Source organism: Pseudoalteromonas sp. S3260, from assembly GCF_005886925.1.
GTDB lineage: Bacteria > Pseudomonadota > Gammaproteobacteria > Enterobacterales > Alteromonadaceae > Pseudoalteromonas > Pseudoalteromonas tetraodonis.
Window position 1 is genome coordinate 1 of sequence record NZ_PNCV01000082.1, and the last position, 43,980, is coordinate 43,980.

The window sequence follows — 43,980 nt, forward strand, 5'->3', positions numbered from 1 at the left end:
TTATTTGTGTATAAGAGTCAGATGTGGCATAGGGGTCTTAGTCCGATCTTGATACTGCAATCGGTTGTCTCGTTGCTCTTTCCAGCGTGTTAGCACTACCAAGGCGAGTTCATGGTCTTCATTGAGGCCCATGCGTAGCCATTCTTCTTTGGCTTTCGCTTTTTTTTCTTTGCGTATTTGTACATCCCAGAAGTCTTCAAACTGTATCTGGTTAACAGTTTTAACTGTTGGCTTATTGCTTCTCTCAGAGTCATCCGACCGTTGAGAGTCCCTTACCGGGTTGCCATCAGGCATAAACAATGATGAAAATTCTTCTGGAAGCCGAGCTTGAAAAGCGGCAAGAGATTTCAAAAGCGATGCCATACCAATGAAGTTGGCAGGTACATCTTTAAGCAACCGAAAGGCTGCCTTACCTTGGTTTGGGTTTTCGATTGGGTTGTGCTTCAGAAGGCTTCGAATCAAAGTCCAACCAGATTCCTCGCAACGAATCAGGAACAGATCTTGTTCTAACTCATTTAGAGCCTTGGCAACCTGTTGCTCATCCCAGTTCAAGTCAGAAGCAACGTAACCAATCGGCAATCGAAAGCAGCCAAGCAAATTACAATGTGGGCATGTAAGCAAATACAGTCCTAGCAACTTCGCTGAGTCACTCCAGGACAAAACGTTTTGCTTTAGCCAAAAGCGGGTATAGACCTTGCCATAATCACGCATGGAGGTACTCGCTTTTTTGTTTACGTAAAATGCTGACCATTACTTGCCCTTAATCCTACTGGTTACTGGCTTTCAGCTCGCTTGGGCATTCGGGGTAGATGTCCGGTCTTAACTGAGATCGGGTTACCAGTCCTTGCGTAGCTTGTTCGATGGGTAAAACGAATTCAGCGGGAACACGCCCTGATTTATTCAACCAAAACCAGACGTTTTGCTGTTTTGAGTTGATGGCTCGTGCTAATGCTGATTGCCCGCCGACCAAGTCAATGGCACGGCGGAGATGTTTTTGTGTCGTGTTGAACACTTCCATACCGTCTCCTGTTACAATAATAACTGTTACAAGATTGAGTGTTACAGTTTAAACTGTAGATAAGTCAACAGTTAAAATTGTTGAAAGACTACAGTTTTATTTGTAGAATGTGAGCTTATGAAAACTTTATCCGAACGACTAAACCATGCCTTGCAGCTTACTGGGGTGACTCAGTCTGAGTTGGCTCGTCGCATTGGTATCAAACAGCAGTCGATCAGCCAGATTTGCTCTGGTAAATCGGCTAGGTCTCGTTACACCATGCAGATCGCGGAGGCGCTTCGCGTGAATGCTCATTGGCTCGCCACAGGTGATGGCGAGATTGGCTTGGGGGTCGGTAATGTAGAAGTTGGGCCTGACATTAAGGGAAGAATTCCTCTCATTAACTGGGTTCAGGCCGGTGATTGGACTGAAATAGCGGAGGGATTTGCCCATGAAGATGCTGAAGAGTGGCGTGAAGTCACTGGGAAAGCACATGAGGGTTGTTTCGCACTTCGCGTAAAAGGCGACAGTATGGAAAATCCAAGCGGGAAAAAATCCATACCTGAGGGGGGAGTGATCGTTGTTGATCCTCAGTTACCTTACTCTTCAGGTTCATTGGTTGTTGCGCGTTTGGATGATTCGAAAGAAGCAATCTTTAAGCAGTTGGTTATTGATGGTGAACAGAAGTATCTAAAACCTTTGAACCCGCAATACCCTGCAATACCGATCAACGGCAACTGCACCATCATCGGTGTAGTACGACAAGCTATCATCGATTTTTGGTAGCGATGGAATTTGTGGTTTAGCCACAGTTGTTCATGAGCTGAAGAAGCAACGATTGCAAACAGCTACAACTGAGCATTGGCGCGCGCTGAGAGTAAATGGTAACCGATTAGATAACCATTGATTGTTTATAAAGTCAAGATCAGCGAAAATAGCGGCCAATTACGATTAACACGACGGATTTGACAAGCGAAGAACTGAAAAGAGAGTACTTCCAAAAGTGTGTACAAATCCGTGTACAAACTAAAAGAATTTATACATGGCAAACCAAGATTTTCTTAATGAAATCAATAAGCGAAGGACCTTTGCTATCATTTCGCATCCGGATGCGGGTAAAACCACTATCACAGAAAAAGTATTGTTATTCGGACAAGCAATTCAAAAAGCCGGAACAGTAAAAGGGCGTGGCTCTAATCAGCATGCTAAGTCTGATTGGATGGAAATGGAAAAAGAGCGTGGTATTTCTGTGACTACCTCAGTAATGCAATTTCCATATAACAATGCGTTAGTTAATTTACTTGATACCCCAGGACACGAAGACTTCTCTGAAGATACTTACCGTACATTAACCGCGGTAGATTCGTGTTTAATGGTGATAGATGCCGCCAAAGGTGTAGAAGAACGTACCCGTAAGTTAATGGAAGTAACACGCCTGCGCACCACGCCGATTGTTACCTTTATGAATAAATGTGACCGTGATATTCGCGACCCAATGGAACTACTCGACGAAGTAGAAACAGAGCTAAATATTGCTTGTGCACCTATTACGTGGCCAATTGGCTGTGGTAAAGAATTTAAAGGTGTTTACCATATCCATAACGAAGAAACTATTTTATACAAAACAGGCCAAGGTCATACTATTCAAGAAGTGCGTAGCATTAAAGGACTTGATAACCCAGAGCTTGACCAAGCGATTGGTGATGAACTTGCAGCCCAGTTACGTGACGAGTTAGAGCTGGTTATTGGTGCATCACACGAGTTTGATTTAGATCTGTTCTTAGCGGGTGAGTTATCGCCTGTATACTTTGGTACTGCACTTGGTAACTTTGGTGTAGATCATGTTCTAGATGGACTGACTGAGTGGGCACCAACGCCTTTACCTCGTGAAACAGAAGACCGCCAAGTTGTAGCCACAGAAGAAAACTTCACTGGGTTTGTATTTAAAATTCAGGCCAACATGGATCCAAAACACCGTGACCGTATTGCCTTTATGCGTATTGTATCGGGTAAATACAGCCAAGGCATGAAAATGAATCATGTGCGTATAGGAAAACAAGTGAGTATTTCTGATGCGGTAACCTTTATGGCGGGCGATCGTGAGCGTGCAGCTGATGCTTACGCTGGTGATATTATTGGTTTACATAACCACGGTACGATTCAAATTGGTGATACCTTTACCCAAGGCGAAAAAATTAAGTTTAGCGGTATTCCAAACTTTGCCCCTGAATTGTTCCGCCGTATTCGTCTGCGCGATCCATTAAAACAAAAACAGTTATTAAAAGGATTGGTACAGCTTTCAGAAGAGGGCGCAGTACAAGTATTCAGACCATTAATTAATAATGACTTAATTGTAGGTGCGGTAGGTGTGTTGCAGTTTGACGTGGTTGTAGCGCGTTTAAAAGCTGAATATAACGTTGATGCAATTTACGAAAGCGTTAATGTAAATACAGCCCGCTGGGTTAGCTGTGATGATGTTAAAAAGTTTGAAGAGTTTAAACGTAAGTGCGAAAGCAACTTAGCACTTGATGGTGGCGATAATTTAACTTACATCGCGCCGAGTCGTGTAAATCTTAACTTGTCGACAGAGCGTTACCCTGAAGTGACATTTAATCACACACGTGAAAACTAGCACTTAGCCTCTAGAATTAACACAAAGCCTGCTTTGGCGGGCTTATAAAGGTAAATAATATTATGAATATTCGTACTATTTTAGTAGAAAAAGCCATTGCCGCTATGACCGCCGCAGGCCTACCAGAAGATACTAACCCAGCGGTTACCCAAAGCACTCGCCCACAGTTTGGTGATTACCAAATTAATGGCGCGATGGGCGCAGCTAAAAAAATGAAAAGTAACCCGCGTGAATTGGCGCAAAAAATTATTGATCAGTTAGATGTAAGCGACATTGCCGAAAAAACGGAAATTGCTGGCCCTGGTTTTATTAATATTCACTTAAAGCCGGAGTTTTTAGCTCAAAGCGTACAAGCTGCTAATAACCACGCAAAACTTGCCGTAAATGAGCACGCCAAACCACAAAAAGTAGTGGTTGATTACTCATCGCCTAACCTTGCAAAAGAAATGCACGTAGGTCACTTACGCTCAACTATTATTGGTGATGCCGTAGTACGTGCGCTTGAATTTAGAGGCGATACCGTTGTACGTCAAAATCACATGGGTGATTGGGGCACACAATTTGGCATGTTGATTGCTCATTTAGAAGATCAAATTAACCAAGGTGTTGATTTAGACACTGTTGCGCTTGCTGATTTAGAAACTTTTTACCGCGATGCGAAAAAGCGTTTTGATGACGAAGAAGGCTTTGCTGATAAAGCGCGTAACTACGTAGTTAAACTGCAAGGTGGCGACGCTCACTGTGAAAAACTGTGGAAACTATTTATTGCCACTTCAGTGAAGCACTCTGAAGAAGTATACAAGCGTTTAAACGTAACCCTTACGCCTGCCGACATTATGGCTGAAAGTGCATATAACAGTGAACTTAACGATATTATTAGCTTATTAAAAGATAAAAATATTGCAGTAGAGTCGCAAGGCGCACAAGTGGTATTTTTAGATGAGCTGGCAAATAAAGACGGTGAGCCTTCAGCGTTTATCGTACAAAAATCAGGTGGCGGCTTCTTATATGCAACTACTGATTTAGCGGCGTGTGATTACCGTTCAAACAAACTAGGCGCTGAGCGTATTTTAATCTTTGTTGATGCGCGCCAAAGTCTGCACTTTAATCAAGTGGAGCTAACTGCACGTAAAGCCGGTTTATTACGTGATGAAACTAGTTACGAGTTTTGCCCATTTGGCACCATGATGAGCGCTGATGGTAAACCATTTAAAACCCGTACAGGCGGCACGGTTAAATTAGCTGATTTACTTGAAGAGTCAATTACTCGCGCAGCAGCTAAATTGGCTGAGCGTGAATCAGATTTATCTGACGAAGACCGTAGTGAAATTGCACGTAAAGTGGGTATTGGCGCAGTTAAATATGCTGACCTTTCTAAACATCGTACCAGCGATTACATCTTCAACTGGGACAGCATGCTAAGCTTTGAAGGCGCAACAGCCCCTTACTTACAATATGCTTATACGCGTGTTCGCAGTATTTTCCGTAAGTCTGGCGTTGATGCTGCAAGCTTAAAAGCCGATGTAAGTATTATTGAGCCGCAAGAGAAAACACTCGCGCTTAAATTATTGCAGTTGGAAGAAGTCCTTGATCTGATGATCAATGAAGCCACACCGCACGTATTATGTGGTTACTTATACGAACTAGCTAGCCTATACATGACATTCTACGAAGCTTGCCCAGTACTTAAAGAGGGCGTAGAGCCAAGTGTTCGTGATAGCCGTTTAGTGTTGTGTAATTTAGTGGCAGATACGCTGCGCACAGGCTTAGATCTACTAGGTATCGAAGTCATGGAGCAAATGTAATCACCGTCGTATTTTAATCTAATACTGCGTTGTCCACTCGACTGACCCTAATCACATACAACTACGTATGCTCATAGGGATAAGTCGAGTGTTCGCCTTATCTTAGACTAAACTACTTAGGTGAGCGTCTGCTGCGTGTAGTTCGCTTTGACTGCGTTGGTAAAACTATTTAGCCTAAGTCACATACAAAAGTAACAAGGTACTAGGAAGAAATAGGCTTTAGGCACTAGGAAAGTGTGACACGTATTACAGAGCGCTTATAAACTTTTGACGAACCTAGAACCTAGAACCTAGAACCTAGAACCTAGAACCTAGAACCTAGAACCTAGAACCTAGAACCTAGAGGGAACTTTATGAAACTCGAAGATATTCGTCGTGAATACCTGCAAGATGCGCTCAGTGAAGACAACTTGCTTGATGATCCGTTTAAGCAGTTTGAAACTTGGCTAGAGCATGCTGTTGCTAGTAACTTGCCCGACCCTACAGCAATGGTGGTCGCTACGGTCGATGAAACTGGTCAGCCTTCACAGCGTATTGTGCTGCTAAAGCATTTAGATGATAACGGTTTTGTGTTTTTTACTAATACCGGTTCACGTAAAGCACAAGAGCTTAAAGGTAATAATAAAATTTCCTTGCACTTTCCATGGCACCACATGGAGCGCCAAGTGATTGTGTATGGTGAGGCGCAGTCGCTTCCAACGTCAGCCGTGGCTAAGTACTTTTTATCACGTCCAAAAGAAAGTCAATTAGCCGCTTGGGCGTCGCAACAAAGCCGCCCGGTGTCGTCGCGCAAAGTGTTAATGGAAACCTTTGCCAATATGAAAAACAAGTTTGCCAAAGGTGAAATACCACTCCCTGATTTTTGGGGCGGATATTGTGTTGTGCCGCAAAAAATCGAGTTTTGGCAAGGCGGAGCTCATCGTCTACATGATCGCTTTATGTATCAGCGTCAGGCCGATAATAGCTGGCAAATAACGCGCTTAAACCCGTAGTGGGCTAGTTTTTTGAAGTTTATAGACTCGCATTGCCATCTTGATTTTAGTGAGTTTGATGCAAACCGCGAATCACTTATTAATGCCTGTGTAGCAAAGGGCGTTAGCCAATTTATTGTGCCAGGTATTAGCTTGGCGCAATCTCAAAAACTACTCGAGTTTAAAGCAACCTACCCACAAATTAGAATAGCTGCAGGGCTGCATCCTTATTTTTTAGAGCAACACCAACAATCACATTTAGAGTCATTATTTAATTTTGCTAAGGTAAATAAAACACAGCTGGTGGCTATTGGTGAGTGCGGGCTAGATCGCAGTATCGAAAATCTTGAAAAACAAACCTTTCTGTTTGAGCAGCAAATAGCGCTTGCTAATGAGCTTGATTTACCGCTAATTGTTCATCACAGGCAAAGCCATGATTTAATTGCGCAGTCGTTTAAGCGTTGTAGGCCAAAAAACGGCGGTGTGATCCATGCTTTTTCAGGCTCAATTCAACAAGCGTACTATTATATAAAGCAGGGTTTTAAACTTGGAGTCGGTGGGGTTATAACTTACGAGCGTGCAGCTAAAACACGTGCGGTTATAGCAAAGCTTGAGCCGCAGCATTTAGTGCTTGAAACTGACTCACCTTCAATGCCGCTAAGAGGCTATCAAGGGGAGGTAAATACCCCACTGCATATTCCTAACGTATTTGATGCGCTTTATGGTTTAAAACCAAATAGCGATAAATTTCAATTAGCTGAGCAGCTTTATGATTCATGCTCAGACGTTTTTTGTATATAACGATTTACTTGCCAGCGCTTTAATCCTCGGCCTAATTGCCAAGTAAAAATACAGGCAATTACTAACATAAGTAGCACTTGGCGACCTAAATCATGAAAATGATTATGGCTAGCCGATACCGCAGCACGGGTTAAATAGGTAATAGATACAAAGCCAATAGGGCGGTTGTCGTCTGAAATAACTTGCTCAACAAAAGGCGTTTTTAACTTACTAATACCCGGCGATGAGTCAGGTAATAAGCCATACACATGATGCGATTGCCAATTATCGCTGCTAGCAAGTACCACACCTTGTTTGTCATAAATAGTGGCCGAGAGTACAAATTCATCTTTACTGATATTGTTGCATAAGGTGGTCAGTTGCTGCTTGTTTTTTTCTATCAGCGGATTTTTAGCATTCAGTGCCATAAACTGAGTGAGAGATTTAGCTGCGCTATTGGCATTATCGTAAAGCAGTTGATGACTTTGAAAGCTACTATTTATACCCACCCAGCTTAATAATACAAAGCAGCCAGCGGCCAATAGCAAACGGACTAAACGCTTTTTTTGCGAGGCTGTAAGTGGATTTTTAAGATGGTTATTTTTCATAGTCACCGTATATGCTGCTGACAGCATTTTGATTTGATGTTACAACTACACTATAACCTTAAATCCACCCTGATGGCGAATTTTGTATCTTATATCCCTATCATCAATGCGCTAAATGTCAGGAAATATAAACGGAGATCCCATGTCGAACGCGAACATGGCACAGCACAGCGCTGAGCAACCATTATCACAACTTACCCTAAATAAATGGTTCAGCTATCAAAAGGGCGTATTTGCACCTTTAAATACAATTCCAAGCAGAGAACGAGGGCTTTTTAGTATCGCATTTGCAGGCGATTTTAGTATGGCGCATATTAATAGCATGATTGAATTTTTTGCCATTCACCAGCAAAACGTGACAGCAATGTGCCAATACCAGCCAGATTTAGGGTTATCTCCGGCATTATGTTTTTATATAGAAAATACAGAGCAGGCAATAAACCCACTTGAACTTCAAACTTTTGCAAATACCTTGATGTGTCAGTTAGTGCAAGTAACCAATCCCCCTAATTTAAAAAAACCAGGATTATTGGTAATGGATATGGATTCAACAGCCATTACTATTGAGTGCATTGATGAAATTGCGCGTTTAGCCAATGTATATGACGAGGTTGCCAGTGTGACCGCGCAGGCAATGGCAGGTAAGCTTGATTTTAGTGAGAGTTTAAACCAACGCGTTGCCAAGCTAAAAGGGATTGAAAAAAGCTTAATTGATGATCTAAAAAGTGCACTGCCTTTAATGCCGGGTATTAAAGCGTTGTGCCAAATTTTAAAGCACCACCAATGGTATTTAGCCATTGCATCAGGCGGGTTTGTGCCGTTTGCAGAGCGTGTACAAGAGTTAATTAATTTAGATGAAGTGCATGCCAATGTGCTGGAATTTAAAGACGATAAACTAACAGGTAAGGTGTTAGGAGGCATTGTTGATGCTGAGCAAAAAGCGGTTATTTTAGAATCGCTCCAACAAAAACTAGGCCTTGAAAAAACGCAAACAGTTGCCATTGGTGATGGCGCAAATGATTTAAAAATGATGGCACAAGCAGGATTAGGCGTTGCTGTGCATGGCAAACCTAAAGTAGTTGAACAAGCCCAAGCGGCTATTTGCCAAGGCTCGTTATTACAATTGCTGTATATGTTGGCAGTTCCGCTAAATCCATCACAGGGTTAACGTAAACGGTTTAACCAAATTAGTTTTCGCCTAGACATTTGCTCAACCTGTTGTTGGTTGAGCGATAAATGCACAAGGGCTTCGTCACTTACATCAATAATATCGCCAACTCCCGATACTGACCACAAGGCATCCTCTAAGTCTTTAGCCTTGTGAATTGCGTATTGGCTAACGTATTTTAGCTCATTTGCTAAGTAGTCAGTATCGAGTCGACCAGTACGTGAAATATATAAACGCATTATAAAAACCAGCTCAGACTTCAGCCCTTTACTTACTTGCTGTTTAAACTCGCTGCAGTCGGTGCCTAAAATACACTGACTGGTAATTGCATCAGCTATATTTTCTTTTTTAGGATCGAAGTTAATCACCAAACTAAATTCTAATGGCGAGTCTTGGCGAGAGCGCTCTTTAATATTCGGGGTGATCACATCAGCAATGTGCGCTTTAGTAATAATATTTGATAAGTCTGTTTTAGTATTTAGCAGTGAAAAATTTTGTAAAATAACATGCAGAGGGCTTGGATATAAACCAAATCCCATGGCGCCAATTTCAAAATGCGCCATTGATTTATGTAAATAAATCGGAAACTGGCAAAGCGTTTTTGTTACCATATTTCTAAGTGCTGTAGAAAGGCCTGGTACTTTAGGTGACTCTTCAGCAACTTTTAATTTCTGTTTATTACTATTGATTAAAAGGGTAAAAAAATCGACCCCAGTATGAGGCAATTTTTTCTCTACATGTGCTTTTAAATTAATCGTAGTTAACGATTTACTCACCGCCATTACTTCATATTGAATAAGACTTAATGAATAACTTTTGGTAATTTTTTGCAAATCAGGAAATGATAACGAAACGATATCGCCTTTTTTAAAGTCCACTTCTTGATTGCACTCTAGCTGTAAACCAAAGACTGAAAAGTCCCGAGTATGGCCATGCAGTACTGAGTCACGGGTATTAATAACGACGCTGGTTTTATAAAGGTAACGCTTATTAGAACGAAGGTTCACGTACTCTAACGGCACGGTATTTAGCTCCGGCGGTGATGCATGCTTACTGTGGCCAAACAATTTCAATTTATTGGCCAAGGCTTTATCAAATTCATACTGTTGATAATGCTGTTGCTCATGCTCATTACCAACTTGGGTAAGTAGTATTAAATATTTTACGTCTTTTATCGCCCCTTCAACACGTGGTGAAGGCGGTTTATTAAGTTTCTCAATATCTTTACCTAAAGAGTTAGGTAAAGATAAAGGAATATAAGCATCTTCAGTATGACTCGGCATTAGTTGTAATTTAAAGCAACGCCAACTGTCTCTTCGGCTACCAAAACCAAAAAATAACGCTTTTAATTGTGCATGTTGCTCAAGCTCTGAACGAGTGGCTGAATAGTAGTAAATTTTTCCTGCAGAGACATGGGTAAAGGTATATAAATATTCCTCTTTTACTGCCACAGGTTTTAGCGCCAAGGTACGAATACGCTTATGATTTAACACATTGTAAAGACATGATTTTTTGCGTTCATCAGTAAAGTAACGCTGAATAAATAAACTGTTCTCAGTGGTTAAGCTCAGGCTAGGATAATAAACGCCGTTTTGCTGGCTAATAAAAACATATAAAGAATTAACCCTAGGAATATAATATTGTTCATATCCTTTAGAAATAACCGCATCCAGGGTGTTATCTAAATTCACTTTATAACGGCGTTTATTGCCGTGAATAAAGCTTTCTAAAAAATGGTCAAACGCGGTGTTGTTTTCTTTAAATGTGCGTTTTAAGCGAATATGATTAAATTCATCCGAGGTGTTTTCTATCGCAACCACTTCGTATTCAATCCCATTTTTTAACCCAAGCTCAAAATCTTGTTCAAGGCCAACTAAGTGCATAACAATAAGCTGACCTTTTTTTAAGTTATAGCGGGATGCCAACTTAATTTTACAGCCACTGAGTGAAATATCAGAAGTACTTGCTTCAATTTTTGTTTGCTCATCGTACTCAATAGTAATTTTAATTGAGTAATTCATTCGCTCTTCGCTACGACTTTCATAAGCCGCAAACTTAATTACATCGGTGGGTAGTTCGGGTAATGGTTCAATTATTTTAGCTGGGGTGGTCGTTGATTTTTGCTGTAATACGCGATAATTATTTTCGGTATTCATTACCGCTTCGTATACTGCAAGGGTGTAATCTTTATGTTGTTTTATGGCCGCTTCGAATACTTCAATAGCGGTGTCATCCATAAAGTGTTGCTTGCCCTTGTATTCATATGGTTTTACTTGGCCAGTAACTAAACCACGAAGATCAATAAAGCGGTCTATCGGCTGAGATAAACGCGACATTTCCATTTTTATTAAAAACTGCTCGGGTTTAGTTAACTCGGCAGTTTTTGACTTGAAAATGAGATCAAACTTAGCATTTCCCAAATACTGTTTTAATTCATTTACAAGCGCTTCATGCTTAAGCAATACGTCATCAGCCATTTATAAATCATCACCGTCTAATTTAAAAAGTAGGTATACTGTTGCAATTATTTATTAGAGAATTAAATAAATCTAATATCGAAAAGTAGTTAAATGCGACCACGATATTATGCGTAACTATACTTTGTGTTTATTGTTATTCGTTATGAGCCAATTAATTGGCATGTTTTTATTAGCTTTTTAAAGCAAGAAGCATGCCCTAAAGCAGGTTAAATGAAACTACATCAGTATAGTGTAAGTGTGATACTAAATGCGCTATTCCACAAGGCGTTGTTGCTAAGGTAAAGCCAGCAATGGCAAAATAAGCGCTTAACAGTCAATATTTCAAAATAAAGAATAGTAGGTAAGGTTTTAAATGGCTAAAGCGGCAAAAGTAGAGTTTGTTTGTACAGAATGTGGCATGAACTATCAACGCTGGCAAGGTCAGTGTCGCTGCGGTGCGTGGAACACATTAGCAGAGTTTAAACCTTCTGCAGGGCAAAGCAAAAAAGTAGCAGCTCGTGCAAGTGTCGGTGGCTACGCCGGTGGTATTGGCGGTGGCTCTAAAAAAATTAATGAAGTAGCAACCTCAGAGGCAGAAAAACAGCTTACTGAAATTGGCGAACTTGACCGTGTACTAAGCGGCGGTGTAACCACCGGCTCGGTTAATATTATTTCTGGCGATCCGGGGGCGGGTAAAACCACGCTACTATCGGATTTAGTGGCAAGAATGTCTCAGCGCATGCCATCGCTTTATTGTACTGCTGAGGAGTCTTTGTCGCAGTTTAAAAACCGAGTAAACCGTTTAAAACTTAACTATAACGAAGATGAGCTCTATTTACTTTCTGAAACCAGTGTTGAAACCATTATTGAAGAGCTGGATAAAAACAAAATTAAGTTTGCCGTTATCGACTCTATTCAAGCCGTGGTCACCGACACCGCTAATGGTAGCCCTGGCTCACCCTCGCAAGTAAAAAGTGCCGCTCAAGCGCTAACCCAATATTGTAAGCAAAACGATGTCACTATGTTCATTATTGCTCACGTAAATAAAAATAATGAAATAGCTGGCCCGCAAACATTAGTGCATATTGTTGATGCACTGTTACATATTGATACCAACGATGGTCAAGTGCGCACCCTGCGCGCTAATAAAAATCGCTTTGGTGATATAGATACTGTCGGCATTTTTAAAATGTGTGAACGCGGTATGCTCAGTGTGGATAACCCCAGTGAAATTTTCTTATCGGGCTCAACCACTGAATCACCGGGGTCGACGATTACCTGTATTCGTAAAGGTAATCGTAATTTACTACTCGAAATTCAATGTTTAACCACTGAAACAGAAGCAGAATTTCCACAGCGAGTATGTGTTGGTTTAAATATGAACCGGATTAAAATGCTCACTGGTATTTTACGTAAACACACTAAAACTAAAATATTTCACGATACGTTTTTTAATATTGTGGGTGGTCTAAAAATTGATGAATCAGAAACCTGTATTGATTTAGCGCTTGTTACTGCACTTTTAAGTAGTTTGAACGAGTTTGTTGTACCTCGAACCACCTGTATTATGGGGGAGCTAAGTTTAAACGGTGATGTGCGTCCAATCGACAGTGGTGTACCCCGTGTTAAAGAAGCGGCGCAACATGGGTTTACTGAAATATTTATCCCATTTCGTAACTACCATAAATCGATGGAAGGGCTGGGTGCTAAAATAACGCCAGTTAAAACAGTGCACGAGCTACTGAGTTTAATTAACTAGCAAACAAAAAGTGCTTAACGATGCATGTTCTCAATGTTAGTCTTGCTTAAAGCCACTTATATAAAGAGTTTAATAAGGAAATGACATGAAAAAATTAGTGATTGCAGCCGCGATTATTGCTGCAGGTGTGGGTGGCGTGAGCTATGCAAACTATGTTGCAACACAAGAGGTACGTGCTGAGGTTGATAAACAGTTGGCCTTGGTCAGCGAACAAACCGGTGCTAGTTTTAACTACGCAGAGCTATCGGCGAGTGTTATTTCAAACAGTGTTGCCATTAGTAATATTGAAGTGACTAGTCCTGAGGGCGATAAAGTTGCCACGGTTGAGCATGTTGAAGTGACAGGCTACGAAACCGATAAAATATCGCCACATACTGCTTTTACGTTAAAAAACTTTCAATTTGATAAAAGCTTTGTCGATACACTGCCTGCAGATACAAATACACAACTTGCCTCAGCCAGTTATGATTTACACTCTTCATTAGATTACGACGAGCAATCAGGTAACAGTGATATTGTTGTTAAGCTGCAAGCTAATGATATTGCTAGTATTGATATGGACATGGGGCTTGCTAACTCTAAAGCGCTTATGGATGCTTCACTTGAAATCAGTAAGGCTCAACAAGCTGCAGGTAATACACCGCTTGCTTATGAGCAAGAGCTACAACAGCAAACAATGATTATGCAAGCAATGAGTAAGCTAGAGCCACGTAATGTTAGCTTAGTTGTTAATAACCAAGGTGATCTTAAAGGCTTATTAGAAAGCGAGTTGGCAAAGCAAGGTATGACGTTAGAGCAAATGCAAACAATGCTTGAACAACAGCTTCAACAAGCACCTGTGACCGAAGAAATAGCCAAGGCATTAACTGATTTTGCTAAAGGACTAAATTCGTTTAGTGTGTCAGCAAAATTGCCTGAAGGTAAAACTATGATGGAAGTGAATCAGCAACTAATGATGTTAGCAGGACAACCCGAAGAGCTGGTTAAGTTTATAAATTTAGAAGTTAAAGGCAAATAACAGCGGTAAGTTATAAGCCGTCAGGATTCAATTTAAAACAAAAAAGCCGTACTTGATTATTCAAGTACGGCTTTTATTATTTTAGCTGACAGTTAGTGAAGAATACGCGCTCTAATTGTACCTTCAACCGCACTGAGCTCTTTAAGTGCGACTTCTGAGTGATCTGTGTCTACATCAATAACCACGTAACCAATTGCTTCATCGGTTTGTAAGTACTGTGCGGCAATGTTAATACCGTGCTGAGCAAACGCTTGGTTAATTTGCGTTAGCACGCCAGGGCGGTTGTGATGCACGTGTAACAGGCGGCTGCGATTAGCAAGCTCTGGCAATGATACTTCAGGGAAGTTAACTGCAGTAATAGTTGAGCCGTTATCTGAGTACTTAGCGAGTTTACCCGCTACTTCAATACCAATGTTCTCTTGTGCTTCTTGAGTAGAACCACCTATATGCGGCGTTAAAATAACGTTGTCGAATTCACGCAGTGGCGAGATAAATTCTTCATCGTTAGATTTAGGTTCAACTGGGAATACGTCAATTGCTGCGCCGCTGAGTTTTTTCTCTGTTAGCGCTTCTGCTAGGGCGTCAATATCAACGACAGTACCACGTGAAGCGTTAATTAAAATAGCGCCTTGCTTCATCACGGCAAGCTCTGCTGTTCCAATCAAGTTTTTAGTTTGCGGTGTCTCTGGAACATGTAAGCTAATAATATCAGCGCGTTGCAACAGCTGCGTTAAGTTATGTACTTGTGTAGCATTACCTAAAGATAGTTTGTCTTCAATGTCGTAATACTCCACGTTCATACCAATATTTTCAGCCATAATACCCAGCTGAGTACCAATGTGGCCGTAACCAATAATACCTAAGGTTTTGCCGCGTGCTTCAAACGAGCCATTAGCTGTTTTTAACCAGCCGCCACGATGGGCAGCGGCATTACGCTGTGGAATACCACGTAATAACAGCAATATTTCACCAAGTACAAGCTCAGCTACAGAGCGAGTATTTGAAAACGGGGCATTAAATACTGCAATACCGCGCTCACGTGCTGCGTTTAAATCTACTTGGTTGGTACCAATACAAAAACAACCGATAGCAACCAGTTTTTCAGCTGCATTTAATACCGATTCATTAATATGAGTACGAGAACGCAGCCCGACAAAGTGCACATCTTTAATGCGCTCTATAAGCTCGTCCTCAGGTAGCGATGTTTTAACGTAGTCGATATTGCTATAACCGTTACGTTTTAGCGTTTCAACAGCGCTTTGATGAACACCTTCAAGCAAGAGAATTTTAATTTTGTCTTTTGCTAACGATACCTTACTCATAACCATATCCTATTTAATTTGTGGCCCATTTTTTGTGCCAATAATCACTTTATCAGCACCGCGCTCTGCAAATAGGCCGTTGGTGACTACGCCAACAATTTGATTTATTTGTGTTTCAAGCTGTTTAGCATGGGTAATTTTTAAATTATGTACATCTAAAATAACGTTGCCGTTATCGGTTACAACACCTTGGCGATACACAGGATCACCGCCAAGTTTTAATAATTCGCGGGCAACATAGCTGCGCGCCATCGGAATAACTTCAACCGGCAGCGGGAAATCCCCTAAGGTATCGACTAGTTTGGTGTCATCAACAATACACACAAACTGTTTAGCCACTGCCGCTACTATTTTTTCACGGGTGAGCGCTGCACCACCGCCTTTAATCATTTCGTTTAGAGCGTTAATTTCATCTGCGCCATCAACGTATACATCCAGAGCATCAACATCATTTAGCTCAAATACTTCTATACCAAGTTCTTTTAAACGTGCTGTAGACGCTTCTGAACTAGATACTGCACCAACAATGGTGTCTTTTACAGTGCCTAAAGCATCAATAAAATGATTAACGGTTGAGCCTGTACCAACACCCACTATGGTGTTTTCTTTTACAAACTCCAGTGCAGCCCATGCAGCTGCTTTTTTTAATTCATCTTGTGTCATTGCTATGTGCTCATTTATGTCAAAAATAGACTGTTAGTTTACAAGATTAATTGTTACCAACAGTAGGTTTTATTGGGTGTAATAATAGTTTTAAGAGGCACATCCCACGATTCAATTAGGAGCTTATCCACTTGTTGGCATTCGTGTGCTAGGCCAATAAGTTGTGGTTGCTGCCAGTTTTCTTCGTGTAAACGTGCCAAGGTTCTATCGTAAAACCCACCCCCCATTCCAAGGCGATTACCAAATTTATCAAATGCAACAAGTGGCATAAGTAGATAATCAAGCGCTGGCAATGGGCATATTTGAGAGCAGTTCAGCTTAGGCTCCAAGATACCATAGCGGTTTGCCCTCATGGGTGAGTTTTTTTCATATCGTTGAAATAGTAAATTAGCCCCGTTGAAAGGGTGAATTACAGGTAAGTAAACATGCTGTTCAATGCTCCATAATTCATTAATTAACAATGAGGTATCTAATTCGCCATCATTGCTTAAATAAAGCGCGACATGATTTTTTTTGGCCGAGTTCATGCTTTTTAAATATTGAATAAAATTCACTTTAAGCGAGTGGGCCGCTATTTCTTGCTGGTTTTTTGATAGATTATTCCGTGCTTTACGAATATCGAGTCTTATTTGTGCGCGATTATTACTCATTAAATAACTAAACCATGATCAAAAAGAGAATAAATTAGGAAATAATAAGTACACAGCAAGCACAATAAGTAATATTACGGCTGTAGAAATCAGCGAATATAAAACAAGGTTACTGCGTTTTTTGGGCGTAGTAGAGAGTGGCTCACCTAGCATTAAATCGTCATCTTGCCATGGTTCGTCATTTTCATCAGGTAATGATAATTCAACCTCAGGGAGACGTTGTTCAATATCTTCTAGTTTTTCTTCAAGACGAATTAAGCTACTAGTAATGTAATCTAGGGCATCAAATAAGCGCTGATCTCGCTGGCTGTCGTGCGCTTTTTGAGAAGTAGCTTGTGTAGGGGCTGTTTGCTGAAGTTTGCTTTTGATCCCCAGCGTTGAAAGTAACTTAGCTTGCTTAAGGGCTTTCTCTTTGTTGCTAGGAGCAAACAGCGGCTTGCCATTAAAAAATGCCGCCACCTTTTCCGGTGAGGTTTTTAGTTTTTCTGTCAGTGCATTGGTCACTGCTTGGCTGTCTGCGCCTTCTGCAAGTCCTACAAATATAACACGAAAATTGTCGGCCATTTTTATCCCTAACACGCTTTATTGTATAAGCAGAGTATATACCTAAAATGTTAAACAGTTCGAGACTGTTTTATGACTAACTTAATACACATAGCAAAACGGCCCTAAAAAGGGCCGTTTTAATATTAGCTAGGTGGCTTACAGGCCAGCTGCTGCGCGAAGTGCGTCTGCTTTATCTGTGCGTTCCCATGGGAATTCATCACGGCCAAAGTGGCCGTAAGCCGCTGTTGGTAGATAAATAGGGCGCTCAAGATCAAGCATTTGAATTAGGCCGTAAGGGCGTAAGTCAAAGTGTTCACGAATAAGTTCGATTAAACGCGCTTCTTCTAATTTACCTGTGCCAAATGTTTCAACACTGATAGAAGTAGGCTCTGCAACGCCGATAGCGTAAGAAACCTGAAGTTCACACTTATCAGCAAGGCCTGCAGCAACAATGTTTTTAGCAACGTAACGTGCAGCATAAGCCGCTGAGCGGTCAACTTTTGATGGGTCTTTACCAGAGAAAGCACCACCACCGTGACGAGCCATGCCACCGTAGGTATCTACAATGATTTTACGACCAGTTAAACCACAGTCACCCATTGGGCCACCAATAACAAAACGACCTGTTGGGTTAATGAAAAATTTAGTTGCGCTAGTAATAAGCTCAGCAGGAAGTACTGGTTTAATAATTGTTTCCATTACCGCTTCTACTAAGTCATTTTGCGATACATCTTCGCTGTGCTGAGTAGAAAGTACAACGGCATCAATACCTACTGGCTTACCATTTTCGTATGCAAATGTAACTTGTGATTTTGCATCTGGACGCAACCAGTTAAGCTCGCCGCTTTTACGAACCTCAGCTTGACGCTGCACTAAACGGTGAGAATAAGTAATTGGAGCAGGCATTAATACTTCAGTTTCGTTACATGCGTAACCAAACATTAGGCCTTGGTCGCCAGCGCCTTGCTCTTCAGGGCTTGTACGGTCAACACCTTGGTTAATGTCTGGAGACTGTTTACCAATCGTGTTTAAAATTGCACACGAATCGGCATCAAAGCCCATGTCTGAATGTGTATAACCAATTTCACGTACTGTTTTACGTGTAATTTCTTCGATATCAACCCATGCGCTAGTCGTGATTTCACCACCAACCATAACCATACCGGTTTTAACGTAAGTTTCACACGCTACACGGGCATGAGAGTCTTGCTCTAGGATAGCATCAAGTACCGCATCAGAAATTTGATCGGCGATTTTATCCGGATGACCTTCAGAAACAGATTCAGAAGTAAATAAATGTTTTGCCATTGTAATTATGCTCACAAATATTGCGCTTCACAAACGTCGGTATTAGCGCTAAAAAATTAAGGCGCGTATTTTATCTAAAACAAATGAACTTGCATAGTTTTTTTACGCCTAGACGTCTAAATAAAATATCTAATAGTAAATGGTTCTTAAAAAATATTCATAATGCCCTATTTTTATGGGTTTTTAATTGCACACAGCCCCCACAATAAGTAAGAATGGGGATAAATAAATACCCGCGCAAATACATATAAAGGTAGGAGAATTCATGCCATCTCGCAAAGAACTTGCAAATGCTATTCGCGTCTTGTCAATGGACGCAGTACAAAAGGCCAAATCTGGTCACCCTGGAGCCCCTATGGGCATGGCTGATATCGCAGAAGTATTATGGCGCGATTATCTAAAACATAACCCAACAAATCCAGAGTGGGCTGACCGAGATCGATTTATACTCTCAAATGGTCACGGTTCAATGCTAATTTATTCTCTACTGCATTTAAGTGGTTATGACTTGCCACTGGACGAAATTAAAAACTTCCGCCAAATGCATTCCAAAACACCAGGCCATCCAGAATATGGATACGCGCCAGGAATTGAGACCACTACGGGCCCATTAGGTCAAGGGATCACAAATGCGGTAGGTATGGCGATTGCTGAAAAGGCATTAGCAGCGCAGTTTAACCGTGAAGGCCACGACATTGTTGATCACCACACGTATGCGTTTATGGGTGATGGCTGTTTAATGGAAGGCATTTCTCATGAAGCATGCTCACTAGCCGGTACATTAGGCCTAGGCAAGTTAGTGGCATTTTGGGATGACAACGGCATTTCAATCGACGGTGAAGTTGAAGGTTGGTTTAGTGATGATACCCCAGCACGTTTTAAAGCATACGGCTGGCATGTAATTAGTGACGTTGATGGCCACGACAGCGATGCAGTAAGTGCAGCAATTGCAAAAGCTAAAAGCGTGACTGATAAGCCAACACTAATTTGTTGTAAAACTATTATTGGTTACGGCTCACCTAATAAATCAGGTAGCCACGATTGTCACGGTGCACCACTAGGTGATGACGAAATTAAAGCGTCTCGCGAGTTTTTAGGTTGGACGGGCGATGCATTTGAAATCCCTGAAGATATTTATGCACAGTGGGATAACAAAGAAAAAGGCCAACAGCTTGAAGCAAGCTGGGACGAAAAATTTGCCGCATATGAAAAAGCATACCCAGAGCTAGCAGCAGAATACAAACGCCGTACACATTCAGAATTACCAGCTGACTGGGCTGAAAAATCACAAGCCTACATTGAAGAGCTGCAAGCAAACCCAGCAAACCCAGCATCACGTAAAGCGTCGCAAAATGCATTAAATGCGTTTGGCCCGTTACTACCTGAATTTATGGGTGGTTCTGCCGATTTAGCGGGTTCAAACTTAACAATTTGGGATGGCTCTAAAGGCTTAACTGCTGATGATGCAAGTGGTAACTACATTTACTACGGTGTACGTGAGTTTGGTATGTCGGCCATTATGAACGGTATTGCACTGCATAAAGGCTTTATTCCTTACGGTGCAACGTTCTTAATGTTTATGGAATACGCACGCAACGCGGTACGTATGGCTGCATTAATGAAGCAACCAAGCATTTTTGTATACACGCACGATTCAATTGGTTTAGGTGAAGATGGTCCAACTCACCAACCAGTTGAGCAAATTGCGAGCATGCGTTTAACGCCTAACCTATACAACTGGCGCCCATGTGACCAAGTTGAGTCAGCAATTGCATGGCAACAAGCTATTGAACGTAAAGACGGTCCTACATCATTAATCTTTACTCGCCAAGGCTTAGAGCAGCAAGCTCGTGATGCCCAGCAATTAAGCGACGTTAAAAAGGGTGGTTACATCTTAAGTTGTGACGGCAATCCAGAGCTTATTTTGATTGCAACGGGTTCTGAAGTACAGCTAGCGCAAGACTCTGCGAAAGAGCTACGTGCGCAGGGTAAAAAGGTACGTGTTGTATCTATGCCATGTACTGATGCGTTTGAAGACCAATCGCCTGAGTACAAAGAAAGTGTATTACCAGCAAGCGTTTCACGTCGCGTAGCGATTGAAGCGGGTATTGCTGATTACTGGTACAAGTATGTAGGCCTAAATGGCGCCGTAGTTGGCATGACCACCTTTGGTGAGTCGGCACCGGCAAACGAGCTGTTTGAGTTCTTCGGCTTTACGGTAGAAAATGTAGTTAACAAAGCAAACGCATTGTTTTAAGCGACTGCTTTAACATTTAAAAGCCCGCGCTGCGTAAAATAGGGCGGGCTTTTTTGTTTGGCTGGTAGAGCTGTCAGCCATTAGCTTTCAGTTTTGGCGCTGAGGAGCCGTGCTAAGTAAAATCGTAAGAGGGTACTTCAGCTGCGATTTTTATAGTGTTTTGTTTTATTTTTTCTAATGTCTTGTTATGCGTGAAACTTGTTTCGCGCGTTGTTTTTATCAAAATCTTTATGGTTATTTTATAAAATAATGAATTAATACACCTCTTCTTTATAAGGAACAATTAGCTCATTTAGCAATATTTGATTGAAATAGCAGATAGCTGCTTCTAGCTCACGAGAGTTCATGGGAGCAAAATAATTAATTACCCTTAGTAAATCTGAAGCTGTTTTTATTACGCTAGCTAGCTCACTTTTGTTATAGCTTCTTATTATGAACCTAAACCCAAAAGGCTCGAAGTCTTTTTGGATTTCATTAATCATTCCCTCTACATATCGTTCAGTTATTTCCTCTTTCTTTATCTCAATGGAATGATTAATGGAATTAATCGCAAATAAAAAGTTTGGAAATTCAATAGTTGGTACTTTGGAGGTAACGTCAAAATTTATTACTTTCTTTGGGGTGTTTTCAGGAAATAAAGCTATGTAAAGTATTGATGGGTGGCTTGAGTAATTATTTTGACTTTCAATTGTAATTAATTGTTCTTTCAATGTATCAATAATGTATTCTCTATGCTGAATGAAAATTGAAAAATTGTCTTTACTTTCAACTTGTTTTATTTGCCTCTCCGTTTGAGTGATTTTATACCACAAACCAAAAACACCTGTTACTGAAATTAATACTTTAAAAAGCTCTATAGCTAGTGAGAAAGTATTTGTGATATTTGACCAATTTTCTGGCTTTGAATGAGAAAATGATAATTGAGGGTAAGTGAAAATAATTTGGGAAATTGCTAAAAGTATTGGAAGAAAAATAGTTAAAAAACTTAGGTATATTAATGTCTTAAAAAACATTGAGTTTTTTTATTATTTATTACCATTATGCTTCAATCCTTAAAAAAGTAGACCTGTTAAATATTACAAATTAAAGTATCACACAAAAGTGTCGAAAATCTTTTTCAAATCAAGACAGTGCCTTGCTTTCTCTATCTATGTTTAATCATTTATCTAAACGTAAAACACTTGACGCGCTAAAACACGACCTACCATATATGCCCGAAGCCCGAAGCCCGAAGCGAAATGAGTAATTTTCACAGCACTTAACTTGCAAGGTTTATATGTATCAGGCACTGTGGGGGTAACAAAATTATAAATTAACAACAGGAGTTAACATGCCAAAGTTCGATAACGTTAGTGTGGTTAAAAAAGCCAATGTGTACTTTGATGGCAAAGTATCAAGCCGTACTGTGCTTTTAGGTAACGGTGAGGCTAAAACCTTGGGTTTTATGCAACCCGGTGAATTTGAGTTTAATACTAACCAAAAAGAGTGCATGGAGTTGTTAGCAGGGCAGTGGGATGTATTACTACCTGGTGAAAGCGAGTGGAAAAAATTTAATGCGGGCGAGTCATTTAATGTTGATGCTAATGTGAGCTTTCATGTAAAAGTAAGTGATTTTGCAGATTATTGTTGTTCATACACCGATTAATTTGTTGGTTGATTAAATTATCAACACCTCTAAAGGTCGCTACAAAGCGGCTTTTTGCATACTTAATGCTAAATGAATGATCTAAATCAGGTGGGGTAATAAATAATTGCGTAATTTTCATTTTTTTCTCTTGTGTTAATTCGTTTAGCCCCCAATACTAACTATGAGGTAACAAATAAAAGGATACCCTATGAAAATTAATCTTTCTGGTCACCATGTTGACGTTACTGATTCTATTAAAGAACACATTAACGAAAAGTTCTCAAAAGTCGCGAGCCATTTTCCATCATTGATATCTCTAGATATTATTCTTTCAAAAGAGCATCATAAGTTCCAAGCAGAAATTAGCACAAATTATGAAGGTGCGCGTATATCGGTAAAAGGGGAAAACGAAGTTATGTATCCTGCTATTTCCAGCGCAGCTAAAAAACTCGATGCCGCATTAAAGCATCGTAAAGGGCAAATAAAAGCAAATTTACATGAAAAGCCTGTAAGTACCACACCAGAAATAGCACATGAAATCATCCAAGAGATGGATTTAAATTAATAACTAACAGCGTGTTATTTTAAAAAGAGCCTAAGGGCTCTTTTTTATTGCCTGTAAATTAGGTAAGTTATGCATTCACACAGTTTATTAATGATAAAAATTAATAATAAAAGCACATAACACACCAAATTTGAGAAGTTAATGCAGTACACACAAAACACATGGAAGTCTCGGTTAGGGGCGCTCGGCCCAGGTATTTTAATGGCAACCGCTGCCATTGGTGGCTCACACTTGGTGGCCTCTACTCAAGCAGGCGCATTATTTGGCTGGCAGCTATTTTGTCTTATTGTGGTGGTTAACGTTTTAAAGTACCCGTTTTTTCGTTTTGGTATGGAATACACACTCGCCACCAAAAACAGTTTAGTAGAAGGGTATAAAAACCAAGGCCCTGGCTATTTTTACAGCTTTATTGCCCTCAATATTATTGCCGCTGTGGTAAATACCGCAGGTGTATTGTTGCTTACGGCGAGCTTATTACACTACGCATTACCTATTAGCATTCCTGTTACCTTATTGTGTTGGGTAATATTGGTCGTGTGTTTAATTATATTATTACTGGGGCATTTTAAAGCGCTCGATAACGTAGCAAAAGCTATTATGGGGCTACTTACTATAGCAACCATCACTGCATTGTTTATTGCTATAAATAACGGCCCAGTAGCGCCTGTAAACTACGTTGGCCCCTCACCGTATGAACTTGCCATGTTGGGCTTTCTGGTTGCCTTAATGGGCTGGATGCCAGCGCCTATTGAAATATCGGCACTGAGTTCTTTATGGCTTAAGGAAAAACAAACTCAGCAAAGTGTGACTAAAAACCAAGGCTTATTCGATTTTAATCTAGGTTATTGGTTAACCGCCGGGCTTGCGCTGGTATTTTTTAGTTTAGGCGCGTTAGTGCAATACGGGCAGAGTACAAATATAGAGCTAGGCGGCGTGGCGTTTGCTAAACAGCTGATTGATATGTACGCATCAACAATAGGCGAGTGGGCAAGGCCTTTGGTATCAGCCATCGCGTTTTTATGTATGTTTGGCACCACACTCACCGTACTTGACGGTTACGCCCGCACACTTAACGAATCACACAAATTACTTGGTTTTAAGCAATCTAAACACAGCTTAAATACGTGGCTTATACTGCAAGCATTGGCCGGTATGGCGGTTATTTTATTTTTTAAATCAGCCCTTGGCCCTATGCTTACCTTTGCAATGACACTTGCTTTTGTAACCACCCCTGTTTTTGCATGGCTTAACTTCAGCCTAGTGCGCTCAGAGCCCGCGATTAAACACAGTCTACTTTTGCGTGGCTTAACCTGGTTAGGCTTGGTGTACTTGGTTGGTTTTGCTATGGCGTTTGTGGTTTGGAAGTTGATGTAATTTTATATTCGAGGTGAAAGGTTAAGGGTTCAAGGTTAAAGGTACAAATCAAACAACCTCTGCATAAATGTCGACTGTTGTAGACCCCGATAGGCTTCAGCGAGCGAAGATAAGACGGTCAAAAATTATGATGTTTATCCTAATTAGTTAAAATATGAGTTAGATAGGGCTGAGTGAATGTACGATAACAATCCAATTGAGTTTATACACCGCTTATTTGGTATTCCTTACTCAGGAAGACGGTACTAAAATGGCAAGCTCTGCTAATCAACTCTCACCTACCAACCCTAAAAAAGGGTGGCTTTCTATAGGCGTTTTATGTTTAATCATTACTCTCTATGCCTACAGTTTTAAATTAGAAATTAGCACATTAAGTCTTATTGCTGAAAATGTAATTTCGTTAAAAATTAAACCTGTAGTAATTCCTTTGATAGTTATGATGCCCACTTTTTTTGTACTCATCTACGGGATTTATCAAAGAATGCATGGTGATATATCAGAGAAATCGATGCGAAGGGGACTATTTGTTATTATAGGATGCTTCCCTCTATTTCTGATTACCTGGTGGATTTACAGCTGGCAACTTAGTGATAAACTTGAAAGTGAAGGCTATTCCATTTGTCACTGGTATTCAGGAGCTTCTCTAGGAGCTCCAAAAATTTGGCTTTCAGATCCAGGTTACTGTATTGAAGACGGTTATTTAGTAAGGATTGAATTACTTGAATGGCTAAAGCAGCAGCGGTTAAGTGGAAAAACACCATCCATTGAAGTCTTCGAGAAGCAATTAGAATTCATGCTCAGTGAATACCATCAAAAATATGGTGTATGAGCTACTTAAAATGCATTAACTAAGTTTTTTTATCGCTTTACTTATCTCATTTAAACTAAGTGGGTACATGCGGTTGTTCATTAACGTGGTGCATCGAATTGTTTCTGGTACATCGATCATTTTGTCGGATGGAGCGGCTTCGCCACTTATCCGACCTACGTCAAAAGGTAGGTTGGTTAAGCCGAAGGCGCCACCCAACAAAGTTATGGGTTCACGCCCGAAGCTCTGCTGCTAGCGCTGAGCTGTCGTAAATTAATATTTAACTCAGCTCTTTTATAGCGCTACTTATCCCATCCAAGCTCAGCGGGTACATGCGGTTGTTCATTAGCTGCTTTATAAAATCAATTGATTGATAGTACGGCCAGTGTTCAACCGGTTGTGGGTTGAGCCACGCGACTTTATCAAAGTGATTTGTGATTCGGTTCAACCATGCACTGCCGGGTTCTTCATTCCAATGTTCTACTGAGCCGCCAGGATAGGCAATTTCATACGGGCCCATAGTGGCATCACCAACAAATATAACTTTGTAGTCGCTGGTAAATTTGTTGATCAGCGTCATGGTGTCAATAACGTTTGAGTGGCGGCGTTGGTTATCTTGCCACACGTTTTCGTATAAACAGTTATGGAAGTAGTAAAACTCAAGGTGTTTAAATTCGCTGTGGGCGGCGCTAAATAATTCTTCGCAGGTATGAATGTAGTCATCCATTGAACCGCCAATATCAAACAGCATCAATACTTTTACCGCGTTGTGGCGCTCGGGGGCCATTTTTACATCCAGCATGCCGCCTTGCTTGGCGGTCGCGCGTATGGTTTCGTTTAAATCAAGGGTGTCGCTTGCGCCAGTACGAGCAAATTTGCGTAGTTTTTTAAGTGCCAGCTTTATGGTACGAGAGCCAATTTCGCGGTCAGAATCTAGGTTACGGTATTCGCGCTTATCCCACACTTTTACCGCTTGGCGATTGCGGTTGCCGTCTTGACCAATGCGTACGCCCTCAGGGTTATAACCATACGCACCAAAAGGCGAGGTGCCGCCTGTACCTACCCACTTATTGCCGCCAGCATGGCGTTTTTGCTGTTCTTCTAAACGCTCTTTTAGGGTTTTCATTAGCTCGTCGAGCCCGCCCATGGCTTTTAGTTGGGCTTTTTCTTCATCGCTTAGGTGCTTTTCAAACTCTTTACGCAACCAATCTTCAGGTAAATTGTGTTGTTGTTTTAAGCTTTCGAGTAGGTCTAAGTCGGCAATACCGCTAAAGTAATCGCTAAAGGCTTTATCGAACCGGTCAAAATGGGTTTCGTCTTTTACCATAATAGTGCGCGCTAAATGATAAAACGCGTCTACATCAGCAAATATAACGCCTTGTTTTAAAGCGTTAATTAAATCGAGTAGTTCGCGCAGGCTCACAGGCAAGCGGTATTTGCGTAGCGTGAAAAAAAACTGTACCAACATATTAGCGACGGCTCATAAACGCGAGCTTTTCGATTAGGCTTATGTCTTGCTCGTTTTTAAGTAGCGCACCAAACATCGGCATTAAACCGCCTTTTTGCGCTTTGTCGTGCAGGATTTTTGCGTCTATATCTTCAGCCATTAATAGCTTTAACCAATCCAGTAACTCGCTGGTAGATGGCTTCTTTTTAAGGCCGTTGGCTTCGCGTAAGTTAAAAAATACTTCTAGCGCTTGGCGAACTAAATCTTGTTTAACATGCGGGTAGTGCACATCAATAATTTGCTGCATTTCGTCGCTATTTGGAAAATCAATATAATGGAAAAAACAGCGACGTAAAAACGCATCAGGCAGCTCTTTTTCATTGTTTGATGTGATGATCACAATAGGGCGCTCTTTAGCCACAATACGCTCACCGGTTTCGTATACATGAAATTCCATTTTATCGAGTTCGAGCAGTAAATCGTTTGGAAACTCAATATCGGCTTTGTCTATTTCGTCAATAAGCAGTACTGGGCGTTTGCCGTTTAATTCAGCGTACATGAAGGCTTGCCACAGCTTACCTTTAACTATGTAGTTGCTAATATTGTGAACGCGCTCATCACCTAGCTGGCTGTCGCGCAAACGCGATACCGCATCGTACTCGTACAAACCTTGCTGCGCTTTAGTGGTTGATTTTATATGCCACTGAATAAGCTCAGTATCTAAACTTTTCGCTAACTCTTCAGCCAGCATGGTTTTACCTGTGCCAGGCTCGCCTTTAATTAAAAGCGGTTTTTGCAGCATAATAGCGGCGTTTACTGCCTGTTTTAATGCTGAGCTTGCGATGTAATTATCAGTAGAATTAAATTGCACGGGTTATCCTTTATCTGGTCTGAGCAGTAATTATTATGCGTTATAATGCCATAGTTAATCGGCTTCACCAAGGTAGGCAAAACGGGCGATAGTTTTACCGTCTTTTTCTACGGTTTCAGTAAACATACTTAGTGGGCGTGCCCATATGCCGTATTCACCGTATAAGGCTTGGTAAATAACCAATTGCTCGTTGGTTTCGCTGTGAGTCGCCACATGCATAACTTTATATTGTGGGCCTTTGTAGTGTTGATATAAACCCAGTTTTAGTGCTGTAGTCATAGTCTGTTATCTTGTATAATTTGCCTTCGCTTTTTATTATGCCAAAGAATACAGCAATACTATGAATTATATTTCTCTTGATGATTACAAAAAAGCCTGGGTATTTCGCCACAAAGATATTCCGGTTTCAGATATTGATGCAGCCAATATTAAACCCATGACCAGCGAGCGTGCCGCCGTACTGTGGACAACCATGGTGAGTCGCGAACATGATCATCCAGACTTTTTTGATAAAACCGATTGGTGCGCGCAAGAGCAAAACTTTAGCCAAGAAATTAATTGGGAAGATGCGTGGGAAAGCGAAGAACCCCAATTTCCAGATGCTATTTTAAACCACCTAGACTGGCAGGCTAACACCACCGTTTATTTTTGTATGGCGCGCGATAATATTATTGAAACGAGCTTTGATGTGTTTAAACGCAACTGGCAAAACTTTATGTTTTTAGCCGATGGCAGTTTATTAATTGGAAAAAAACGTAATACGGTTGTGCAATTTTTAGAATCAGGCATTGCGAAATTAGGCGAAAAGCCCTAACAATCGGTGCTTAAAAACTGTGCATTACTGTGTTATAAAACATCTATTAAGGTGTTTTTGAGTACAGCGATTGGTCAGTAAAAATAAGCAGTTTGACACAAACCAACAAGTTGAAATGTGGCAAACTGATGCACAAAAAGTGCTTTATGCACAATTATGTAATGCCTTTTATCAGCGTGAGGTGCAGCGCTTAGTGGCTGAACCTAATGGTGATCGTTTACGCAGGCAATTAAAAAGCCTGCCTTATTACATTGAACGTGCCGCAACACGGGTGGCTAATGCAACATCGCCTTTTACGCTCGATGCGCAAAATGGTGGGTGGCTTGAAAAGCAAAAACCAACTCCGCCAGAAGTTAATTCTTCAGCGAATGAACTTTTTTATCAAGTCTATGCCAAAGTTGGGCTGATTATTCCTGTATTATTACAAAGTCACGGCCAAATTCGGGTTAGAATAGATAGCATTGATCAAGTAACTAAAACACAGGTTCATTGCAATGAGCTTGGCTGGTTTGATTTTTTAGGTCAAGGGCTTGAGCAGCAAAGTGCGCAATTACTCAAACCCAACAAAGCAACGCTTGCTGCGGCGTGTTGTGGCCATCAGTGGCAGTTTTCAAAGCGCAGTACGCCACGGGTATTATCGTTACGGGAAATGTTACTAGCTGCCAATATTAATTGGCGCAATGTTAAGCGGCCATTGGCGTAAAGCTTACAATTCAAAATTAAAATAAGGAGTGTTTAATGCGATTTTTTCAATTTGGCTTGTTGTGCTTAGCACTTTTTATCCAGTACCGCCTTTGGTTTGGTCATAACGGGGTGCAAGACTACACCCGTTTAAAAAATGCGGTGGCATCGCATCAACAAACTAACGAAAAACTAATAAAGCGTAATAAAGTATTAAAAGCGGATATAGAAGATTTAAAGCTCGGCCACGAAGGCATTGAAGAGCGTGCCCGCAACGAATTAGGAATGATTAAACCGGACGAAACCTTTATTCGTGTTTTACCGGCTCAACACCATGACAAATAAATTTACTATTGCAGCTATTGTTCCTGCCGCAGGTGTTGGCAGCAGAATGCAACACACAACACCAAAGCAATATATTTCCTTAGCAGGGAAAACCATTTTAGAGCACACGCTCGCTAAGTTATCGCAGTTACCGCAGTTAAACTCTATAGTGGTGGTTTTGAGCGAAACCGACCCTTACTTTGACGACCTTACGCTAGCTGATCCTCGCATCGTGCGTGCTATTGGCGGTAAAGAGCGTGCAGATTCAGTGTTAAACAGTTTATTGTTTTTAGCTGCCAATCCACCGACTTGGGTTTTGGTGCATGATGCAGCAAGACCTTTAGTTGATATTGCTGATATAGAGCGCTTAATCGCACAGTGCATGCAGGCTGATGAAGGCGGCATTTTAGCCAGCAAAGTAAAAGACACCATAAAACGAGGGCAAAGCCATGCGCAGCAAACAGTGCCTCGTGATGATTTATGGCAAGCACTTACCCCGCAGCTTTTTAAATATGACGAGCTCAAAACAGCACTGCAAAATGCGTTAGCCAATGGGGCAATTATTACTGATGAAGCCAGTGCCATGGAATGGGCAAATAAGCCGGTAAGGTTGGTGGCGGGGCGCAGTGATAATATTAAAATTACCACCCCAGAAGATTTAGACTTAGCAGCTTTTTTACTGCAAAAACAAAATAATGAGAGTGCAACATGATACGAATAGGGCATGGTTTTGACGTGCATAAATTTGGAGGCCAAGGGCCTTTAACTATCTGCGGCGAAAAAATTGATTATCCACAAGGCTTTTTAGCACACTCAGATGGTGATGTAGCTATTCATGCCTTATGTGACGCTATTTTAGGATCATTAGCGCTGGGCGATATTGGTAAGCATTTTCCGGATACGGCCAGTGAATATGAAAATATTGATAGCCGTATTTTACTTCGCCATGTAGTGAACCTAGCCAAGCAACAAGGTTATGTATTGGGCAATGCGGATGTAACTATTGTGGCACAAGCACCAAAAATGCTGCCGCACATCCAAGCCATGCGAACCAATCTTGCCAGTGATTTAAATGCCGAGCTTTCACAGGTAAATGTAAAAGCTACCACTACCGAAAAACTCGGTTTTGAGGGGCGTAAAGAAGGAATTTCAAGCCATGCTGTGGTCATTATGAGTAAACAAAACGCATGAGCGAATTAAATTATTTATATGGCGCGCCGCTTTCCAAAGCCGACTTTAAAACCACCGCAGAAGACTTTATGGTTGATGAGGAGCTCGGTATAGAGTTTACCGGCAGTGGTGAACACGTGTGTTTGCAAGTGGTTAAAAAGGGTGAAAACACCCAATATGTTGCCAAGCTGATTGCACAAAAAGCGGGTGTATCGCCACGTGATGTAAGCTATGCCGGTATGAAAGACCGCCATGGAGTATGCTCGCAGTGGTTTAGCGTAAAAGTACCGATTAAAAAGCATATTGATTTTACAGAGCTGAACAGTGAAAGCGTGTTTGTGGTATCGCAGCAGCGCCATGAGCGAAAATTGCGCACCGGTTGTCATAAAGGAAATAGATTTACTATTACCTTGCGCAATGTAACCGAGCCGCTTGATATTTTGTGCCGTATAAACGCAGTGCGTGCTGGTGTGCCTAACTATTTTGGTGAACAGCGCTTTGGTCGTGATGGACACAACCTAGTGATGGCCGAAAAGATGTTTGCCGGTGAGCGTATTCGCGATAAAAAGCTGCGAGGCATTATTATTTCTGCTGCGCGTTCACATGTGTTTAATCAAATTGTTAGTTTACGCGTGGCTGAGCATGGCCTTGCTAAAACCATGCACCGCGAAGTATTTATGCTCAGTGGCAGTAATGCATTTTTTGAAGATGCGATAAGTGATGAAAATATTGCACGGCTTGCTTCTGGCGATATTATGATGTCGGCGCCCATGGTGGGCAAAAGTGAAAAAGGCTTAACCGAACAAGAAAAAACATGGTTGGCACCGTATCAAGTATGGTGTGATTGCTTAGGTGAGTTAGGGCTTAAAAACGAGCGTAGAATGCTGCGTTTAATCCCTCAAGATCTAAGCATAGAAACACTTGATGAACGCACATTAAAACTCAGCTTTGGTTTACCCAAAGGCTGCTTTGCAACGGCTTTACTGCGCGAACTGGTTGATTATACTGACGCCAGTCCTCGCGAGCGGAAAGAAAAGGATAACGCAGATGAAGATTCTATTAAGTAATGATGATGGTGTTAATGCCAAAGGTATTGCTGTTTTATACCAAGCATTAACACAAATTGCTGAGGTAACGCTGGTTGCGCCAGATAGAAATTGCAGTGGCGCAAGTAATTCACTGACGTTAATGAATCCGCTGCGTGCCACAACGCTCGACAACGGATTTATGTCGGTTAATGGCACGCCAACGGATTGTGTGCATTTAGGTGTGAATCAATTAATGGATGAAAAACCCGATTTGGTTGTTGCCGGTATCAATCATGGCGGTAATTTAGGCGACGATACACTTTACTCTGGTACAGTTGCTGCGGCGACTGAAGGTCGTCATTTGGGCTTACCAGCAATTGCAGTATCTTTGTGCTCTCATCATGGTGAGCATTTTGAAACAGCGGCAGCCGTTACTGTAAATATTATTAAAGGGCTTGCCTCACATCCGCTGCCGAAAGATCAGATCATTAATATTAATGTTCCTGATATTCCGCTCTCTGAGCTCAAAGGCGTTCAGGTAACTCGTTTAGGGGCTCGTCACAAAGCAGAAACCATGACCAAGCAAACCGATCCTTGGGGACGCGATATTTTTTGGTATGGTTCTTTGGGTACAGAAAGCGATGCCGGTGAAGGCACTGATTTTTATGCTGTAAATAATGGCTATGCATCAGTCACCCCATTGAGCGTTGATATGACCGCTAAAGACAGTATCAAAGCTGTGGGAGAGTGGTTAGCCGAGTTGGAGATTAACCGTGCTGGCTAATTATACCCGCAGTGCACAAGCGCTTTCAGACCTATTACAGCGAGATGGCGTAGAAGATAAAGAGGTTTTAAAGGCGATTGCGCAAATTCCTCGGCATATCTTTATTGATGATGTACTCAAACACAAGGCGTATCAAAATACCGCGCTACCTATAGGACAAGGGCAAACTATTTCTCAGCCCTATATTGTTGCGCGCATGACCGAGCTAATGCGATTAGCCGGTGTGCAACATAAGGTGTTAGAAATAGGCACCGGGTCGGGCTATCAAACTGCGGTTTTAGCTAAAACCTTTGATAAGGTGTATTCGGTTGAGCGTATAAAAGCTTTGCAATGGCAAGCAAAGCGTCGATTACATCAGCTCGATTTATATAATGTCACTATGAAACACGGTGATGGTTGGCAAGGATGGCAATCGCAAGCGCCATTTAATGGCATTATTGTGACGGCTGCGGCAACGATTATCCCTCCAGAACTACTCGCACAACTTGCAGATGGAGGCGTATTACTTGCCCCCATTGGTGAGGCAGAACAAAAATTAACCATGGTTATTCGCGAAGGCGATAGCTTTACAGAGCATGTAATTGCGCCAGTAAGATTTGTACCTTTGGTCCCTGGCGATATTGAATAGGAATTCATTTTGAAGTTGTTTACCAAGTTATACGATATGGCGCTAGTGTGGGCTAAACACCGCCACGCAGAACGTTATCTAGCAGGAATGAGCTTTGCCGAATCGGTTTTTTTTCCGGTGCCACCCGATGTAATGTTAGCGCCGATGTCGCTAGCGCAACCAAGTAAAGCATGGCGATTTGCAAGCTTTGCTACCGTAGCTTCTGTGCTTGGTGGCGTGCTAGGTTATCTACTAGGATTTTGGTTATTTGAACCTGTTGTAGAGCCTTTTATTGCACAAATGCAATGGCAAGATAAATTTAATACGGCACTTACATGGTTTAAAGATTATGGCGTATGGGTGGTATTTTTAGCCGGGTTTTCGCCTATTCCTTATAAGGTATTTACTATTGGTGCAGGGGTATTACAAATGGCGTTTTTACCTTTTATTATTGCCTCAGGTATTGGGCGTGGCGCGCGTTTCTTTTTAGTATCTGCTTTAATGAAATGGGGCGGAGTTAAAATGGAACAAAAATTACGCCAATATATTGAAGTACTTGGCTGGGCAGTGGTTGCTTTAATCGCTGTTGCGTACCTATTGTTGCGATAATCGCCATAATATAATGATATTAAAACAGAGGGCAAAACACATTGAATAAACAAATACGCTGTTATGTTGCTTTATTTATTAGTGTTTTGCTCTGTGCATGCTCGTCTCGCCATGTTCCCGCTCCGGTAAGCAGTTTAAATAATAATATTAATGACTATCCCTCACGGATTAATATTAACGGCGGAAAATACACAGTACAAAAAGGCGATACACTTTACTCGATTGCTTTTAGTGCCGGAAAAGATTTCAGAGAGCTTGCAAAAAACAATTCAATTCCATCACCTTACACTATTGTTCCTGGTCAGGTTGTATCCCTTTTAGAACCAAGTAGGTCAAGGGTTACACAAAAAAAGTATAAAAAGAAAGCTGTTAAAAATTCATCCCATTTACAAAAAGGCAACATAAAATTAAAGAAAGAGCTTGATAAGCCGAAAAAACGTAGGTATGTTCAAAAACAAGCTAACCAAAAAATTAGCAAGCCTCAAGGTTCTACAAACAGAAAGTTGAGTTGGTTTTGGCCTGCTAAAGGTAAAATAATCCAACGCTTTTCTAACAAGGAAAATGGTTATAAAGGCCTACAGATTGCTAATAAAAAGGGGACGGCAGTATTCGCCGCTGCTCAAGGAACGGTAGTCTATGCGGGTAGTGCACTAAGAGGTTACGGTAATTTAATTATATTGAAACATAATGATGATTACCTAAGTGCTTATGCACATAACTCAAAGTTACTTGTTAAAGAAAAGCAAATAGTGAAGGCGGGACAAAAAATAGCAGAAATTGGTAATTCAGAGTCTTCAGTAACGGCACTTCGCTTTGAAATTCGTTATCGAGGAAAAGCTGTTAACCCTGCTAAATACCTACCCTGAACTAAAGGTGTTGATTGACAGTTCTGGAGAAGGCTCATGGCTAATACAGCAAAAGCTAATAAAACGACTACAGACCTTAATCATAAAGTTATTGATAGCTTGCTCAGGAGAAGTCTTATGGCTGATGTAGCAAAAGCTGAGAAAACCCCCACTGATGATAAGTTTGACGATTCAAAAGTTGAAGAGCCAACGCAACTACTTGATGACGTGGAAGATGAAGACGTATTTGTTAAAGAAGAAGTCACTAAAAACTTCGACGCCACTCAGTTATACCTAGGCGAAATTGGTTTTTCCCCTCTATTAAGTGCCGAAGAAGAAGTTTTTTTTGCACGAAAATCGCTTAAAGGCTGTGAAGCTTCCCGTAAACGCATGATTGAAAGTAACTTACGCTTGGTTGTGAAAATTGCGCGCAGGTATAACAATCGTGGGCTTGCTCTACTCGATTTAATTGAAGAAGGTAACTTAGGACTCATTAGAGCGGTTGAAAAGTTTGATCCTGAACGTGGTTTTCGATTTTCTACTTATGCTACATGGTGGATACGTCAAACCATTGAGCGGGCGATAATGAATCAAACGCGTACGATTCGTTTGCCTATTCATGTAGTTAAGGAGCTTAACGTTTATTTACGTACAGCACGTGAGCTAACGCAAAAGCTTGATCATGAGCCTACCGCAGAAGAAATTGCAGAAAGCTTAGATAGACCGGTTGAAGACGTCACCAAAATGCTACGCCTAAATGAAAAAATAGCCTCTGTAGATATGCCCATTGGTAGCGAGAATGACAGTGCATTATTAGATGTGATAGCTGATGAAAAAAATGTAGGCCCTGAAGGTGAAGTACAAAACAACGATATGAATACGCATATTATTGACTGGTTAGGTGAATTAAACCCTAAGCAACGCGAAGTACTTGCACGTCGGTTTGGTTTACTAGGCTATGAACCCTCAACCCTTGAAGATGTAGGCCGTGAAATAGGCTTAACCCGTGAGCGAGTTCGCCAAATACAGGTTGAAGCGCTGCGCCGCTTAAAAGATATTTTGCAACAAGAAGGCTTAAGTACCGAAAGCTTATTTGAACAATTTGCTTAATCTAATCTAAACACACAGAGAAATGAATACAGCCCGGCTTTTTAAGCCGGGCTGTTTGCGTTTAAAGCAGTGCTTTTAATTTATAAAGCAGTTCATGCGCCTGACGCGGTGATAGGTTATCAGGGTCTATTGCGCTCATTTGTTGCTCAAGCTCACTAGGCTGAATTATTTGCGGTTCACTATCAAACGGTAAAACCTGTTGCTCTGTAGTGACTGTGGTGACACTTTGATGGTTTTCAAGCAAGCTTAGCTTTTGTTTAGCTTGGGCAATAACCGCTTTAGGCACCCCGGCCAGTGCAGCTACTTGCAAACCAAAGCTCTTACTCGCTGCGCCATCTAATACCGTATGCATAAAGGCAATGGTATCGTTGTGTTCGATGGCATCTAGGTGCACATTAACCAGCCCAGGCGTTTGCTCTGCAAGCTCTGTAAGTTCAAAGTAATGGGTTGCAAACAGGGTTTTAGCCGCTATTTTTGAAGCGAGGTGATCAGCCGTCGCGTACGCCAGTGATAAACCATCGTAAGTACTGGTTCCTCGGCCTATTTCATCCATAAGCACCAATGATTGCGCGGTGGCATTATTTAAAATAGCCGCGGTTTCGGTCATTTCAACCATGAAGGTTGAACGCCCAGATGCTAAGTCGTCACTGGCGCCAATACGGGTAAATATTCTATCTATATTACCAATTTTAGCGCTATCGGCAGGAACGTAACAGCCAATATGTGCCATAAGCACAATAAGCGCAGTTTGGCGCATGTAGGTTGATTTACCGCCCATGTTAGGGCCGGTAATAATCAACATTTTACGCTGGTTATTGAGCTCCACAGGATTGGCAATAAACGGGTCTTTCATTACCTGCTCTACCACAGGGTGGCGGCCTTGTTTAATGCTGATATTATCGCTATCGCAAAGCTCAGGCTTGGCATAATTAAGTGTTTGGGCACGCTCTGCTAAATTGTTCAGTACATCTAGATCGGCAATTACTGAGGCCATTATTTGTAGCTGCTCAATATGCGGAGCTATAAATTCAAATAACTGTTCGTATAATTGTTTTTCAAGGGCCAGCGCTTTTGATTGACTGCCGAGGACTTTGTCTTCGTGTTCTTTTAGTTCTGGGATTATATAGCGTTCGTTATTTTTTAATGTTTGACGACGAATGTAATCTGCAGGCACTAAGTGCGAGTTGGCGCGACTCACTTCAATAAAAAAGCCATGCACTCGGTTATAACCAATTTTAAGTGTGCTAATACCGGTGCGTTCTCGTTCGCGCTGCTCTAGCTGTTCAAGCACATCGGTGGCACCTTGGCTTAAATTACGCCACTCATCGAGTTCGCTGTTATACCCTGGCGCAATAACACCGCCATCACGAATTAACACTGGCGGATTATCAATGACAGCACGTTCAAGTAATGCTTGTAGCTCAGGAAGCTCTTTAGAATGCGTAATTATATGCGAAATACGTGTATCAGTTGCATCGTTTAATAAGCTATGCAGTGGCGCCAATGCTTGAAGCGCACTACGAAGCCGTGTTAAATCGCGTGGGCGAGCGGTATGTAATGCCAAGCGAGCAATTACACGTTCTATATCACCAATCTCTTTGAGCGCGTCATGCAGTTCACCACATAATTGTGCATCTAAAATGGCAGTAATAGCATTAAGTCGTGAGTTGAGTTCATCTTTATTACGAATAGGAGTATGAATGCGACGTTTAAGTAATCGCGAGCCCATCGCCGTTGCTGTTTTATCAAGCACTTGGGCTAAGGTGTTTTCAAAGCCGCCGGATAAATTAACCGTTAACTCAAGGTTTTTACGGGTTGGCGCATCCAAAATAACCGCGTGTTCGTTATGCTCAAGAGTGATTGCGCGGATGTGCGGTAATGCAATACGTTGCGTATCTTTTACGTACTGCATTAAACAGCCTGCTGCCACCAAGGCGCTATGTGCTTTGTCGACGCCAAATCCCACTAAATCTTTGGTCCCAAACTGCTCGCACAGTAAGTGCTGCGCGGTATCAAGGTCAAACTCCCAATCAGGGCGACGTCTTGCCCCTTTAATGTGTTCAATTAAGTGAATATTTTCAAAGTGTTCGCTATACAGTAATTCAGCAGGCGCTAAGCGTTGTAGCGTTGAGCTAAATGCTTCATCAGTGTTTACTTCAACAACATTAAAGCGTCCTGAGTTGATATCAAGATACGCAATACCGTATTGGCCTTTTTTATTTTGCCAAACACTGGTTAAAAGGTTGTCTTGGCGTTCTTGCAGTAAGGCTTCGTCAGAAATGGTACCCGGGGTGACAATACGTACTACCTTGCGCTCAACAGGACCTTTGCTGGTGGCTGGGTCGCCCACTTGCTCACAAATAGCCACCGACTCGCCCATTTGTACTAAGCGGGCTAAATAGTTTTCTACTGCATGATAAGGCACGCCCGCCATAGGAATAGGATCGCCGCCGGCTTTGCCACGATGTGTTTGTGAAATATCAAGCAATTGCGCAGCGCGTTTTGCGTCGTCAAAAAAGAGTTCGTAAAAATCCCCCATCCGATAAAACAATAAAATATCGCGATGCTCTGATTTTATTTTTAGATACTGCTGCATCATAGGGGTTTGTTGTTTTATAGTGTGCGGTGCATAAAGATCAAACGACATGTATTTACCCAAAGGCTGAATATGGAATTACATCAAGAGATTAAGACACTTGCTGCGCAATTAGGCGCTATTTTAACGGATAAACGCTTATGGATCACTACCGCTGAATCATGTACTGGTGGTGGAGTGAGTTATTCGCTTACTGATACCCCCGGAAGCTCTGCATATATTGACCGCGCATTTGTCACTTATAGCAATAACGCAAAGCATGAATTACTCAATGTGAAGCGTGATACCCTTGAGGAATTTGGCGCGGTGAGCGAACAAACAGTCATTGAGATGGCAGCAGGTGCATGTAAGGCGGCTAATGCTGATATTGGCATTGCTATTTCAGGAATTGCAGGTCCAGGTGGTGCCACTGAGGGCAAACCGGTAGGGCTTGTGTGGTTTGGCCTACAAATTAACGGTAAACACTGGACGTTTGAGCAAGTATTTGATGGAGATAGGGCGCAAGTTAGGCTGCAAGCTATTGTATTTTCTTTAAAAAGTATAATAGAGAAGATAAAATAATAAAATTAGCTTGATACTGTGATTTCATACAGTATACTTGTGTGCATTAGCTGGATTTGGAGAGTAAAATGAACGATAACAAACAAAAAGCATTGGACGCAGCTTTATCACAAATTGAACGTCAATTTGGTAAAGGCTCAATTATGAAATTGGGTGATAACAAGGCGTTAAACATTGACGCTGTATCAACAGGCTCGCTAGGTATTGATATTGCTTTAGGTATAGGCGGCTTGCCAATGGGGCGTATTGTTGAAGTATATGGCCCAGAGTCATCAGGTAAAACAACGCTAACATTACAAGTTATCGCACAAGCTCAAAAAGAAGGTAAAACGTGTGCCTTTGTTGATGCTGAGCATGCTCTTGATCCAGTTTACGCACAAAAGCTAGGCGTTAATATTGATGAGTTACTTGTATCTCAACCAGATACGGGTGAACAAGCACTGGAAATTTGTGACATGTTAGTGCGTTCAAGCGCGGTTGATGTAGTGATTGTCGATTCTGTTGCTGCATTAACACCAAAAGCGGAGATTGAAGGCGACATGGGTGATTCACACATGGGCCTACAAGCACGTTTAATGTCACAAGCATTACGTAAGCTTACAGGTAACATTAAGCGCTCAAACACGCTATGTATTTTCATTAACCAAATCCGTATGAAAATTGGTGTAATGTTTGGTAATCCTGAAACAACAACTGGTGGTAACGCCCTGAAATTTTACGCCTCTGTACGTATTGATATTCGTCGTATTGGCTCGGTAAAAGAAGGCGACGAGGTTGTTGGTAACGAAACGCGTGTTAAAGTTGTGAAGAACAAAGTAGCACCGCCGTTCAAACAAGCTGAATTTATCATTATGTATGGTGAAGGTATTTCTAAGCAGGGCGAGCTGATTGATTTAGGTGTTAAGCATAAAATTGTTGAAAAAGCAGGTGCTTGGTACAGCTACAATGGCAACAAAGTTGGCCAAGGTAAGTCTAATTCGATTAAGTTCCTTAAAGAAAACCCTGAAATTGCAGATGAAATTGAAGGTAAATTACGAGAGATGCTATTGCTAAAAGCAACAGTTGAGCCAGAAGATGGCGAAGACGTATTAGGTGATGAAGGCGACCTTTAAGCCCATTTGTTTTAAAGCTTGATTTGATCCGAGCTTAAAAAAAAGCGCTAACCATTAGGTTAGCGCTTTTTTATTGTTTGCTATAAAGCGACTTAAAACCTAGTTAGCTTTATAGCTGCCAGTTAACTGACAGTGAGTAGTTACGCGGTGCACCGTAGTAACCTTGCTCCCAATAAAGGCTGTTTATGTACTTTTCATCAGTACTGTTATTAACATTAAAGGTAACACCGACGTTTTGAGTAATTTCGTAGGTGGCCATTAAATCTAGTAAGCCATAAGCATCTTGTTTTGTTGTTGCCAATGCGTTGCCTGCTGGATCTTTTACTTGCACACGGCTAATAGAATCTTGCCAGCGGTAATTAGCACCTAAGGTTAAACCATCAATAAATGGCACTTGATAAGTGGCTGCCATTTTTAATTGGTTTTCTGGGGTGTAATCTTTAACGAGTTCATCACCATCAATACTTAAATTACTAAAGCTGATACTGGCACTTAAATCATCAGTTAAGCGACCGCTTAATTCAATTTCGAAACCATCACTGTTAATACCATCTGCAGCGTAATAACGCGTATCGCTTGGAAGGGAGCCCGGAAGTGCAACAGCAAGTCCATCTTGCTTAGCATCAAAATAGGCCAGTGTTACAAATACTTGCTCACCTAAAAGTTGTGCTTTTAAACCAACTTCAGCACTTTTACCAATAACAGGAGCCAGTTGTTCAGCGTTAATGTCTAACTCTTTTTGTGGTACAAACGTTTCTGTGTAGCTAGCGTAAGCTGATAATGACTCGGTAAAATCGTACACAGTACCAATATAAGGAATTAATTCTGAGTCATCACGGGTTTGCACTACATCATAAGCAGTACCTTTAGTTTCCCAGTCGGTATAGCGTACGCCAGCCAAAATGCTTAATGGTTCTGCTAGTTTTATACGAGTTGAAACATAGGCCGATCTTTGTGTATTTTGTACATCACTGCCGTTAGGTTTATCAGCCAGTGTCGCTTCTGGAATAACACCATCCCAAGTCGCTAAATCAGGCATACCTGGAAAACCATTACCTGTAGTGTAGTCATAAAGCGATTGGTCATTAAAGTCCATGTTTGCCTGGCTAATGCCGAATGATAAGTCGTGCTCTAGCGAAAATAGCTCAAACTTACCGCTGGCATATAAATCAAACAAATCTTGGGTGTCTTTGTAATCATAACGACTCGCATAGCCGGTTAAACCTAAACCAGTATCTTTATCTGGGGTACCATATACATAAAATAACTCAGAATTTTGTTCATTTTTTATATGGGCATAACGGGCTTTAGCAACCCAAGTCGCTGATAAGTTTTGCTCAAGTGTTACATATATACGTTCAGCGCTATTATCCCAATACGACCAATCTGCAGCTGTACTAGTTGACTCATCATAATCAGTTGGTGAACCATCAGTGTAATAAAGCGGTAACGCGCCCCATAGAGGGCTATCGGCATCTTTTTGCTGGTTTACATAGTTAATGCTTAGTAATGTATCGTCAGTTAGCTTACCCTCATAGGCAAGGTAGGCAATGGTCTTATCGGTTTCGTAACGGTCTAGGTACGACTCTTTATCTTGCTTAGTAAATACAACACGAACGGCGTGTTCGTCGTTAATCGGTGTGGAAACATCAATATCTACACGTTTATTATTCCACGAACCATAAGAAGCCGATGCATTAGCTTGTGTTGTGTAGGTTGGTTTTTTTAGCACCATATTTATAGTAGCTGATGGATTACCTGCACCGGTCATCATGCCATTGGCACCACGCACTATTTCAACGCGGTCGTAGATTGCTGTATCTAATGTTCCCTGAATTGAACCTGAACTTTGTGGAATACCTAAGCCATCAATTAAAAAGTTAGTTATTTCAAAACCACGGGCTTTAAAGTAAGTACGATCGGTTTCTATTTGTTCCACTGTTACGCCTGGGGTGCTTTCTAATACAGCGTTAATATCATCAAGTGAAAAGTCATCCATCAACGCGCGTGAGACAACAGAAATTGACTGTGGAGTTTCTTTAATTGTTAAACCTAGCTTAGTCGCTGACTGTGCTTCTTCGGTAATATAATTTTTATGATGTTGCCCATAAACGGCAATTTTTTCTAGAGGTAGGTCGTCTTGCGTGTCGTTAGCAATAGCATGCCCAGATAAAACCAGTGAAGTAAGTAGACTCAGTTTAAATGCAGATTTTTTATGTTTGTACAGCATCTTGTTTCCCATAAGATAAAATGTGGGTGTAATTTAATCTAAATGAGAGTGATTTGCAATTGCGTTAAGTCGGTATTTTACACATCTTTGATATTTTTTAAATAAAGCGTGTGGTTGTAGTTAACCTGAGCGCTAGTTAAAAACCAAAAAAAAGCGGCCGAAGCCGCTCAGGAAGTAAATCAGTACTTTAATCAGTAAAGAAATTAAAATGCATATTTAACAGAGAACTGTAAGCGATCCATATCGCCATCTACGCCACTTTCAAGCTCACGTTCTGCATGTTTTAATTCAGCACCAAAGGTTAAGCGTTTAACCGGTGAGTACAGAATATTTGCGCTGTAGCTTTGGCTTGATTCTGTCGGATCACCTGAGAATGAAAGTAAGTCTGTATTGTTATCTGCTGAGAAAAACGAATATAGGAATGTAGAGCGCCATTGGCTGTTCCACTTATGTTGATACGCAATAAAACCAGATGTTGAATCAATGGCATCTAAATCATCACCGTTGAGTACTGCACCACGTGCTACGTTTAGACCAACATAACGGCCTAACCCTTTACCTTGAGTAAGCATAAATTTAAGGTTGTCTTCACCTAGTTTAACCATACCTGATGCACTGACACCAAAAGAAGTTTCATCGGCATCAACACCGCCTACTTTATAAGTTAATTGACGAGCGAGTGCAGCAACTACAAAGTTACCCCAATCCGCTTTGTGAGTATAGCGTGCAGTAAAATCAGGTAATGAGGCATCATCCGTCACTGCCATGCCACCACCAGGTGTTGTAATTGTACTTTCTGGGTTTTCTAAAGAGAAAGACCATGCGCCCGTAGTGTATTTAATTTGAGATTGACGAACGAACACTGTGCCTTCTGCTGGGCCAACAAAATCAAGCGCTTCTGGTAATGCACCAACGTTTTGAAAGTTTGACCATGTTTGACCAAATAACCAGCCATCATAAGAAATAAATGCATGGCGAATACGCGGCGAATATGAATTAGACACACGCTCGTTACCGCCTGGGGCAGAAGCTAAAAAGTCTAGTTCTATTTTAGTTTTAACCGTTTTACCGTTATCTAATAAGGTAGCAGTTCCAAAATTGAAACGTGACTCACGAGCGTGCATATCAAATACAGCGTCTGAACTATCATCGCTACCAACTGTTAATGTACTTGGTACATAAAAGTCACGGCCAACACTGCTGCCTGCAGGCGCACCTGCTGAGTAGTCACTCCACATAGTGTCGAGTTTAATGTATCCACCGTAGGTGAATTCGGTATCACCTATTTTTGCAGCTGTTGCGGCATAAGTTGTGCTAGAAAGTGCACAAAGTACAGCTGTAGCTGCCAGTGTTTTAATTGGAGTAAGTTTCATTGTTGCGTCCTTTTATAGGCTACTTGTTGTATGTTTTTTCTAACGTGTGTTACTTATATAGTACTAACAAATTGAATTTACATAGTTTTAATTTAATTTGTTAGTAAATACGGATTGTTAATAAACAGTCAATACTTTTATATATTTAAGCTACTGTTGTATATGTACACAATTTACTCAATCAACTATTAGTCTATTAGACTAAGGTTTAATAAATATAGGTTGTTCAAATTCTTTGCTTTAATAATGTGTATTTTCATGTAAATCAAGTGTAACTCATGGGATTATAGATAAGATATTGGGGTCTGTTGACCTTTGCGGATTAAAATTTGTTCAAACTAGGGGCGATTAAATCACGGCGCGAGGTTTGTAACCTAGTGGGCTAAGTAAAAACCGAGCAAAGCTTCCGCGTCCTGCTCACGCCCCTTACCTACATCCATGTAGGCAACAAAGAGTAAATCGCCCCTAGGCAGAACCCTTCGGGCAGCGCCTGTTTGGCAT

42 protein-coding genes are annotated in these 43,980 nt (G+C 41.3%); 26 read left to right on the plus strand and 16 right to left on the minus strand.

The genetic code is table 11. The features are described 5' to 3' along the window. Together CWC14_RS13735 and CWC14_RS13740 are read right to left on the minus strand one after the other, a co-directional pair. Nucleotides 1–711, minus strand: coding sequence for a hypothetical protein (locus tag CWC14_RS13735; protein ID WP_502705426.1), 711 nt, complete (start codon nt 709–711; stop codon nt 1–3). A 55-nt stretch (nt 712–766) separates the two neighbouring features. Next, nucleotides 767–1,018, minus strand: coding sequence for a helix-turn-helix domain-containing protein (locus CWC14_RS13740; RefSeq protein WP_138563399.1), 252 nt, complete (start codon nt 1,016–1,018; stop codon nt 767–769). Nucleotides 1,019–1,135: 117 nt separating this feature from the next. Between CWC14_RS13740 and CWC14_RS13745 the strand changes: the two genes are divergently transcribed. The 5 genes from CWC14_RS13745 (at nt 1,136) to CWC14_RS13765 (ending at nt 7,206) form a co-directional block, all read left to right on the plus strand. Further along, nucleotides 1,136–1,783: a LexA family protein gene (locus CWC14_RS13745; RefSeq protein ID WP_138563401.1), complete on the plus strand. Its 648-nt coding sequence runs from the start codon at nt 1,136–1,138 to the stop codon at nt 1,781–1,783. 256 nt (nt 1,784–2,039) lie between these two features. Further along, nucleotides 2,040–3,629: a peptide chain release factor 3 gene (prfC, locus tag CWC14_RS13750; RefSeq protein ID WP_138563403.1), complete on the plus strand. Its 1,590-nt coding sequence runs from the start codon at nt 2,040–2,042 to the stop codon at nt 3,627–3,629. A gap of 62 nt (nt 3,630–3,691) precedes the next feature. Then, on the plus strand, nt 3,692–5,434 hold the full coding sequence (gene argS / locus CWC14_RS13755) for an arginine--tRNA ligase (protein WP_138563405.1): 1,743 nt from the start codon (nt 3,692–3,694) through the stop codon (nt 5,432–5,434). Between the two features lie 353 nt (nt 5,435–5,787). Then, nucleotides 5,788–6,426 carry a pyridoxamine 5'-phosphate oxidase gene (gene pdxH / locus CWC14_RS13760; protein ID WP_138563407.1) on the plus strand — a complete coding sequence of 213 codons (639 nt, stop codon included), beginning with the start codon at nt 5,788–5,790 and terminating at the stop codon, nt 6,424–6,426. 12 nt (nt 6,427–6,438) lie between these two features. Continuing rightward, on the plus strand, nt 6,439–7,206 hold the full coding sequence (locus CWC14_RS13765; protein ID WP_138563409.1) for a TatD family hydrolase: 768 nt from the start codon (nt 6,439–6,441) through the stop codon (nt 7,204–7,206). Here the strand turns inward: CWC14_RS13765 and CWC14_RS13770 are convergent. Continuing rightward, nucleotides 7,173–7,793, minus strand: coding sequence for an AhpA/YtjB family protein (locus CWC14_RS13770; protein WP_013465696.1), 621 nt, complete (start codon nt 7,791–7,793; stop codon nt 7,173–7,175). The two genes, CWC14_RS13765 and CWC14_RS13770, sit on opposite strands and share 34 nt — an antisense overlap. A 142-nt stretch (nt 7,794–7,935) precedes the next feature. On the opposite strand from CWC14_RS13770, the gene serB reads away from it, so the two are divergent. Continuing rightward, on the plus strand, nt 7,936–8,961 hold the full coding sequence (serB, locus tag CWC14_RS13775) for a phosphoserine phosphatase SerB (protein WP_138563411.1): 1,026 nt from the start codon (nt 7,936–7,938) through the stop codon (nt 8,959–8,961). On the opposite strand, the gene CWC14_RS13780 is transcribed toward serB, so the two are convergent. Further along, nucleotides 8,958–11,438: a PilZ domain-containing protein gene (locus CWC14_RS13780; protein ID WP_138563413.1), complete on the minus strand. Its 2,481-nt coding sequence runs from the start codon at nt 11,436–11,438 to the stop codon at nt 8,958–8,960. The genes serB and CWC14_RS13780 overlap by 4 nt on opposite strands. A gap of 355 nt (nt 11,439–11,793) precedes the next feature. Between CWC14_RS13780 and radA the strand changes: the two genes are divergently transcribed. After that, nucleotides 11,794–13,179: a DNA repair protein RadA gene (radA, locus tag CWC14_RS13785; protein WP_013465693.1), complete on the plus strand. Its 1,386-nt coding sequence runs from the start codon at nt 11,794–11,796 to the stop codon at nt 13,177–13,179. Between the two features lie 85 nt (nt 13,180–13,264). Next, the gene (locus CWC14_RS13790) at nt 13,265–14,197 is read left to right on the plus strand and encodes an aq_1923 C-terminal domain (RefSeq protein ID WP_138563415.1); all 933 of its coding nucleotides are present in this window, start codon (nt 13,265–13,267) and stop codon (nt 14,195–14,197) included. A gap of 92 nt (nt 14,198–14,289) precedes the next feature. On the opposite strand, the gene serA is transcribed toward CWC14_RS13790, so the two are convergent. The 5 genes from serA to metK all read right to left on the minus strand — a co-directional run bounded on the left by serA (nt 14,290) and on the right by metK (nt 18,686). Beyond that, the gene (serA, locus tag CWC14_RS13795) at nt 14,290–15,519 is read right to left on the minus strand and encodes a phosphoglycerate dehydrogenase (RefSeq protein ID WP_138563417.1); all 1,230 of its coding nucleotides are present in this window, start codon (nt 15,517–15,519) and stop codon (nt 14,290–14,292) included. A gap of 9 nt (nt 15,520–15,528) precedes the next feature. Continuing rightward, complete coding sequence (rpiA, locus tag CWC14_RS13800) at nt 15,529–16,182, minus strand: ribose-5-phosphate isomerase RpiA (protein ID WP_013465690.1); 654 nt, start codon at nt 16,180–16,182, stop codon at nt 15,529–15,531. 53 nt (nt 16,183–16,235) lie between these two features. Beyond that, the gene (locus tag CWC14_RS13805; RefSeq protein WP_138563419.1) at nt 16,236–16,832 is read right to left on the minus strand and encodes a 5-formyltetrahydrofolate cyclo-ligase; all 597 of its coding nucleotides are present in this window, start codon (nt 16,830–16,832) and stop codon (nt 16,236–16,238) included. A gap of 18 nt (nt 16,833–16,850) precedes the next feature. Continuing rightward, nucleotides 16,851–17,396 (minus strand): hypothetical protein, encoded by a 546-nt coding sequence (locus tag CWC14_RS13810; protein WP_138563421.1) that lies wholly within the window; start codon nt 17,394–17,396, stop codon nt 16,851–16,853. Nucleotides 17,397–17,534: 138 nt separating this feature from the next. Next, the gene (metK, locus tag CWC14_RS13815) at nt 17,535–18,686 is read right to left on the minus strand and encodes a methionine adenosyltransferase (protein ID WP_008110316.1); all 1,152 of its coding nucleotides are present in this window, start codon (nt 18,684–18,686) and stop codon (nt 17,535–17,537) included. 265 nt (nt 18,687–18,951) lie between these two features. On the opposite strand from metK, the gene tkt reads away from it, so the two are divergent. After that, nucleotides 18,952–20,943 (plus strand): transketolase, encoded by a 1,992-nt coding sequence (tkt, locus tag CWC14_RS13820; protein WP_016899653.1) that lies wholly within the window; start codon nt 18,952–18,954, stop codon nt 20,941–20,943. Nucleotides 20,944–21,197: 254 nt separating this feature from the next. Here the strand turns inward: tkt and CWC14_RS13825 are convergent, their stop codons facing one another. Next, complete coding sequence (locus tag CWC14_RS13825) at nt 21,198–21,956, minus strand: hypothetical protein (RefSeq protein ID WP_138563423.1); 759 nt, start codon at nt 21,954–21,956, stop codon at nt 21,198–21,200. Nucleotides 21,957–22,273: 317 nt separating this feature from the next. Here CWC14_RS13825 and ppnP point away from each other — a divergent pair, with 317 nt between their 5' ends. The 4 genes from ppnP to CWC14_RS13845 all read left to right on the plus strand — a co-directional run bounded on the left by ppnP (nt 22,274) and on the right by CWC14_RS13845 (nt 25,338). Then, complete coding sequence (ppnP, locus tag CWC14_RS13830; RefSeq protein ID WP_138563425.1) at nt 22,274–22,588, plus strand: pyrimidine/purine nucleoside phosphorylase; 315 nt, start codon at nt 22,274–22,276, stop codon at nt 22,586–22,588. A gap of 190 nt (nt 22,589–22,778) precedes the next feature. Further along, nucleotides 22,779–23,135: a ribosome hibernation-promoting factor, HPF/YfiA family gene (gene hpf, locus CWC14_RS13835; RefSeq protein ID WP_013465684.1), complete on the plus strand. Its 357-nt coding sequence runs from the start codon at nt 22,779–22,781 to the stop codon at nt 23,133–23,135. 141 nt (nt 23,136–23,276) lie between these two features. After that, nucleotides 23,277–24,509, plus strand: coding sequence for an NRAMP family divalent metal transporter (locus CWC14_RS13840; RefSeq protein ID WP_138563427.1), 1,233 nt, complete (start codon nt 23,277–23,279; stop codon nt 24,507–24,509). Between the two features lie 250 nt (nt 24,510–24,759). Then, nucleotides 24,760–25,338, plus strand: a complete 579-nt coding sequence (locus tag CWC14_RS13845; protein WP_138563429.1) for a DUF1240 domain-containing protein — start codon at nt 24,760–24,762, stop codon at nt 25,336–25,338. 259 nt (nt 25,339–25,597) lie between these two features. Here the strand turns inward: CWC14_RS13845 and CWC14_RS13855 are convergent, their stop codons facing one another. From CWC14_RS13855 to CWC14_RS13865, 3 genes are read right to left on the minus strand one after another with little or no spacing between them, the layout of a single operon-like run. Continuing rightward, the gene (locus CWC14_RS13855; protein ID WP_013465677.1) at nt 25,598–26,785 is read right to left on the minus strand and encodes a vWA domain-containing protein; all 1,188 of its coding nucleotides are present in this window, start codon (nt 26,783–26,785) and stop codon (nt 25,598–25,600) included. 1 nt (nt 26,786) lies between these two features. After that, nucleotides 26,787–27,635: an AAA family ATPase gene (locus CWC14_RS13860; protein ID WP_054201792.1), complete on the minus strand. Its 849-nt coding sequence runs from the start codon at nt 27,633–27,635 to the stop codon at nt 26,787–26,789. Between the two features lie 54 nt (nt 27,636–27,689). Beyond that, nucleotides 27,690–27,914 (minus strand): DUF1653 domain-containing protein, encoded by a 225-nt coding sequence (locus tag CWC14_RS13865; protein ID WP_008110327.1) that lies wholly within the window; start codon nt 27,912–27,914, stop codon nt 27,690–27,692. A 61-nt stretch (nt 27,915–27,975) separates the two neighbouring features. Between CWC14_RS13865 and CWC14_RS13870 the strand changes: the two genes are divergently transcribed. The 11 genes from CWC14_RS13870 (at nt 27,976) to rpoS (ending at nt 35,607) form a co-directional block, all read left to right on the plus strand. After that, a complete protein-coding gene (locus CWC14_RS13870) occupies nt 27,976–28,449 on the plus strand; it encodes a DUF2947 domain-containing protein (RefSeq protein WP_128583116.1) in 474 nt (157 codons plus the stop codon). Between the two features lie 70 nt (nt 28,450–28,519). Further along, nucleotides 28,520–29,152, plus strand: a complete 633-nt coding sequence (locus tag CWC14_RS13875) for a hypothetical protein (protein ID WP_128583117.1) — start codon at nt 28,520–28,522, stop codon at nt 29,150–29,152. Between the two features lie 35 nt (nt 29,153–29,187). Next, a complete protein-coding gene (gene ftsB, locus CWC14_RS13880) occupies nt 29,188–29,475 on the plus strand; it encodes a cell division protein FtsB (protein WP_008110330.1) in 288 nt (95 codons plus the stop codon). Then, nucleotides 29,465–30,166: a 2-C-methyl-D-erythritol 4-phosphate cytidylyltransferase gene (ispD, locus tag CWC14_RS13885; protein ID WP_128583118.1), complete on the plus strand. Its 702-nt coding sequence runs from the start codon at nt 29,465–29,467 to the stop codon at nt 30,164–30,166. The genes ftsB and ispD overlap by 11 nt, the downstream gene beginning before the upstream one ends. Continuing rightward, complete coding sequence (ispF, locus tag CWC14_RS13890; protein ID WP_013465671.1) at nt 30,163–30,645, plus strand: 2-C-methyl-D-erythritol 2,4-cyclodiphosphate synthase; 483 nt, start codon at nt 30,163–30,165, stop codon at nt 30,643–30,645. Before ispD ends, ispF begins: the two co-directional genes overlap by 4 nt. Continuing rightward, nucleotides 30,642–31,691: a tRNA pseudouridine(13) synthase TruD gene (truD, locus tag CWC14_RS13895; protein WP_138563433.1), complete on the plus strand. Its 1,050-nt coding sequence runs from the start codon at nt 30,642–30,644 to the stop codon at nt 31,689–31,691. Before ispF ends, truD begins: the two co-directional genes overlap by 4 nt. Beyond that, complete coding sequence (surE, locus tag CWC14_RS13900) at nt 31,672–32,436, plus strand: 5'/3'-nucleotidase SurE (RefSeq protein WP_138563435.1); 765 nt, start codon at nt 31,672–31,674, stop codon at nt 32,434–32,436. The genes truD and surE overlap by 20 nt, the downstream gene beginning before the upstream one ends. Further along, on the plus strand, nt 32,426–33,064 hold the full coding sequence (locus CWC14_RS13905) for a protein-L-isoaspartate(D-aspartate) O-methyltransferase (protein WP_138563437.1): 639 nt from the start codon (nt 32,426–32,428) through the stop codon (nt 33,062–33,064). The genes surE and CWC14_RS13905 overlap by 11 nt, the downstream gene beginning before the upstream one ends. Before the next feature lie 9 nt (nt 33,065–33,073). Then, complete coding sequence (locus CWC14_RS13910; protein WP_033102817.1) at nt 33,074–33,652, plus strand: YqaA family protein; 579 nt, start codon at nt 33,074–33,076, stop codon at nt 33,650–33,652. Between the two features lie 41 nt (nt 33,653–33,693). Beyond that, nucleotides 33,694–34,518, plus strand: coding sequence for a peptidoglycan DD-metalloendopeptidase family protein (locus tag CWC14_RS13915; RefSeq protein WP_076920669.1), 825 nt, complete (start codon nt 33,694–33,696; stop codon nt 34,516–34,518). 117 nt (nt 34,519–34,635) lie between these two features. Next, nucleotides 34,636–35,607: an RNA polymerase sigma factor RpoS gene (rpoS, locus tag CWC14_RS13920; protein ID WP_033102888.1), complete on the plus strand. Its 972-nt coding sequence runs from the start codon at nt 34,636–34,638 to the stop codon at nt 35,605–35,607. A 61-nt stretch (nt 35,608–35,668) separates the two neighbouring features. On the opposite strand, the gene mutS is transcribed toward rpoS, so the two are convergent. Beyond that, nucleotides 35,669–38,254 carry a DNA mismatch repair protein MutS gene (gene mutS, locus CWC14_RS13925; protein WP_138563439.1) on the minus strand — a complete coding sequence of 862 codons (2,586 nt, stop codon included), beginning with the start codon at nt 38,252–38,254 and terminating at the stop codon, nt 35,669–35,671. A 21-nt stretch (nt 38,255–38,275) separates the two neighbouring features. On the opposite strand from mutS, the gene CWC14_RS13930 reads away from it, so the two are divergent. Together CWC14_RS13930 and recA are read left to right on the plus strand one after the other, a co-directional pair. Beyond that, nucleotides 38,276–38,764: a CinA family protein gene (locus CWC14_RS13930; RefSeq protein ID WP_024602330.1), complete on the plus strand. Its 489-nt coding sequence runs from the start codon at nt 38,276–38,278 to the stop codon at nt 38,762–38,764. 68 nt (nt 38,765–38,832) lie between these two features. Further along, entirely contained in the window at nt 38,833–39,876 is a 1,044-nt protein-coding gene (gene recA, locus CWC14_RS13935; protein ID WP_058155138.1) for a recombinase RecA, read from the plus strand. A 109-nt stretch (nt 39,877–39,985) separates the two neighbouring features. Here the strand turns inward: recA and CWC14_RS13940 are convergent, their stop codons facing one another. After that, nucleotides 39,986–42,106, minus strand: coding sequence for a TonB-dependent siderophore receptor (locus tag CWC14_RS13940; RefSeq protein ID WP_171036855.1), 2,121 nt, complete (start codon nt 42,104–42,106; stop codon nt 39,986–39,988). Between the two features lie 203 nt (nt 42,107–42,309). Continuing rightward, nucleotides 42,310–43,479 (minus strand): DcaP family trimeric outer membrane transporter, encoded by a 1,170-nt coding sequence (locus CWC14_RS13945; protein WP_138563443.1) that lies wholly within the window; start codon nt 43,477–43,479, stop codon nt 42,310–42,312. Between the last annotated feature and the right edge of the window lie 501 nt (nt 43,480–43,980).

Excerpts from the sequence above, each read along its gene's own strand:
- CWC14_RS13735 (WP_502705426.1), bottom strand. The coding sequence starts at position 711 with ATGCGTGATTATGGCAAGGTCTATACCCGCTTTTGGCTAAAGCAAAAC.
- CWC14_RS13740 (WP_138563399.1), bottom strand. The coding sequence starts at position 1,018 with ATGGAAGTGTTCAACACGACACAAAAACATCTCCGCCGTGCCATTGAC.
- CWC14_RS13745 (WP_138563401.1), top strand. The coding sequence starts at position 1,136 with ATGAAAACTTTATCCGAACGACTAAACCATGCCTTGCAGCTTACTGGG.
- prfC (WP_138563403.1), top strand. The coding sequence starts at position 2,040 with ATGGCAAACCAAGATTTTCTTAATGAAATCAATAAGCGAAGGACCTTT.
- argS (WP_138563405.1), top strand. The coding sequence starts at position 3,692 with ATGAATATTCGTACTATTTTAGTAGAAAAAGCCATTGCCGCTATGACC.
- pdxH (WP_138563407.1), top strand. The coding sequence starts at position 5,788 with ATGAAACTCGAAGATATTCGTCGTGAATACCTGCAAGATGCGCTCAGT.
- CWC14_RS13770 (WP_013465696.1), bottom strand. The coding sequence starts at position 7,793 with ATGAAAAATAACCATCTTAAAAATCCACTTACAGCCTCGCAAAAAAAG.
- serB (WP_138563411.1), top strand. The coding sequence starts at position 7,936 with ATGTCGAACGCGAACATGGCACAGCACAGCGCTGAGCAACCATTATCA.
- CWC14_RS13780 (WP_138563413.1), bottom strand. The coding sequence starts at position 11,438 with ATGGCTGATGACGTATTGCTTAAGCATGAAGCGCTTGTAAATGAATTA.
- radA (WP_013465693.1), top strand. The coding sequence starts at position 11,794 with ATGGCTAAAGCGGCAAAAGTAGAGTTTGTTTGTACAGAATGTGGCATG.
- CWC14_RS13790 (WP_138563415.1), top strand. The coding sequence starts at position 13,265 with ATGAAAAAATTAGTGATTGCAGCCGCGATTATTGCTGCAGGTGTGGGT.
- serA (WP_138563417.1), bottom strand. The coding sequence starts at position 15,519 with ATGAGTAAGGTATCGTTAGCAAAAGACAAAATTAAAATTCTCTTGCTT.
- rpiA (WP_013465690.1), bottom strand. The coding sequence starts at position 16,182 with ATGACACAAGATGAATTAAAAAAAGCAGCTGCATGGGCTGCACTGGAG.
- CWC14_RS13805 (WP_138563419.1), bottom strand. The coding sequence starts at position 16,832 with ATGAGTAATAATCGCGCACAAATAAGACTCGATATTCGTAAAGCACGG.
- CWC14_RS13810 (WP_138563421.1), bottom strand. The coding sequence starts at position 17,396 with ATGGCCGACAATTTTCGTGTTATATTTGTAGGACTTGCAGAAGGCGCA.
- metK (WP_008110316.1), bottom strand. The coding sequence starts at position 18,686 with ATGGCAAAACATTTATTTACTTCTGAATCTGTTTCTGAAGGTCATCCG.
- tkt (WP_016899653.1), top strand. The coding sequence starts at position 18,952 with ATGCCATCTCGCAAAGAACTTGCAAATGCTATTCGCGTCTTGTCAATG.
- CWC14_RS13825 (WP_138563423.1), bottom strand. The coding sequence starts at position 21,956 with ATGTTTTTTAAGACATTAATATACCTAAGTTTTTTAACTATTTTTCTT.
- ppnP (WP_138563425.1), top strand. The coding sequence starts at position 22,274 with ATGCCAAAGTTCGATAACGTTAGTGTGGTTAAAAAAGCCAATGTGTAC.
- hpf (WP_013465684.1), top strand. The coding sequence starts at position 22,779 with ATGAAAATTAATCTTTCTGGTCACCATGTTGACGTTACTGATTCTATT.
- CWC14_RS13840 (WP_138563427.1), top strand. The coding sequence starts at position 23,277 with ATGCAGTACACACAAAACACATGGAAGTCTCGGTTAGGGGCGCTCGGC.
- CWC14_RS13845 (WP_138563429.1), top strand. The coding sequence starts at position 24,760 with ATGGCAAGCTCTGCTAATCAACTCTCACCTACCAACCCTAAAAAAGGG.
- CWC14_RS13855 (WP_013465677.1), bottom strand. The coding sequence starts at position 26,785 with ATGTTGGTACAGTTTTTTTTCACGCTACGCAAATACCGCTTGCCTGTG.
- CWC14_RS13865 (WP_008110327.1), bottom strand. The coding sequence starts at position 27,914 with ATGACTACAGCACTAAAACTGGGTTTATATCAACACTACAAAGGCCCA.
- CWC14_RS13870 (WP_128583116.1), top strand. The coding sequence starts at position 27,976 with ATGAATTATATTTCTCTTGATGATTACAAAAAAGCCTGGGTATTTCGC.
- ftsB (WP_008110330.1), top strand. The coding sequence starts at position 29,188 with ATGCGATTTTTTCAATTTGGCTTGTTGTGCTTAGCACTTTTTATCCAG.
- ispD (WP_128583118.1), top strand. The coding sequence starts at position 29,465 with ATGACAAATAAATTTACTATTGCAGCTATTGTTCCTGCCGCAGGTGTT.
- ispF (WP_013465671.1), top strand. The coding sequence starts at position 30,163 with ATGATACGAATAGGGCATGGTTTTGACGTGCATAAATTTGGAGGCCAA.
- truD (WP_138563433.1), top strand. The coding sequence starts at position 30,642 with ATGAGCGAATTAAATTATTTATATGGCGCGCCGCTTTCCAAAGCCGAC.
- surE (WP_138563435.1), top strand. The coding sequence starts at position 31,672 with ATGAAGATTCTATTAAGTAATGATGATGGTGTTAATGCCAAAGGTATT.
- rpoS (WP_033102888.1), top strand. The coding sequence starts at position 34,636 with ATGGCTGATGTAGCAAAAGCTGAGAAAACCCCCACTGATGATAAGTTT.
- mutS (WP_138563439.1), bottom strand. The coding sequence starts at position 38,254 with ATGTCGTTTGATCTTTATGCACCGCACACTATAAAACAACAAACCCCT.
- CWC14_RS13930 (WP_024602330.1), top strand. The coding sequence starts at position 38,276 with ATGGAATTACATCAAGAGATTAAGACACTTGCTGCGCAATTAGGCGCT.
- recA (WP_058155138.1), top strand. The coding sequence starts at position 38,833 with ATGAACGATAACAAACAAAAAGCATTGGACGCAGCTTTATCACAAATT.
- CWC14_RS13940 (WP_171036855.1), bottom strand. The coding sequence starts at position 42,106 with ATGCTGTACAAACATAAAAAATCTGCATTTAAACTGAGTCTACTTACT.
- CWC14_RS13945 (WP_138563443.1), bottom strand. The coding sequence starts at position 43,479 with ATGAAACTTACTCCAATTAAAACACTGGCAGCTACAGCTGTACTTTGT.